General features: G+C 44.6%; 41 protein-coding genes, 1 pseudogene and 1 riboswitch. Of the genes and pseudogenes, 25 read left to right on the top strand and 17 right to left on the bottom strand.

Features of this window, described 5'->3' with window-relative positions; all coding sequences use genetic code 11:
• A pseudogene (locus BLS23_RS21570) lies at positions 1 to 172 on the bottom strand (IS5/IS1182 family transposase); the annotation flags it as partial.
• A gap of 258 nt (positions 173 to 430) precedes the next feature.
• On the opposite strand from BLS23_RS21570, the gene BLS23_RS19840 reads away from it, so the two are divergent.
• The 4 genes from BLS23_RS19840 (at position 431) to BLS23_RS19825 (ending at position 5,141) form a co-directional block, all read left to right on the top strand.
• A complete protein-coding gene (locus tag BLS23_RS19840; RefSeq protein WP_089654748.1) occupies positions 431 to 2,209 on the top strand; it encodes a PLP-dependent aspartate aminotransferase family protein in 1,779 nt (592 codons plus the stop codon).
• A gap of 23 nt (positions 2,210 to 2,232) precedes the next feature.
• A complete protein-coding gene (locus tag BLS23_RS19835; RefSeq protein WP_089654747.1) occupies positions 2,233 to 2,418 on the top strand; it encodes a hypothetical protein in 186 nt (61 codons plus the stop codon).
• A 454-nt stretch (positions 2,419 to 2,872) separates the two neighbouring features.
• Positions 2,873 to 4,111, top strand: coding sequence for a dicarboxylate/amino acid:cation symporter (locus tag BLS23_RS19830; RefSeq protein ID WP_089654746.1), 1,239 nt, complete (start codon positions 2,873 to 2,875; stop codon positions 4,109 to 4,111).
• A gap of 808 nt (positions 4,112 to 4,919) precedes the next feature.
• Positions 4,920 to 5,141: a hypothetical protein gene (locus BLS23_RS19825; protein ID WP_089654745.1), complete on the top strand. Its 222-nt coding sequence runs from the start codon at positions 4,920 to 4,922 to the stop codon at positions 5,139 to 5,141.
• Here BLS23_RS19825 and BLS23_RS21875 read toward each other — a convergent pair.
• A complete protein-coding gene (locus tag BLS23_RS21875) occupies positions 5,138 to 5,296 on the bottom strand; it encodes a hypothetical protein (protein WP_167356128.1) in 159 nt (52 codons plus the stop codon). The two genes, BLS23_RS19825 and BLS23_RS21875, sit on opposite strands and share 4 nt — an antisense overlap.
• A gap of 162 nt (positions 5,297 to 5,458) precedes the next feature.
• On the opposite strand from BLS23_RS21875, the gene BLS23_RS19820 reads away from it, so the two are divergent.
• From BLS23_RS19820 to BLS23_RS19805, 4 genes are all read left to right on the top strand, one after another.
• A complete protein-coding gene (locus tag BLS23_RS19820; protein WP_089654744.1) occupies positions 5,459 to 6,016 on the top strand; it encodes a methyltransferase family protein in 558 nt (185 codons plus the stop codon).
• A gap of 12 nt (positions 6,017 to 6,028) precedes the next feature.
• On the top strand, positions 6,029 to 7,537 hold the full coding sequence (locus tag BLS23_RS19815) for a phytoene desaturase family protein (RefSeq protein ID WP_089654743.1): 1,509 nt from the start codon (positions 6,029 to 6,031) through the stop codon (positions 7,535 to 7,537).
• A 152-nt stretch (positions 7,538 to 7,689) separates the two neighbouring features.
• Entirely contained in the window at positions 7,690 to 8,676 is a 987-nt protein-coding gene (locus BLS23_RS19810) for a sodium:calcium antiporter (RefSeq protein ID WP_089654742.1), read from the top strand.
• A 113-nt stretch (positions 8,677 to 8,789) separates the two neighbouring features.
• Positions 8,790 to 9,422 carry a uracil-DNA glycosylase gene (locus tag BLS23_RS19805; RefSeq protein WP_089654741.1) on the top strand — a complete coding sequence of 211 codons (633 nt, stop codon included), beginning with the start codon at positions 8,790 to 8,792 and terminating at the stop codon, positions 9,420 to 9,422.
• Between the two features lie 73 nt (positions 9,423 to 9,495).
• On the opposite strand, the gene BLS23_RS19800 is transcribed toward BLS23_RS19805, so the two are convergent.
• Both BLS23_RS19800 and BLS23_RS19795 read right to left on the bottom strand, forming a co-directional pair.
• Positions 9,496 to 10,143, bottom strand: a complete 648-nt coding sequence (locus BLS23_RS19800) for a hypothetical protein (protein ID WP_089654740.1) — start codon at positions 10,141 to 10,143, stop codon at positions 9,496 to 9,498.
• Positions 10,136 to 10,702 carry a sigma-70 family RNA polymerase sigma factor gene (locus tag BLS23_RS19795; RefSeq protein ID WP_244157286.1) on the bottom strand — a complete coding sequence of 189 codons (567 nt, stop codon included), beginning with the start codon at positions 10,700 to 10,702 and terminating at the stop codon, positions 10,136 to 10,138. The genes BLS23_RS19800 and BLS23_RS19795 overlap by 8 nt, the downstream gene beginning before the upstream one ends.
• Positions 10,703 to 10,874: 172 nt before the next feature.
• Between BLS23_RS19795 and BLS23_RS19790 the strand changes: the two genes are divergently transcribed.
• Complete coding sequence (locus tag BLS23_RS19790; RefSeq protein WP_089654738.1) at positions 10,875 to 11,828, top strand: YndJ family transporter; 954 nt, start codon at positions 10,875 to 10,877, stop codon at positions 11,826 to 11,828.
• A 197-nt stretch (positions 11,829 to 12,025) separates the two neighbouring features.
• Here the strand turns inward: BLS23_RS19790 and BLS23_RS19785 are convergent, their stop codons facing one another.
• From BLS23_RS19785 to BLS23_RS19765, 5 genes are all read right to left on the bottom strand, one after another.
• Positions 12,026 to 12,121: a putative holin-like toxin gene (locus BLS23_RS19785; RefSeq protein WP_075037849.1), complete on the bottom strand. Its 96-nt coding sequence runs from the start codon at positions 12,119 to 12,121 to the stop codon at positions 12,026 to 12,028.
• Between the two features lie 213 nt (positions 12,122 to 12,334).
• A complete protein-coding gene (locus BLS23_RS19780; protein WP_089654736.1) occupies positions 12,335 to 13,744 on the bottom strand; it encodes an ammonium transporter in 1,410 nt (469 codons plus the stop codon).
• Positions 13,745 to 13,772: 28 nt separating this feature from the next.
• Positions 13,773 to 14,114 (bottom strand): P-II family nitrogen regulator, encoded by a 342-nt coding sequence (locus BLS23_RS19775; RefSeq protein ID WP_089654735.1) that lies wholly within the window; start codon positions 14,112 to 14,114, stop codon positions 13,773 to 13,775.
• Between the two features lie 214 nt (positions 14,115 to 14,328).
• Positions 14,329 to 15,369 carry a ribonucleotide-diphosphate reductase subunit beta gene (locus tag BLS23_RS19770; protein ID WP_089654750.1) on the bottom strand — a complete coding sequence of 347 codons (1,041 nt, stop codon included), beginning with the start codon at positions 15,367 to 15,369 and terminating at the stop codon, positions 14,329 to 14,331.
• 16 nt (positions 15,370 to 15,385) lie between these two features.
• Positions 15,386 to 17,599, bottom strand: a complete 2,214-nt coding sequence (locus BLS23_RS19765; protein ID WP_089654734.1) for a ribonucleoside-diphosphate reductase subunit alpha — start codon at positions 17,597 to 17,599, stop codon at positions 15,386 to 15,388.
• Between the two features lie 168 nt (positions 17,600 to 17,767).
• Positions 17,768 to 17,941, bottom strand: a riboswitch (cobalamin riboswitch).
• 230 nt (positions 17,942 to 18,171) lie between these two features.
• Here BLS23_RS19765 and BLS23_RS19760 point away from each other — a divergent pair.
• Positions 18,172 to 18,792, top strand: a complete 621-nt coding sequence (locus BLS23_RS19760) for a class I SAM-dependent methyltransferase (RefSeq protein WP_089654749.1) — start codon at positions 18,172 to 18,174, stop codon at positions 18,790 to 18,792.
• Between the two features lie 109 nt (positions 18,793 to 18,901).
• Here the strand turns inward: BLS23_RS19760 and BLS23_RS19755 are convergent, their stop codons facing one another.
• Complete coding sequence (locus tag BLS23_RS19755; RefSeq protein ID WP_089654733.1) at positions 18,902 to 19,750, bottom strand: alpha/beta hydrolase; 849 nt, start codon at positions 19,748 to 19,750, stop codon at positions 18,902 to 18,904.
• Between the two features lie 208 nt (positions 19,751 to 19,958).
• Between BLS23_RS19755 and BLS23_RS19750 the strand changes: the two genes are divergently transcribed.
• On the top strand, positions 19,959 to 20,384 hold the full coding sequence (locus BLS23_RS19750) for a pyridoxamine 5'-phosphate oxidase family protein (RefSeq protein WP_089654732.1): 426 nt from the start codon (positions 19,959 to 19,961) through the stop codon (positions 20,382 to 20,384).
• Positions 20,385 to 20,424: 40 nt separating this feature from the next.
• Here the strand turns inward: BLS23_RS19750 and BLS23_RS19745 are convergent, their stop codons facing one another.
• Together BLS23_RS19745 and BLS23_RS19740 are read right to left on the bottom strand one after the other, a co-directional pair.
• Positions 20,425 to 21,309, bottom strand: coding sequence for a cation diffusion facilitator family transporter (locus BLS23_RS19745; protein ID WP_089654731.1), 885 nt, complete (start codon positions 21,307 to 21,309; stop codon positions 20,425 to 20,427).
• Between the two features lie 184 nt (positions 21,310 to 21,493).
• A complete protein-coding gene (locus BLS23_RS19740; protein WP_089654730.1) occupies positions 21,494 to 22,867 on the bottom strand; it encodes a DUF2254 domain-containing protein in 1,374 nt (457 codons plus the stop codon).
• A 251-nt stretch (positions 22,868 to 23,118) separates the two neighbouring features.
• Between BLS23_RS19740 and BLS23_RS19735 the strand changes: the two genes are divergently transcribed.
• Both BLS23_RS19735 and BLS23_RS19730 read left to right on the top strand, forming a co-directional pair.
• A complete protein-coding gene (locus BLS23_RS19735) occupies positions 23,119 to 23,562 on the top strand; it encodes a GNAT family N-acetyltransferase (protein ID WP_089654729.1) in 444 nt (147 codons plus the stop codon).
• Positions 23,563 to 23,629: 67 nt separating this feature from the next.
• Positions 23,630 to 25,084 (top strand): aldehyde dehydrogenase family protein, encoded by a 1,455-nt coding sequence (locus tag BLS23_RS19730; protein ID WP_089654728.1) that lies wholly within the window; start codon positions 23,630 to 23,632, stop codon positions 25,082 to 25,084.
• Between the two features lie 23 nt (positions 25,085 to 25,107).
• Here the strand turns inward: BLS23_RS19730 and BLS23_RS19725 are convergent, their stop codons facing one another.
• Both BLS23_RS19725 and BLS23_RS19720 read right to left on the bottom strand, forming a co-directional pair.
• Complete coding sequence (locus tag BLS23_RS19725) at positions 25,108 to 25,311, bottom strand: hypothetical protein (protein WP_089654727.1); 204 nt, start codon at positions 25,309 to 25,311, stop codon at positions 25,108 to 25,110.
• Positions 25,312 to 25,543: 232 nt separating this feature from the next.
• Complete coding sequence (locus BLS23_RS19720; protein ID WP_089654726.1) at positions 25,544 to 26,716, bottom strand: pyridoxal phosphate-dependent aminotransferase; 1,173 nt, start codon at positions 26,714 to 26,716, stop codon at positions 25,544 to 25,546.
• A 136-nt stretch (positions 26,717 to 26,852) separates the two neighbouring features.
• Here BLS23_RS19720 and BLS23_RS19715 point away from each other — a divergent pair, with 136 nt between their 5' ends.
• Complete coding sequence (locus BLS23_RS19715) at positions 26,853 to 28,181, top strand: FAD-dependent oxidoreductase (RefSeq protein ID WP_089654725.1); 1,329 nt, start codon at positions 26,853 to 26,855, stop codon at positions 28,179 to 28,181.
• Between the two features lie 66 nt (positions 28,182 to 28,247).
• Positions 28,248 to 29,339, top strand: coding sequence for a nitric oxide synthase oxygenase (locus BLS23_RS19710; protein ID WP_089654724.1), 1,092 nt, complete (start codon positions 28,248 to 28,250; stop codon positions 29,337 to 29,339).
• A 159-nt stretch (positions 29,340 to 29,498) separates the two neighbouring features.
• Here the strand turns inward: BLS23_RS19710 and BLS23_RS19705 are convergent, their stop codons facing one another.
• Positions 29,499 to 30,281: a carbon-nitrogen family hydrolase gene (locus BLS23_RS19705; RefSeq protein WP_089654723.1), complete on the bottom strand. Its 783-nt coding sequence runs from the start codon at positions 30,279 to 30,281 to the stop codon at positions 29,499 to 29,501.
• Between the two features lie 357 nt (positions 30,282 to 30,638).
• Here BLS23_RS19705 and BLS23_RS19700 point away from each other — a divergent pair, with 357 nt between their 5' ends.
• The 7 genes from BLS23_RS19700 to BLS23_RS19670 all read left to right on the top strand — a co-directional run bounded on the left by BLS23_RS19700 (position 30,639) and on the right by BLS23_RS19670 (position 37,162).
• The gene (locus BLS23_RS19700; protein WP_089654722.1) at positions 30,639 to 32,384 is read left to right on the top strand and encodes a sensor histidine kinase; all 1,746 of its coding nucleotides are present in this window, start codon (positions 30,639 to 30,641) and stop codon (positions 32,382 to 32,384) included.
• Entirely contained in the window at positions 32,381 to 33,109 is a 729-nt protein-coding gene (locus BLS23_RS19695) for a LytR/AlgR family response regulator transcription factor (protein ID WP_089654721.1), read from the top strand. Before BLS23_RS19700 ends, BLS23_RS19695 begins: the two co-directional genes overlap by 4 nt.
• Positions 33,110 to 33,251: 142 nt before the next feature.
• Entirely contained in the window at positions 33,252 to 34,694 is a 1,443-nt protein-coding gene (locus tag BLS23_RS19690) for a carbon starvation CstA family protein (protein ID WP_089654720.1), read from the top strand.
• Positions 34,695 to 34,998: 304 nt separating this feature from the next.
• Positions 34,999 to 35,274, top strand: a complete 276-nt coding sequence (locus BLS23_RS19685; protein WP_089654719.1) for a GNAT family N-acetyltransferase — start codon at positions 34,999 to 35,001, stop codon at positions 35,272 to 35,274.
• A 14-nt stretch (positions 35,275 to 35,288) separates the two neighbouring features.
• Positions 35,289 to 35,747, top strand: a complete 459-nt coding sequence (locus tag BLS23_RS19680) for a GNAT family N-acetyltransferase (RefSeq protein ID WP_089654718.1) — start codon at positions 35,289 to 35,291, stop codon at positions 35,745 to 35,747.
• Between the two features lie 26 nt (positions 35,748 to 35,773).
• The gene (locus BLS23_RS19675) at positions 35,774 to 36,655 is read left to right on the top strand and encodes a diacylglycerol/lipid kinase family protein (RefSeq protein ID WP_089654717.1); all 882 of its coding nucleotides are present in this window, start codon (positions 35,774 to 35,776) and stop codon (positions 36,653 to 36,655) included.
• 63 nt (positions 36,656 to 36,718) lie between these two features.
• On the top strand, positions 36,719 to 37,162 hold the full coding sequence (locus BLS23_RS19670; RefSeq protein WP_089654716.1) for a YueI family protein: 444 nt from the start codon (positions 36,719 to 36,721) through the stop codon (positions 37,160 to 37,162).
• A gap of 63 nt (positions 37,163 to 37,225) precedes the next feature.
• On the opposite strand, the gene BLS23_RS19665 is transcribed toward BLS23_RS19670, so the two are convergent.
• A complete protein-coding gene (locus BLS23_RS19665; protein WP_089654715.1) occupies positions 37,226 to 37,417 on the bottom strand; it encodes a hypothetical protein in 192 nt (63 codons plus the stop codon).
• 813 nt (positions 37,418 to 38,230) lie between these two features.
• Here BLS23_RS19665 and BLS23_RS22175 point away from each other — a divergent pair.
• Positions 38,231 to 38,869 (top strand): lytic transglycosylase domain-containing protein, encoded by a 639-nt coding sequence (locus BLS23_RS22175; protein ID WP_089654713.1) that lies wholly within the window; start codon positions 38,231 to 38,233, stop codon positions 38,867 to 38,869.
• Positions 38,870 to 38,952: 83 nt separating this feature from the next.
• Here the strand turns inward: BLS23_RS22175 and BLS23_RS19650 are convergent, their stop codons facing one another.
• The gene (locus BLS23_RS19650) at positions 38,953 to 39,504 is read right to left on the bottom strand and encodes an NADPH-dependent FMN reductase (RefSeq protein ID WP_089654712.1); all 552 of its coding nucleotides are present in this window, start codon (positions 39,502 to 39,504) and stop codon (positions 38,953 to 38,955) included.
• 317 nt (positions 39,505 to 39,821) lie between these two features.
• Between BLS23_RS19650 and BLS23_RS19645 the strand changes: the two genes are divergently transcribed.
• Together BLS23_RS19645 and BLS23_RS19640 are read left to right on the top strand one after the other, a co-directional pair.
• Positions 39,822 to 40,103: a YkvA family protein gene (locus BLS23_RS19645; protein WP_089654711.1), complete on the top strand. Its 282-nt coding sequence runs from the start codon at positions 39,822 to 39,824 to the stop codon at positions 40,101 to 40,103.
• A 73-nt stretch (positions 40,104 to 40,176) separates the two neighbouring features.
• A complete protein-coding gene (locus BLS23_RS19640; protein ID WP_089654710.1) occupies positions 40,177 to 40,593 on the top strand; it encodes an organic hydroperoxide resistance protein in 417 nt (138 codons plus the stop codon).
• The last annotated feature ends 557 nt before the right edge of the window (positions 40,594 to 41,150 follow it).

Raw genomic sequence — 41,150 nt, 5'->3', positions numbered from 1 at the left:
TCATACGAGGATGATAAGCGGGGCATCCCGTATCACGCATGAAACATGAGAAATCCTCATCCGGAATACTTTCCACCAATTCATGGACCGAATAGGCGATGTCATTTTCCTGAAGTTTCATTTCAACGTCCATGGGCAAAACCACTTGATTCATGTTATAATTTTTAAACATAAGAGCACCTCCGAGGTTATTGTGTAGGAACTTTAATTTTATCAGAGTGTGCTCTTATTTTTAATTGAAATGAAAAAAGACAACATAAATTGAGGAGCCCTGCGAACCAAATTGGTTCGCAGGGCTCCTTTTTGTTTCAGAGGCTGAGTTTTGTCCCAGCCTCTTTTTGCTGTTCGGAAGAAAGTTCCATGGACATTTTGTATGCACAAAGCCAACTATATCTATAAGAATAGAAACCTTTACGAGGAGGAACGAATCATGACTAATTCATTTGAAAGCTATGATGTAGATACGATTTCTTTACACGGAGGGCAGTCCCCGGATCCGACCACAGGATCTCGTGCGGTGCCGATTTACCAAACGACTTCCTATGTTTTCCACGACACAGAACATGCCCAGAGCCTTTTTGCGCTTGACGAGCCGGGAAATATCTATTCCCGAATCGGAAATCCGACCGTCGATGTTTTTGAAAAAAGGATGGCCCTCTTGGAGGGAGGAGTCGCTTCTGTTGCGACAGCTTCCGGAATGTCAGCCATTGCTCTATCCATTCTGAACATCGCAGGATCTGGAGACGAAGTCGTTGCCGCGTCGAACCTTTATGGCGGGACCTATAATTTATTCGCTAACACTTTACCGCGATATGGCATTAAAGTCCATTTTGTCGACCCGGAGGAGCCGGAAAACTTCCGAAAAGCGATTACAGATCGAACGAAAGCTGTCTTCGCTGAAACGATCGGAAATCCAAGCTTGCACGTGCTGGATATTGAAAAGGTAGCGGCCATCGCGCATGATCATGACCTTCCACTTCTAATCGATAACACATTCGCGACCCCTTATACATGCCGGCCGATTGAGCACGGAGCCGACATCGTTATCCACTCCGCGACGAAGTGGATCGGGGGCCACGGGACGGCCATTGGAGGAGTGGTCGTAGACGGAGGACAGTTTAACTGGGGAAACGGCAAGTATCCGGTTTTCACAGAGCCTGATAGTAGTTACAACGGAATCGTTTATACCGCCGACTTCGGAACGCTTGCTTATATTACGAAACTGCGTGTCCAGCTGCTTCGGGATTTTGGATCGTGTTTGAGCCCGCAGAATGCTTTCTTGTTGTTACAAGGGTTAGAGACGCTGCATTTGCGTGTCGCCCGTCACGGAGACAACGCCCAGGAAATTGCAGAATACTTACAAGGTCATCCTGATGTGAAATGGGTATCGTATCCAGGGCTCCCTACACATCCAGCCCATGAACTAGCCAACCGTTACCTTGATGGAGGGTATGGTTCGATCGTAAACTTTGGCATCAAAGGTGGACGGGAAGCCGGAAGACAAGTGATCAATAATATATCGCTCTGGTCCCATGTAGCAAACGTTGGAGATGCCAAATCATTGATCATCCACCCTGCATCAACGACACACCAGCAATTGTCTGTCGAAGATCTTGCTGCAAGTGGAGTGACAGAAGAATTAATCCGCTTATCCATTGGACTTGAGTCGAGCAAGGATTTGATTAATGATCTTGATCGTGCCATTGCGAAAGCGACAGGAAGAGCGCCGGAACAAACAGCGATCACCGAAAATGATGAAGGTGTCATCAAGTGGGCCTTAAGCTCCTCTAAAACCGAAGAAGATGGGGAAACGCGTCCAAAACGTTTGGCGGTCGTCGGATTGAGCGGGAAGCCTTCACGTCCGAGCCATCGTCTAGCGAGAAAAATGCAGAGGCTGGGTTATCAAATCGTCCCTGTAAATCCAAGAGAAACGGAAGTGCTTGGAGAGAAGGCGTATCCAGACCTAAGATCGATCCCATTCAAAGTTGATGTCGTGCAAGTGTTCCGCAGTCCGGAAGCAGCCATTGAAATTGCTAAGGAAGCAGCGGAAATCCGGCCGGACGTTTTCTGGCTGCAAGAAGGTGTCATCGCACCGAAGGCGGCCCAAATCGCAAGTGAAGCAGGGCTTGAAGTGGTCCATAACCGTTGTACGTATAAAGAGGCCCAGCGCTTACAGGGAACCATCGATACGTACGCATGTGAAATCTAAAACCCAACAATAGAGGATGTAACATGGGGCTGAAGAAAATGTTCATCACTATAGGTCATTACGGAGGAAGTTTTTCAGCAAAAGCGTGTTATGGACTGTTGGAAAAGGCTAAAGTTTCTGTAAGAATTTATCGAAGAGCTTCCAAAAATACAGGTCAGTGGGGAAAGTTTGCGGAGGGAATTGAAGAAGCGGAAAAAGTGGATTCTTGATAAAGAACGGCTGCCGCAAAGGCGGCCGTTTTTTTATGCAACGGGATAAAACAATATGCATGGATAAAGGGGAGTTCATGAATATGTAATAAATTCTAAACATTCTCATAATCTAGAAATAACTATGAATCTCGCGGTTTCAGTGGCCACTGAAAGTTGTACAACACCGTTTGGTACATAGTTGTTTTAGAAACTACCAGCAAATTCTATTCAATTTTCACTCATTCTATGTTATAATTTATAAAGCACATTTCCACACGCGCTGGTTGCAACCGTCTATGACGAGCCTGAATCACATTCATATCAAGGCTCAAAGGTACCGAACCCCATATTGTAAGTAAGTCTTTTTTTAATGCTTTTTTGACATGACTGGGTACATGTCGCCTTTGAAATTTTTCACTTTTTAAACAAAATAATAAGTAAGCGTTTTCATAATGTTGTAGGAGGTTACTTCATGAAACTAACAACCAAGATTTTTATAGGTTTGATTCTTGGTGCGATTGTAGGCTTGGGTCTGCATTTAGCTGCACCGGATCTGTTCAGTACGTTAGATGCTTATGTTTTCGGTCCTTTAGGTACGGTATTCTTAAATCTTATTAAAATGCTAGTTGTACCGATCGTATTCTTTTCTATCACCCTAGGTACCGCTTCTCTTGGCGACCCTAAGAAATTAGGTAGGATCGGTGGGAAGACCATTGCATTCTTCCTTGTTACAACGACGATTGCAATTAGTATCGCGATTTCTCTAGCCTACCTTTTCCAACCGGGAAATGTTGATATCAACCCTGCAGGTGCAGAGTATGAAGCTCAAGAAGCACCTGGTGTCGTTGAAACATTTACGAACATCATCCCAACAAACCCGATTCAGGCAATGACAGAAGGGAACATGCTTCAAATTATTGCCTTCGCTATCTTTATCGGTTTCGCACTAGCGATGCTTGGTAAGAAGACGGAAGGTATTTACAAGCTTGTCGAACAAGGAAATGAAATCATGATGTTCCTTGTAAATCTAATCATGCGCTTTGCTCCTTATGGTGCCTTCGGTCTCCTTGCTTCTGCAATAGGAACGATGGGAATCGACGGCATGAAAGGAATGGCTATGTACATGATTGTCGTCATCTTAGGATTGATTATCCATGGGATCGTCACGTACGGTTCTGCGGTCGCTTTCCTTGGAAAGATGAATCCAATCAAGTTCGTCAAAGGGTTCTTCCCTGCGATGACGGTCGGTTTCAGTACGTCAAGCAGTAGTTCAACGCTACCGATTTCCATGAAAACAGCTCAGGAAAATTTGAATGTGCCGAAGCCTGTCAGTAGTTTCGTCCAGCCATTGGGTGCAACCATCAACATGGATGGTACAGCCATCATGCAAGGGGTAGCGACGATCTTCATCGCTCAAGTTTACGGTTCTGATCTTTCTTTTGCGCAACTTGTAATGGTCGTTCTGACGGCGGTTCTTGCGAGTATCGGTACCGCGGGAGTTCCTGGTGTAGGGCTGATCATGCTTGCGATGGTTCTTAACCAAGTATCTCTGCCAGTCGAAGGGATCGCGCTAATCATCGGTATCGACCGACTGCTTGATATGTTACGTACATCCTTGAACATCACGGGTGACGCAGCATGTGCCGTCGTAGTCGCTGAATCTGAACGAAAACACGGCATTGATGAGGATGCCAAACGTATGGAAGCATAAAGCATAATAAACAAAAGTGCAACCTTTTTGGTTGCACTTTTTTTATTTTATTTAAAATGAAGTCTCCCAATCATCCATTTCCTTATATAAGTTATTAAACTAAATGGCAGGATTGTGTAAGACTCAGTTTCGAGATGTTTTTGGGGTTCGTTTGCCAAAATGGGAGTCAGGGGTGGATGGGAAGCAACTCGCTTTCCTGTGGGGGAGTGGCGAGCTTCCTCGGGCTACGCCCTGCGGGATCTCGCCGATCTCCTTTCTCCCACGGGAGTCTCGCAGCTTCCCAACCACCCCATACAATAAAGGTGAGAAACGACCCCTTTGCCTGGTATGCGTGTCTTTCACAAATCCTGATTCTATAGTAATAAAGCGTTCTATAACAGGATTTATACATTCAAAATGCGGTTGGAGAATCCATGTTGCTTCACTTTCCTTAGGAGTAAAAGCTTCCCTTTCCTGGAAGTGGTTTCGAGATACTTATATGGCAAGGGGGCGGAGGGGGATGGCGAGACTCCTGCGGAAAGCGAGTCATTCCCAGCAGCCCCCATCCACTCAACAAAAGTCTCGAAACTGAGTATCCAACAATAGGGAGCGTTTGTGAAGGAGGAGGGAAATGAAATTCAGATGTGTCTGGCTGTGTGATTCAAGCAGCTGGACTTTTTTATAGAATGCCACTAGATTTGTTGATTGGACACAAAGGGTTTCGTTTGAGAAAGCAGAATATAAGTAAGGAAGAATGAGAGAGGGTGACGTGTATCCAAAGCCTCTGATGGGTATAGTAACAGATAGATAACTTGGAAGAGGTGATACGATGTTTTATTCAGTGACGTTACAAAAAATAATCTTTCTTACAGGAATCGGTATTATTATCGGTGCCATCATCGGTTTTTCTTCTGTTCTCGGATTCGGTCTTGATGGTTCTGTTTTTGTCCTTTCTATGTTCTTGAGTATCATCAGTGTTTATGCGACGGCCATGTACGCGGAACTCTATCATATCCGTGAAGCCATCAATAAACAAAACAAGAACCTTTAAGGGGAATCATAGAAAAAACTGAATAATAGAATGGTTATGTATAAGACGCCTACAATCGCCATGGTCCAGTATGTACCCTTCGTAATTTTTTTAAAGACCACGAAGAAAGTGGCGATGACAGCGGAAATGATAAAAACACTATAAAATATGCCCAACTCCTTTAACCCCTTTCTTGATTATTGTTGCTATTGTAATGGATACGGGACAATTATGCGAGGGAGAGGATGGAATGTTTGGAATTGAGTGGGTAGCTGCGGTTTACCTGCAAGCTAGAAAGGGAACAATGGAAGATAGTATCCAGAGAGGATGGGTGCTCCATGACCCTGTTTGATGGATTGTTTTTAGTAGTGACGGTCTTTTGGCTGGCAGAGTTTTTTATCTTCAGAAATGATCGGTCGGGTGAAAGTGGTTCTTATGAACGCCGCTCTTTTCTGCTGATCCTCGCGGCCGTGGTCGTGACGCTCGTATTTTCTCTCTTAATGCAGGAATGGGACATTGGGATTATTTATTATCGAGGAGTCTGGTGGATAGGATTGGTGGTGTACGCGATTGGAGTAGGTCTGAGATATTGGGGGATTCTCCATCTGAAAGATCAGTTTACGCGCAATGTCTCAGTTCAAGAAGGCGACCGCCTCGTAAGTAGTGGTCCTTATCGTCTGCTCAGACACCCTCTTTATACAGGGCTTTTATTCATTATTATTGGGTTTTGTTCAGGACTCGGCAACCTGTATGCGGCACTCCTATGTGGAATTTTCATGACGATCGCATTACTACATAGAATTAAGCTCGAAGAAGCGATGCTCGTGGAGCAGCATGGGGAAAGGTATAGGAAATGGTGCCGTTCGAGGTACCGGCTGATTCCTTTTGTCTATTAATTTTGGAGGTGGATGGTTTTGAAAAAGAAAACAGCGGTTGTAGTGGGAGCAGGTTTAGGTGGTATGTCAGCAGCGATTCGACTGTCAGCAGATGGTTATGATGTGAAAATCATTGAAAAAAACAGCAACATAGGTGGAAAGCTGAACCGCAGAGAGGGGAAAGGATTCACGTTTGATACTGGACCATCCATATTGACGATGCCTTGGGTTCTTGAGCAGCTTTTTGAAAGTGTGCATCGCCGTCTTGAGGACTATATCACTGTAGAACGTGTCGAACCGCAGTGGCGCACATTTTTCGAAGATGGCACACAACTCGACGTAACGAGCGATCTACCTAATATGCTTGAGGAGATGGCCAAGGTTACCGAACGGCCGAACCGAAAGCTGACCGATTTCTTGTCCTACAGTCAGGATATGTATGAACTCTGTATGAAGAGTTTTTATAAATATAGTATCGAAGACTTGAAAGATTTGAAGAAACATCATAAATTAAGTGAATTATTCCAGATGGATCCGATGAATACGGTAGCGAAAGCGACGCACAAGCACTTTGATAACAAATATTTGGAGCAGTTGTTCAATTATTTTGTGATGTATGTAGGATCCAATCCTTACGCTACACCGGCTATTTTGAATCAGCTTGTCTATGTTCAGCTTGGGCTTGGCATCCATTATGTTAAAGGCGGCATGTACAAAATTGCTGAAGGTATGGGACGTCTTATGGAGGAGCTGCGTATCGATGTGGAATTGAATACTCCAGTCCAGCGATTTGTCGTTGATGGTGATCGTGTTATTGGTGTAGAAACGGCTGAGGGAACGATTCACGAAGCGGATGTTGTCATCTCTAACCTTGAGGTCATCCCGGCATATCGGAAGCTGGCTCCACAAACATCCAAAGTGAAGAAAGAAACAAAAGCTCTCGAGAAAAAGTTCGACCCGACCGTATCAGGACTTGTGCTATTGCTTGGAACGGATCGTAAATTCGAGAACTTAAAGCATCATAACTTCCTTTTCTCCGAAGATCCGGAAAAAGAATTCAAACAGATTTTTGAGGAAGGGAAGCCTGCGGATGATCCGACAATCTATATCGGAATTTCGGCAAGGTCTGATGAAACGCAAGCGCCTGAAGGGAAAGACAATCTTTTTGTACTGACGCACGTTCCGCCGCTCGAAAACAAAAAGCGTAAACCGATCGACTGGGATGCCTACCGCGAAACGGTGTTGGATAAGCTAGAGCGCATGGGCATGGAAGGGTTGCGTGATTCGATCGAGTTTGAGTATCGTTTTACTCCTGAAGATCTCGAGGCCTTATATGGCCCGAATGGTGGCTCTATTTACGGGATAGCGGCTGACCGCAAGTCCAATGGTGGATTTAAGATACCATCCAAGAGTCAAATTTACGACGGTCTTTATTTTGTCGGTGGCTCTACTCACCCGGGTGGAGGTGTACCGATGGTAACATTGTCGGGACAGCTGACTGCCGACTTGATTAAAGAGAGAGAAACAGAACCCGTTCACTAGTAAAAGAAAGCTCAGCGCCGCGGAGGCACTGAGCTTTCTGTATGAGAAAGGGGGGAGACTTCTCGCGTTCCATTCATTTACTGTTTACCGGGGCAGAGGGAAGGGAATGGTTGAAAAATGCCATATTGAAGTTGATTTGAAGGAGTTTTTTTATGAGCGACTGGATGATTTTTGCTCTGTTTTTTATATCAGGAATCTTAACATTTTTCATAGCCTCAAGGCTTGCAATATTTGGGGATGCGGTAAAAGAAAAAACGAAAGCATCTTCCGCTTTCATGGGAGCGATCATTGGTATAGCCATCTCGCTGCCTGAATTAACCTCAAGTGTTACGGCGATTGTCATTGACAGCCCTGACTTGGCTGTTGGAAACTTGATCGGAAGCAACCTGTTCAACATCATGGGTCTTGCGATTTTTGACATTGTCTATCGCCGCTATCAAATATTGACGCATGCAACGGTGGAAAGTAAGTTATATGGCTGGCTTGTGATCTTTATGACACTTATCGTCATGGCTGGTTTGAGTTTGACCTTACCGACCCATGTTTTCCACATTAGTTACACGTCGATTGTCATTGTGGTTCTTTACTTTGTTGGTTCAAAATTCATCAATGACCGGACAGAATACCAGGGTAGAAAAGTGAAACGACAAAATGAACGATACAAGGATTATTCATACAAACAGGTGCTTTGGCGCTTTGTTCTATATGCTTTTCTAATTATGGTTATTGGTAGCGTATTGACCATTACGGCTGAGCGGATATCCGTCATAACGGGGATCGGTGCGTCCTTTATCGGTGCATTTTTAGTGGCGATCAGCACGTCATTACCTGATGCTGTCAGTGTAGGGACAGCGCTCAAGCTCAGGAACTTCAATCTCGGAATCAGCTCGTTGCTCGGAAGTAATGCCTTCAACCTGATGATTCTTGCGATAACAGATTTTATTTATTTTAAAGGGAATCTTTTACAACAATCGTCTCCTGCAAACATGATCACAGGGATAACGTCCATCGTGTTCATTCTATTAATCATCTACAGTATTACACGCAAGAATGTTCGTGCATGGAATTACTTGATTCCTTCCTTCTTAATTATTGTGAGCTATTTTGTCACTACGTATCTAGCGTTTCAAATGAAATGATAAGAATTGGCTCCCTGGATTAGAGGAAGTTGTTTGTCCATTGGATTAGAATTTTTTCGACTCTAGACCAACGAAATAGAAGAGGAAGATGTGAAGCGAAAGGTGGGGAGTGGATGGAGTGGCCCGAACGGTTAGTAAATGAAGCAAAAAAGAGGATGGAACCTTATGATGTAGAAGGTTTCGTTCTTGGCAAAGGGGATGATCGTGGCAGGGTCATGATTGTCGGCGAAGCGCCTGGTGAAAATGAAGCGATTAAAGGGGAGCCCTTTATTGGAAGGGCGGGCGATGAACTGGACAAACAGCTCGACTATCTCGGTATGGCCAGAGAAGATGTTTATATCACGAGTGTAGTAAGAAGCCGGCCCTACAAATGGGTGAAGACGACCAAGAAGGGGATGGGGGGCAAACGGAAAGCTAACCGCAAACCAAACCAAAAAGAAATCTATGCTCATGCCAAACTTCTCGATTATCAAATTGAACAAATGAAGCCTGACATCATTATCGCCCTTGGAGGAGTGGCTTATGAACGGTTGACCGGTGACAAAGGGAAAATCAGTGATGTCGTTGGTGAAGCCATCCGTACCCCTGTCCAGAAGGAAGAAGAAGGGGGATATAGAAAGTCTGAGGAAGAATATACCATTGTTCCCCTCTATCATCCGGCGGCCGTGTTTTATAATCCGAAAATCAAGGAGGATATCTATCGGTCACTTGATCGATTGAAAGATTATTTGGAGCGTGATAGATAGTAATATTCTTCAGCAATTGTGAGTTTTAATTTAAAGGAGAGCTGCCAGCAACGGTGGCCCTCCGTATAAGGGATCAACTGTCTTCTTTGTGGTTCATCTGAACTTTTTCAAATACAAAGTAGCCTTGTGTGCTGGCCGTTACAGATCCTATGCCTGTGCTTCTCCAGCTGCGGATGGCGATTCGGTTTTTGTCTTCTTCTCCTTTGATTTTGTAAATTTTCGTTTCAGGGAGAAAAGCGGTTACGCTCTCTAAAGCGTCAGACTCCTCCCCGGGATTTTTGTGGTTGATGGTTCCGATTACTTCTCCGAGCTCCTTAGGTGTTACTCTCTTTGCCGTTTGGAAAAACTGCTCATCCTCATGAATGACGTACGTTTCCCTGACCATCATCGACGTCATATGTTTTTTGGAATTATCTGCTTTTACAAAAGTAGATGGTGGCTCTACAGCTGCTGTTTTCAGCTCGGGAACGGTGTCTTTGGTCATCAACAAACCAGCTGTTTCCGGTGGTTGTTGGTTTTGTGAAAGTTGCCAGCCTGTAAAAAGGAGAAGGGCTGCCGTTGGGATGAGGAAAGTCTTCGTGCCCGTGTGTGGTTGCTTTTGTATCTTTTTTTGGGAAGATTTCAAGACCATTTTTTTCATATGTCTTTCGTCAAAGGGGACCTGATCATATTTCACTTTCTGGTCCATTTTTTTCAATTTACGATCAATCAAATCACTCACTCTGGGAACTCCCTTCCGATGTTAACCTTTCTTGCAGTAGTTGGCGTGCGCGTCTTAAGCGAGTCTTTACTGTGTTCGGACTTGTATTCAGCACGTTCGCCAATTCATTGATGTCGAACTCTTCAAAGTAATATAGAATGATGATTTCTCTGTATTTATCTTCAAGCTTCAGGACATGTGCCAGCAGGGTTTCATCCTCGTCCTGCTGCAACACGAATTCTTCCGGCGTCTCCTTTGTTGAGGGGATGGAACGGAATAGTTCCGTGCCTTTTTTGACGACCCTCTTCATGTAAGAACTTTTTAAATGATCCTTACACAAGTTAATGGTAATTTTGTACAACCACGTTTTTATGGTGGATTCTTTTTTGAAACTGGTATATTTCTGGTATGCTTTAATAAATGTTTCTTGAGTGATATCTTCGGCAATCGCATAATCTTTTACATACGAATAAGCGAGCCATTTTAAATCATGGCCGTATTCTTGAATCCATTCTTCCAGCCGTTCCTCACCATGTTCTTCGGGTTCATATGTAGATTGTGAGCGTTGGTTGTGTATCAATTTTTCCCACCTCATCTGTTTAGACGACACTCCCCGAGAATAAGTTTTTGCTTTGCTTGATTTCTTATGATCTTATCTATGTATTCGATAGACATCACCGTTTTCCTTTATATAATAAAGAGGGAGGATCGTGAGTGTATGCGATCCTCTGCGATTATCGGAGGGGTATGGAATGCAAAGACCTGGACGTTGGCTTGCTGTTGTAGGGTTTTTCTTATGGCTGATATGGAAATTCTCCTTTTCTATTGAGTGGCTGGAATTTTCGATAGGTTTTAGTTTATTTGTCCTTGTTCCACTTTTACTTGAAGAAGCAGTCAAAGATTCTCGGAAAAATCGAGCGGATCATTGGTTGTGGCAGTGTCTCGTATGTTTGCTCCCATTTTCCATATCAGGTGTTCTATCTTTATCCATGCCGTCGGGATGGGAAGCGGCGGCTTGGGGATTGATTTGGTTCATTTATACATTATCCTTGGCAGTGGGAGGCGTTTGGCGTTTCCGGTTGCGTCAAGGGGCAAGAGTGGAAGAGCTGAGCATTGATGCTGGTTTTCTATATTTAGCTTTCGCTGGCCTTTTCCTTTTCTTCTCCCGTCTCCCTGTAAAAAATTTCGGTTCATTTTCGACACGGGAATGGATTGTTTTGGCTTTGTTTTTTCATGGAGTCGTTTTTTTATTGGCGGTGATCACCGGTTTCTTTGGTCGGTACCGAAAAGAGATGGCAGTTAAGCCGAAAAAGCAAGTCGATCGTCCTTACCGTTTTTTAGTTATTACGGTTCTCGTCAGTCCAGTCATCGGTTTTTTCAGTCTTTTTTATGAAACGGAAGCCATTATTCTTTCGGTTGTTATTTTTTCATTTTTGCTCGTTTGGATGTGCCTGTGGTGGTTCTGGTTATCGGTTGAGTTTAAGCCTTGGGTACAGACGGCGTTAATTTTGACGAGCTTTATGGGTTTCAGTATCGTTGGCAGTGCGTTGTGGAAGGGATTGAGTATCGGCCGTTTGAGTAGCGTGGGGATGCTTGCGACCATTCCGCCGTATGGATTCTTTTCTGCCTTACTCTTTTCTTGGCTGATTGTTTTTGCGTGGAGGGGTGTAAATAAACCACGGCGAATCCTGCCCGAGAGTGATTAGTGGGGTGAAAAAGTTTCACGTGGAACTTGGATCATTCTGTCGATATTTTCCATGTTCTACTATGAAGAATAGCTGAAGCTTCCTCTTCAGTTATCATGGATTTATGCTATAATAAAAGTGAAACGGCGACAGCTGCAACTGTCGCCAAGATACCGTTCGTATATCATGGATTTTAGGCCTTCGCTACGTGTGGAGGTCTATTTTTTATTGTTCATTTTTATGATGAGCGCAAGGAGCGTAATGATGAACGTTCCGAACGCTAACATGATCATCAGAGATTCATATGTGCTCATCGATGGCCTCACACCCTTTCTATCACAGTCTTTATCTTCAAATAGAGAACGGTATCTATCTACAAGGATACCATATTTTGCGAAAAATAAGAACGTGTGTTCGTAAAATAGACAGAAGGAACTAAAAACTCCGGCTCACCTTAAGATGAGCCGGAGTCTTTTATATGATTGACCTTGGAATAGTAGGGGGAACCAAGGTGAATCCACAGTGTTTTATTGTGCTGTCTTTGTCTCTGAAGGTGTTTTTGTTTTTTGTTCAGACTCAGAATTCAAACCGTCGAGTCGGTGGAGCAATCCGACACCGAAATCGTTACCTGTGCTTGGATTGATGTTCTCGTTGAAGATTCCACGGCTTGTTTCGTAGGCCTGGGATCCGTGTTCGGAGAAGTCGAGTCCGGATATTTCCTCTTGTCTGGAAACGCGGATGCCAACAGTGCTTTTAACGATGAAGACAACGGCTGCGGTTGTTAGCATTGTCCAGGCAATGACAGATAGGACACCGATGGCCTGAATGCCTAGAAGGCTTGCGCCACCACCGTAGAAGAGACCACCTTCCACAGCGAAAAGACCGACAGCGATCGTACCCCAAATGCCGCAAATTCCGTGAACAGCGATGGCACCGACGGGATCATCAATGCGAACGACTCGATCAAGAAACTGGACGGCTTCTACTAAAATAATACCAGCGATTAAACCGATGGCAAGAGCCCCGGCTAAAGAAACGTTGGCTGTTCCTGCTGTAATCCCTACTAAGCCTGCGAGAGCACCATTCAACGTAAGAGAAGCGTCAATGCGTTTGAACTTAGCGTAAGAATAAAAGGCAGAGCTGATAATTCCTGCTGATGCAGACAACAGAGTGGTTGCGATAACAGAAGGAACAAGAGACGGATCGGCAGCTAGTGTACTTCCGCCGTTAAATCCGAACCACCCGAACCATAGGATGAAGACACCAAGAGCGCCTAAAGGAATGTTATGACCTGGAATGACGTTTACCTTCTTACCACTGTATTTACCAAGACGTGGTCCCAGAAACATGACAGTGACGATGGCGCCGAGCGCGCCTGTTAAGTGGACGACTGTCGAACCGGCAAAATCAACAAATCCTAGCTCGGAAAGCCAACCTCCACCCCAGACCCAGTGTCCAACGACAGGGTAAATGAAGCCGGTCATAACCACAGTAAGGAGAAGGTAGGATCCTAGTTTCATACGTTCAGCGACGGCGCCGGAAATGATCGTGGCACACGTAGCTGCGAATACCGCTTGGAAAACGAAGAACCCGATTTGATCTTCTTGACCGCTTAAGAGGAAACCGTCAATTCCGATGATCCCACCGCCGGAGGTACCAAACATGATACCGTAACCAACGACAAAATAAAGGACTGCAGCGATGGACATCGTCATGAAGTTCTTCATCAGGATGTTCAGTGCATTCTTTGAACGGGTGAATCCGGCTTCGACCATGGCGAAGCCTGCGTGCATGAAGAATACTAAGAAAGCGGCAATCATGACCCATACCATGTCGACGGATTGCAGAACGGACTCTGCAGAGATTGCTGTTTCAGCGCTTGCGACAACTGGGAATCCTAGAAGAGCAAATAGAAGCAGAGGGGCGATTTTTTTCATAAATGAATTCTTCCTTTCGAATAAAGTATTAGATTAGTGCTTGTTTTCCAGTTTCTCCTGTTCGGATGCGGAACACTTCATCAATCGTAGAAACGAATATTTTTCCGTCGCCGACTTCATCTGTAGCACAGGTATTGATGATGACATCAATCACTGAACCTAGTTCACTGTTCTCAACGACCATTTCTACCTTTACTTTTGGATAGAGCTTAATTTCAAAACGACTGCCTCTGAAGATTCCTTCCTGACCTTTTTGCTGACCGCATCCGGCAACTTCTGATACCGTTAGTCCTTTCACGCCTAGTTCATCCAGGCTCTGCCTCAAATCCTGGAATGCTTCGGGACGGATGATTGCCTCCACCTTTTTCATGACTATAGTCCTCCTTTTTACATTGTGTAAGGTTTCTTAACACAATGAGTAAGTAATTAAATCTAACTATAAAATAAATATTCTGAAAAATCAATACACTTTTTGATAGTATGTTAGAAAAGTTGACATAAAAGCGTTTTCTTGTTTAAAAAAGAAGACCAGGTCATCCATATTCTGGATGACCTGGTCAGGTAATAATTGGTATAAAACTGTATTAGAGGTCGTCGAAGCCGTTGGTTTCGGACACTTTGGTGTACTGACGTGATTTTTGTTCGAAAAAGTCGGACTTTCCTTCATCGACTTCCTGGTAAGCACGGATCCATTTCAATGGATTTTCTGTATAAGAAGGGAACGGCTTTTCTGCTCCAAGAAGCCTGCAGCGTTTGTTGGCAATGTAACGGATATAGTCTTCCAGGTCCTGAATCGGAATGCCTGGGAATTGGTTCCCGATTAGGTTACGTGCCCATTTGATTTCTAAATCAGCCGCTTGTTTGAACGTATCGGTCACGAACGTCCGGTAGTAATCGTGATCCAACGCGGGGTTTTCATGTAATGTTTCGTTAAATATATGCCCGAACAAACTGACGTGGATTTGTTCATCACGGTTGATGTAGTTGATCATCGTACTTGTGGAGACCATCTTTTGATTTCTCGCAAGATTATAGAAAAAGGCGAAACCGGCATAAAAGAAGAGACCCTCGAGCACGACATCATAAACAATCGACTTCAGAAAACTGTCCACGGAAGGATCATCGGCGAATGCCTGATATCCATCAGTAATAAAGTTGTTGCGTTCTTTGAGCACTTCATCATGCTTCCAGTAATCAAAAATCTTTTCCTGTTCTCCTTGATCGACAAGCGTGGACAGAACGTAAGAGTAAGATTGATTATGCACGACTTCCTGAAAGGCGAGCACTTGCATTAAGGCAGATAGACTCGAGTCTGTTAAATAGTCCGCGATTTTTCCTGAATAATCGGTTTGTATAGAATCCAAAAAAGCGAGCAGACCGATGATTTTCTTGAATGCGGTCTGTTCTTGCTCTGAAAGATCCGGCCACTGCTTCAAGTCGTTGCTCATATTGATTTCATTAGGAATCCAGAAATTTGCAAGCATGGTCTTGTACATCGGGTACGCCCACGAATAGCGGGTATTATCCCAATTTAAGATGTTCGAACTTCTTCCGTTGATGACACCTGTCGAGGCATTTGGTGCTTCATAATCGACGAGCTTTCTTTTTTGTATCGATGCCGTCATGTAGGCTTCCTCCTTTTTATGATGAGCAGACTTCACAATCATCAAATTCTTCCTGACTGGATGTTGATCGCGTATAGTAGGTCGTTTTCAATCCGTGTTTCCATGCGGACAAGTGTAAATTCAACAACTCTTTCGCCTGGATGTTGTTCCGTACATAGAGATTAAACGAGATGGATTGATCGATATATTTTTGTCTGATGCTGTTCTGCCTGATGGATGCGTGTTGGTCTACATCGTAGGCGGATGGATAATACCCATAGGTTTCATGGGTTAAATCAGGTGCGGTAACAGGAATCTTGTAATCTTTTTTCTCTTCGGAATAAAACTTTTTGAAAATCGGATCAATACTGGCCGTACTTCCTGCAATGAGGGAGGTACTTGAATTCGGTGCTACAGCCATCAAATATCCATTTCTCATTCCATTCTTGGAAACCTTGTCTTGCAAGGCTTTCCAGTTCCATGTGCCCTCTTGGTCAAACGTTCGTTTAATGAAAAAATCTCCTGTTTGCCAGTCTGATCCTTCGAATAGAGGATAGCTTCCTTTTTCGGCAGCCAAATCAGCACTAGCCTCAATAGCGTGATAGGCGACGGCTTCATACACTTCCTCTGTATAGTCGAGCGCTTCCTGGGATTCCCAGTCGATCTTCTTCTTGGCAAGAAGGTGGGCCCATCCGAAGGTGCCGAGCCCAACGCCACGGTAAGACTGGTTCGTGAGCTGTGCTTGTAACACGGGAATGGTATTTCTGTCGATGACGTTATCGAGCATACGAACTTGAATCGAAATCAAGCGCTTCAGAACACCGTTCGTGACGGCACGACCGAGATTGATGCTCGACAGGTTACAGACAACAAAATCTCCTGGTGTCTTCACAGATATGATTTTACCGTCTTCCACGTATTGTTCATCCTGGATGGTCGGTTTTTGATTCTGGGTGATCTCTGTACAAAGATTGCTGCAATAAACCATACCCGCGTGACTGTTCGGATTCATGCGGTTGACTTCATCCCTGTAAAACATATACGGCGTTCCTGTTTCAAGCTGACCGATCATGATGCGCTTCATAATTTCGATCGCTGGGACTTTCTCTTTAGAAAGGTCGGGATGGGCGACACAGGCGGCATATTTCTCCCGGAAGGATCCAGACCCTCTTTTTTCATCAAAATGGTCTTCCAGCGAGTAGCCCATGATGCTGCGGACTTCATGAGGGTCGAACAAGTACCAGTCTTCACGGTTTTCCACTGCCTCCATAAAGAGGTCAGGGATGGATACCCCAGTGAAAAGGTCATGAGTCCGCTGGCGTTCGTCCCCGTTGTTCAATCGGCTGTCGAGGAAAGGGAAGATATCTTTGTGCCATACATCTAAATATACAGCGACAGCTCCCTGGCGCTGCCCCAGTTGGTCCACGCTGACAGCGGTGTTGTTGAGTTGTTTCATCCATGGGAGGATCCCTGATGAGACGCCTTTGAATCCACGGATGTCACTGCCGCGGCTCCTGATTTTACCTAAGTAAACTCCGATGCCCCCACCGTGCTTACTCAGGTTGGCGATGTCGGTATTGCTGTCATAGATGGACTGTAAGGAATCATCGATGGTGTCGATGAAACAGGAACTCAGCTGTCCATACCGTTTTCCTGCATTTGCGAGGGTAGGAGTAGCTACAGTCATATACAAATGACTCAGCGCCCAATACGCTTCTTTGACGAGAGGAAGGCGCTTCGATGCTTTTTCTTCCGCCATCAACACCATGGCGATGATCAGGAAACGTTCTTGTGGGAGTTCGTAAACCTCTTTCGCTTTGCTTTTCGCAAGATATCGGTCGCTTAATGTCTTCAAACCAATATAAGTGAAGAGATGATCGCGATCAGGTACGATAGAATCCTCTAATTCTTCTATTTCCTTTTTTGTGTAGTATGTAAGGAGATTCCTGCTGTAAATGTTCTTTTCAATCAACGTTTGGATCAGCCCGTAAAAGTCTTCATAAGGTCCAGGTGTGGATCGATTGTGAGCAGATTTTTCGTACATGTCTTCCAGGTGGATGCGGCTTGCTACATACGTCCAATCTGGATTCGATTCATCGATTTCCGCCAGACACTCTAAAATGAATGCATCTTTGTCATTCTTGAGGGTGGGGGACTTATCAATGAGTCGTTGCACATTTAAATGGGGAAAATCTGCTTGCCATTGTTGAATTCTCTCTTGCCAGGACGTGTTTCTTGTTAAGGTTTCCATTATTTTTCACTCCTTGAAAATGAAGGTGTACGATCATGAATAGTCAGGGTTCGGAAAAATAAAAAAAATCCGCTCAACGAAAATTGAGCGGATGAAACCATGAAACGAAGAGAAGACACGAGAGCCTTCGTTCCATCGCTTCATCTTCTCAATCCCCGAAGAAGTTGAAACTGCGACGAACGAAGACAGGTCTCCTGGCTGACACTCGATCTTACTCTGGTCCTTCCCGTGCAAAGCACAGTGGAATGTCCATTTCGCGAGTGATGACAGTTGCGGGGGCAGCTCCGGATTTTAACCGGATTCCCTATTAAGCCTTGTGGCATCTTCTGTTCGTAGATACTATATATAGTGTTTATTTAAGTTTATATTAGCTTATATTGTGTTTCTATCATAACGCTGAAGAAGGAATCATGCAACTCTTTTTTATCGAACTTCGACAAGAATAGAGCTATCATCTCTGTTGTGTTCCGCTATAATGGAGGATAGGAAATATATTTGAAAGGGATGATGGTGTGGCTCAAACATTTAATTGGCATAAGGAAGCGGAAAAGCAATGGAATGATCGTGCGGAAATGTGGAACTCAAAAAGTCGTGAGATGTGGGACGACGGGAGCCGGTGTACGATTGTCCCTTTTTTGACAAAGCATGTAACTAAAGGGAAAATCGCTGATCTTGGGTGTGGAGATGGTTATGGATCGTATCTGCTTTACAAAGCAGGCTTTAATGTTACAGGACTCGATTTGTCAGAAGACATGGTCACGCGAGCGAATGAACGAGTGAATGATGAGCGGATCTCATTTGTTCAAGGAGATTTGACAGACCTGCCGTTTAAAGATGAATCGTTTGACGCGGCGATGGCGATCAATTCATTAGAATGGACGGAAGTCCCGTACAAGGGCCTGGAAGAAATGAAGCGGATTTTGAAGCCGGGCGGCCGATTATGTGTCGGCCTACTCGGACCTACAGCGATGCCGCGTATCAATAGTTATCGCAGGGTATATGGGGAAGAGGTCATTTGTAACACGATGATGCCATGGGAACTTCAAAAAATGGCAGAAGAAACCGGCTGGACCTATGTAGAAGGTCAAGGAGTGTATAAACGTGGGGTGGAAGACCATCACATCGCGCAGCTGGATGAAGAATTAAAACAAGCCTTAACCTTCATGTGGATCTTCATCTTTGAAAAACAATAAACAACAAAAGCACCCGATAAGCGGGTGCTTTTTGTTTGGGAATAAATGTATGACCTGGTACACCAGATAAATACATAGATGTAAATAAGTGTATGACCAGGTCGTTCCTTTATTCTCCTTCCTCGGTCCAGAGGAATTCCTTGAGTAATTGGTCGACTTCTTCGAGTTCGTGGAGGCCGGAATGTGTGGCTAGCGGGTTGTAGAGGCGTTTTTCCTCATACTGTCCAAAGGGGACGATTTTTTCCAATCCACTCACACTCGAGGCATGGACAAGGCCGTCCCAATGCTCGGCTTCAGGGTCTTCGGCATTGATGACACCAGCTATAGCAAACACTTCCACATCATTGGGGAACTGGTCCTTATTCTGCACCATCTGCTTTAAAGCTTGAGACTTCGGCCGCAGGTCAGTTGTTGCCGCTCCGTAATTGGATGCGAAGTAGCCTTCTTTTTCAATGCCTTTAAAGGGGCTAGCAATGACGGACAGTTTCTCTACTCGAGGAACAGAATATTGGTGGTCGCTCAACAAGTAATTGACCGATGCGATACCTCCCATCGAGTGGCCGACGAGGTTCACTTGTTGGATGTTGTAATCGGCTTTTAAACGCCGCATGATTTCAGAAAGCCAATGGGTCTGGTTATAGATACTTGCACGATTGTTTTCAAAAAGCACTTGGATGAATGGATTGTGTGTTTCAGCAAAACCCCCTCGGATGGTGACATGCCCACGGCTGGAGACATACACTGTCATATGTTTCTGTCCCCATTGTAAGTTCTGCATCCGGTCCATCATCGTTTCGAAGCTTCGCGGGCCACCTTTAAAGCCATGCACGAACAATGTGGGTACAAGGTCTTCACGGTCCACGGGTTCAGAGCTTCCGGGTCTTGAGTTAATCATAAAAAAGAGCAGGCCGATCAGAAGGGAGCCCATCAAAATCGGCGCCCATTTTTTCCATAGCATAACGTTTTCCTCCTGAAAAACAGATCTATGAATAGTGTAACGGCTAACGCGTGTCGCTTCCTGGTATATTTATGAAAAAAGAATGACAATGTGTCGAAGATATCATTAGCATACCCGGATCTGTCAATGGACATCGAAGGGTTTATCTCCCATTTTTCGGGGAAAACTGAAATTGTAAAAAGATTGGATTACGGAAAGGAGCTTTCCATTGAATCAAGAAGAATTGAAAAAGAAGATCCACGAAGTCATGGAGCAACATAAAGTTGGTACGCTTGCCACAGTGAAAAATAATAAACCCCATTCGCGTTATATGACGTTTTGGAATGATGATGAGTTCACTTTCTATACCCCAACGAACAGAGAGACTCATAAAGCGGATGAAATTGAAGCGAACCCACATGTCCATATCCTTCTCGGATACGAAGGGGAAGGCTATGGGGATTCGTATTTAGAAGTCGAGGGACAGGCGAAGATTCGTGAAGATCAGGAGATCAAAGATAAGTTATGGAACGATCACATGGACCGCTGGTTTGATGGCAAAGATGACCCTGAGTATGTGGTACTTGAAATCATGCCGGAAAATATACGCTATATGAATCAGGGGCAGGAAACACCTGAACGTCTTGATATGTAAAAAGCAAAAAGTGGTCAGCTGCTAGGGCTGACCACTCTTTTTATTGGAGGGAACAAGGTTCGTCTTCATATTCGATTTCCAGAGTGATGTGCTCGAGTGAAATCGGATGTAAGATTTCTTTGACCTCCTCTTTCACTTTACATATCTCTTCCTTTGTCGCTTCTGCACGCACAACGATGTGAGTGGAAAAGGCATGATTTTCCCCATCCATTGACCACAGGTGGGTGTGATGAGTGGATTGAACATCAGTCAAATTGTTAATTTTTCGTGAAAGCCCCTCAAGGTCAACCCCAGATGGGACACCTTCAAGGAAAAGACGCATCGTCTGGATGAGATTTTTCACCACATTATATAAGATGAATAATGTGATTCCAATGGAAGCGATTGGATCCAAAATCGGCACATCAAAAAACAGCATAACAATACTGACTCCAAGGACGGCTACCCAACCAAGGACATCCTCAAGCAGATGCCATGTCATGACCTTCTGGTTCATGGAGTCCCCGCCTTTAAGCCGGAAAACGGCTGCGCCGTTAACGAGAATTCCTAAGATGGAAAGAGCGATCATTCCTCCTGCATTCGGCTGCTCGGGGTTTAAGACTCTGGGTACGGCCTCTGTCAAAATGAAAATGGATCCGACAATCAGGACCACGCTGTTGATCAAGGCCGCTAAAAGAGAGAAACGCCGATACCCGAAAGAAAAATGATCCGATTGTTCTTTTCGGGAAAACTTCTGTAAAAACCAGGCGAGACCGAGAGAAAGAGAGTCCCCGAGGTCGTGTAAAGCATCGGAAAGAATCGCCATACTATTTGTTAGTAAACCACCGATCAATTCAATGATGGTAAAAAAGAAATTCAGGAAAAAAGCGGTTTTGATTTTACCGGTAGTTGAATCGATATGATGGTGGTGATGATGATGTCCCATAGTGCTCACCCTTTTTCAATACATGATTATATGCTCATATATATAACGTATGAAAGATGAAGAGTATTGTCAATCCTTTTAGGTTTTACCTGCATAAGGAAGACTATGACCCTCCATTAGATCATTCATCGCTCATGATAAAGTTCAGGGACACGAGCCCTGAACTTTATTTAATGGATTGATTTTAATCGATAGGATAGAACCTACGATGGATCGAGTAATAATCGAGCTTGTTACCTGTCACCGTTGATAATCTCTCCAGTGCCTCCAACAGGAAGGTTTTGTCCAACTCGTAGATGACTTTTGTTTCGATATGGTCGATGGTGTTGCAGGCGAATTCCCATAGCATCTGGTGCTTAGAGCTGTCGATCGATTCGGCAACCATCGCAATGGAGTCGACGAGCTCCGTGATAATCAGATGATTGTCACGAGCATAGTGCCGAATATAGCCAAAGCCGCGGTAGATGTAGGACTCAAAGGATTCAGAAAGCAGAACCACTCGGACCTGCTTTTCGTTATCCATCAGGTAAGGAGTGAATGTAATGTAATCCTCTACGGTAAGCATCAACTCAGCCATCTGGTGGATGGTGTTGGTAGCGGTTTTCGGATCGTCATTTCCAAGAGATTTAATCGCGATTTCGGCTAGTTTGTGCATACCCATTTGAATATCTTGCAGTTCTGTTTCTTTGTAATCAATAATGACCATCTTGCAATATTTTTCTTCATCAATGTTTTCAGCACCAGGTCCCCAGTAGCTGATCAAATTGTTGCTTTTCAAAATATAATCGCCCACTTGGGCATGAAATTGAATGATGATGTCATCTTTTCTTGCTTCTTCAATCATCTTCTTATAATCGACAAGCTGAATGTATCCAGATTTAATGGCCCCGATAGGTTTCGCCTTCGATCGTTCAGCTTCCCTCAAGTCCCCTGGTTCTTCAGTCCGGTACTGTTCAAGGTCTTTCCTCAAGGTCTGGTTGATGATTTTCTCGGAAGAATGTTTCATTGTATCTGTGATATTGTGCACTTGCATCCAAGTTGTTGCATGGTTGATAAAATAAATGAATGTAACGGAAGATGTGAAAGCAAGGAAAATTGTGACGATCGGCACCGCTACGAAGAATTCGTGCCTTGTATTTCCGATAAATAGGAACACGAGCAGAACATAAACAAAATTACCATTGAATATCCCAAGTGCGTGCTGTGTCCTGCGGTCTGCGACGAAGTTGAGAAGCATCCTTGGTGAGAACTGACCACTGAATGTTGTCAAGACGACGAGCAAGGAGTTCAATGTGAATGCGCTCAGAGTCAGAATACCACCAATGAGTGTACTGACAAGCATCCGGGTAATATCTGCGTTGATTCTGAACACTTCAAACGTATACTGTTCGATTTGAAAAACGATATCCAACAACAGGGTGACCACAACAAAAAATATGGACAATAATATATAGTAAAAAGGCATGTACCATAAGGTCATCTGCATTTCATGCTTACGCTGCCGTTTAGACATTTTCGCATACTTTTGTATCGATACAGGTAACAACTTTAAAAACATAGGGGGCCTCCTTTCTGACTAAGAATTATAATCGTAGTTTCCCCTTTGTCAGAATCAATAAAACGAGAATAGGATATTTTTCTACAAAAACTTTCTGATTTAAAAAGAATTAGCCATTCCGCTGTTACGATCCAATCATCAGAAAGATGGACATGAAGGGTGTCATTTCGTTCACTTTCATAGACTGAATTTTTGTCAGCTCAAGAACGGTGAGGTATATTGAGAATAATTATGGAAAAGGAGGATCCATCATGAACTGGGTACATAAAACGTTCGCTGAACTTTCAAAGCAGGAATTATATGAGATTTTGCAAAAAAGGGTCGAGGTTTTTGTCGTTGAACAGGAATGTCCTTATCCTGAAGTCGATGGAAGAGACGAAGGTTGTTTACATATATGGATGGAAAAAGAACAGGAGATGGTAGCTTACTGCCGCATTGTCCCACCAGAAGAAGATGAGCAGTACCATAGTATAGGCCGTGTGCTCGTTAAAGAAGGGCATCGAGGGTGTGGCTATGCCCGTCAAGTGATGGACCGTGCAATCCATGTGTTGAAGGAAGATTATAAGGTCCACCACATTTGGCTCCACGGCCAGGAGCACTTGCGCCATTTCTACGGTTCTTTTGGATTCAAAGAGGTTTCAGATGTCTACCTTGAAGATGGGATCCCGCACGTGGATATGCTGATGGAAGTCTAAATCGTTTCGATTCCTCTATAACCGGGAATGATAACTTTGTGAAAAGTTTCCGAATGGAGGTTTTGAAATGAGTCCGCAAACATTTACTAAACAATACATCAATGGTCAGTGGAAGAGCGGTTCCAGTGAGAAATATGTAGATAATGTCAACCCTTATACACAGCAAACGATTGCTTCGATCCCTTCTGCAAATGAAGATGATCTTAACGAAGCCTACGAGGCAGCTGTAAATGCTCAGGAGTCATGGATGACGACTCTTCCTGCTAAAAAGCAGACGTATTTTGATCAACTATTGAAAGTGGTCCGTGAGAGGAAAGATGAAATTATCGATTGGCTCGTGAAAGAAGCGGGCAGCACGCTTGTCAAAGCAGAGGTAGAATATCAGGCAGCTGTCGGCATCATTCGGGAATCGGCCAGTTTTCCGACGCGGATGAGCGGCCAGATTTTACCGTCCAACACACCAGGCAAGGAAAACCGGGTGTACCGTTCTCCGAAAGGTGTCATCGGCGTCATAGGCCCTTGGAATTTCCCTTTTCATCTAGCGATGAGGTCAATTGCTCCAGCTTTAGCGACCGGGAATACCGTCGTCGTTAAGCCGGCGTCTGATGCACCTGTTACATCAGGGTTGTTAATTGCCGATCTGTTCGAAGAAGCAGGTTTCCCAGAGGGTGTGATCAATGTGGTCGTCGGTCGAGGATCAGAAATCGGAGATGCTTTTGTGAAACACCCGGCAGCGAAGCTGATTTCATTTACAGGCTCGACGGAAGTCGGCAGCCATATTGGTGAACTCGCAGGGAAATATATTAAGGAGACAGCCCTGGAGCTAGGCGGGAACAATGCCATGATCGTCCTTGAGGATGCGGATATTGATCAAGCAGTGGAAGCGGCGGCTTTCGGAAAGTTCCTGCACCAAGGGCAGATTTGCATGTCGTTGAACAGAATCATCGTCGAAGAGAGTGTTCATGATTCGTTCATCGAAAAATTCAAAGAGAAGGTTGAGAGCCTGAAAGCTGGCGATCCTTCGGAGAAAGATACTGTCATTGGCCCACTCATTAACAAGGATGCCATAGAGCGGATTCAGGAAGATGTAAAAGAAAGTGTTGGCCGAGGCGCTGAAATTCTCACAGGTGGGGAGACAGATGGCAGTGTCATGCAGCCGACCGTTTTGACGGGTGTAACGAGCGATATGCCGATTGCAAAGAATGAAGTCTTTGGCCCTGTTGCTTCCGTGATCCAAGTTTCATCTGAACAAGAAGCGATCAAAGCGGCGAACAGCTCTCCATACGGATTGAGCGGTTCTGTATTCACTCGTGATGTCCATCGAGGAGTGGAAGTAGCCAAACGTGTGGAGACGGGGATGATTCATGTGAATGATCAGTCCGTAAATGATGAAGCACACGTCGCTTTTGGTGGTGAAAAAGAATCCGGTCTCGGACGTTTCGGAGGCGAATGGGCTTTGGATAAATTCACAACCGTAAAATGGATCGGCGTGATGAACGGTTATCGCGAGTTTCCTTTTTAAATCGAATAGGAAAAAGCAGAAGCTCAGGAAATGGAGCTTCTGCTTTTTTTAAGTTCATTTATCAAATATTCCTGTACTTCCCATTTCGGTCCGGATTGTATATATCCATTCAATTTTTCAGCATACTTCACAGCTTCTTCTTCTTGAGGGAAAACCTTGTCTCTACGATCAATGGGGTCTTTTAAAACTTCTAATAAACGATCATCTTTTCTAATAAGCGTATACATGTGAATCCCTCCTGTACAGTCCGCGTAGGATATTTGTATAAGATAATTAAAATACATTTTGAACAAGTATTCAATCTTTATTTTTAAAAAAATTATCCAACGATCAGACTTGTTTCGACAGAAGCAGGAGATTAGTATACGCTTGCGCTTTATGATTGAATTATGGAAGCACTTGTTATAGTGAAAGAATAAAAAGACAGTACTTTCGAGTTGGAAAGTACTGTCCTTGATCTTACTTCTGCTTAAATGCTTTGAATCGTTTCACGGCATCCCGCAATGTTTCTTCCGAATTGTTCAACCCGATGCGCACATAACCTTCTCCGTGCGTACCGAAGCCGATTCCAGGGGCAACGAACAACCCTGTCGATTCCAATAAATCATCCGCAAAGCCTTGGGAGGTATAGCCATCAGGTACTTGCAGCCATGTAAAGAAGGAACCTTGGCAGGGGGCGACATGATACCCAGCTTCTTCTAAACCGTGGACGAGAAGGTCGCGTCTTTTTTCATAGGTTTCGGCAAGATCTGTGACACATTGTTGGGAACTCAATAAGGCAGTGGCTGATGCTTTCTGCAATCCGCCGAAAATACTGCAGAAGTAGTGATCCTGGATGACCTCAAGCGCATGGATGACGCTTGGGTTACCGACAGCAAAAGCGACACGCCAGCCGGCCATATTGTAAGTTTTAGACATTGTATAAACCTCAACACCGACATTTTTCGCACCTTCGAATTGCATAAAGCTGAGCGGTTTGTTCCCATCAAATCCTATGGCCCCATAGGCGAAGTCGTGAACGACACAGACATCGTTCTTTTCTGCTTCCTGGATGGTTTCTACAAAAAAGTCCTCACCAGCCATAGCTCCTGTCGGGTTATTGGGATAGTTTAGGAACATGAGCTTTGCTTTTTCCCAGCTCTCTTTATCAATTTCACTGTAGTCAGGCAAAAAGCCATTCTCTTCGCGAAGGGGCATCGACTTCATTTCTGCGCCGACCATTTCAATGCCGGACCAGTAATCCGGGTAACCGGGATCGGGAACGAGCGCGACATCCCCTGGATCAAGGAAACACTGGCTAAGCTCAACGAGCCCTGTTTTGCTTCCAGGCATAATGGCGACTTCTGTTTCAGGATCAATGTCTACGTCGTATTCGCGCTTGTAAAATTCAGCTACGGCTTCCTTTAAGAACTCATAACCGTGGAAGGGGGGATATTTGTGGAAATCCGGGTTTTCAGCCGCCTCCTGTAAGGACTGCACAATGTGGGAGGGGGTGGGTTGGTCAGGGTTTCCCTGCCCTAAGTTCAAGGTGTCATAACCACGATTTTTGTAAAGATTTAATTTATCGATCATAGTTGCGAAAAATTGGTCCGGAAGCCGCTGTATGGCTTTGGATGTTTGGAATTGCTTCATGTCCTTCACCTCGAATGATTTTTTTGAAAAGTCGTACAAAAAGATAATATCGTTAGTTTAACATGAGAGAAGTTTGAGTGGGAACCATATAGGCAAAGAATAAGAGAATAGAAGGTACGTAAAAGGAGTGATTGGGATGGATTTCGTTATTATCGGAGGAGATGCTGCAGGGATGAGTGCAGCGATGCAAATTGTAAGGAATAGTGAGGGGCATTCGATTACCGTGTTGGAACATGGAGGGATCACCTCTTATGGACAGTGTGGCCTGCCGTATGTATTAAGCGGGGATGTCGAGTCTACAGAAAACCTCATCGCGCGTGACCCTGAAACGTTTCGCGAAAAGTATGGCATTGATGTCCGTACCTATCACACGGTAACGGAAGTGGATTGCGATCATAAAGTCGTATACGGAAAAGATCATGAGGATCAGGGGTTTGAGTTGTCCTATGATCGTCTGCTCGTAGCTTCCGGTGCAGCACCGGTCATGCCTCCATGGGAAGGACGGGAGCTTGAAGGGATTTACACACTAAAGACCATTCCCGATATGAAGGAGATCATGACAGCGACTACAAAGGAAAAGGAACATGTGACCATTATCGGCGGTGGGTACATAGGGCTTGAAATGGCGGAAAGCTTTGTGTCGATTGGAAAGAAAGTACGTTTGATTGACCGCGGACCTCAACTGGCGAAAATTTTCGATGAGGATATGGGGGAGATGGTCCATGAAGAAGCCGAACGGAACGGTGTGGAACTACACCTCGGTGAATCGGTCGAAGGATTCAAAGGGGAGCAGCATGTTCAATCGGTTATCACGGATAAAGGTGAATATGAATCCGACCTTGTCCTTGTCGCCGTAGGAGTGACGCCGAACACCTCCTTTATGAAAAATACGGGCGTGTACAAAGGGATAAACGACGCGATTGCCGTGAATGCTTTTATGGAGACAAGCATCCTGGACATCTATGCTGCCGGGGATTGCGCCACCCAGTATCACCGGATCAAGAAAAAGGATGATTATATTCCATTAGGCACACATGCCAACAAACAAGGGCAGATCGCAGGACTGAACATGATTGATCATAGAAGATCGTTCCGAGGGATTGTGGGTACGTCGATATTGAAATTCTTTGATTTAACGCTTGCCCGCACAGGTCTTTCTGAACGGGAGGCTAAGAACGAAAAGATTCCATTTAAAAAAATCACGATTGAATCCACACATGCCGCCGGCTATTATTCCAAGCAAAATTTGCTGACATTGAAAATCATTTATCATGAGCAAACCGGTCAGTTGCTCGGGGCTCAAATCATTGGAGGTCAGGGAGCTGATAAACGGATCGATGTCCTGGCCACTGCTCTATTCCATGAAATGTCGATCGATGAATTAGAAGACTTGGATCTTGCTTATGCACCTCCTTATAACAGCGTGTGGGATCCTGTGCAGCAAGCAGCCCGTAAAGCAGACTGAATCGTGTAGGAAGTTCTTCGTGTATGGTAGGATAGGAATGAAGCACCATACAGGAGGATTCATGCTGTGAATACAGATTTATATAAAAAGGCGGAAGCATTCGTTCGCCAATACCATCAGGAGCAACAGCTTTCTGGTACAGATGAGAGGCTCAAGGAAATCGAGCAGGAAATTGGTGAGAAGGGAAGCTATACGCACACCTATCCCGAGCTTGAATATGGCGCCAAAGTCGCCTGGCGGAACAGCAACCGCTGCATCGGACGTCTCTTTTGGAACAGCTTGAAGGTGTTTGATGCCAGGCATGTCGATACAGAAGAAGACATGCGCGATGTACTCTTTGAACACTTGGATTATGCCACGAACGGGGGGCGTATCCGCTCGACGATTACTATTTTCAAACCCAAAACCTCGGAGCGAGAAGTGCGGGTTTGGAATCATCAACTGGTCCGTTACGCCGGTTATGAAGAGAATGGAAGTGTAATTGGAGACCCCGCTTCTGTAGCGTTTACGAAGAAATGTGAGAAGCTCGGCTGGAAAGGGGGCGGCACGTCGTTTGATGTATTGCCTCTTGTCGTCCAAATGGATGGACGGGAACCCATGTGGTTCGAAATCCCTGCAGACAAGGTCTTAGAAGTACCACTTCGTCATCCCGAATATGCTTGGTTTGAAGACTTAGGCATGCAGTGGTATGCCGTCCCTGTGATTTCTGATATGCGACTTGAAATCGGTGGACTTGATTATACAGCCGCCCCGTTCAACGGTTTTTATATGGAAACAGAAATCGGGGCCCGTAACCTCGCTGATGACTTTCGGTATGATTTTTTGCCCGCCGTAGCGGAAGCCATGGGGCTTGATACGAAACGGAATTCATCCTTGTGGAAGGACCGCGCTTTGATTGAGCTTAATCAGGCTGTCCTGTTTTCTTATCAATCCGAAGGGGTAAGCCTTGTCGACCATCATACAGCTGCTCAACAGTTCCATCAGTTTGAGAAAAAAGAACAGTCGTGCGGACGTGAGGTCAAGGGTGACTGGACATGGCTCATCCCGCCCGTTTCGCCAGCAGCGACACACATCTTTCATTCGGCATACGAAAACCGGATGGACACACCGAACTATTTCTACCAAACTCCGGCCTATGAAAAAAATCCTTCCGAGTGATTCGGAAGGATTTTTTGTCTTAATTGTGGGTGGTATCGACTGAATATGAAATATATCAATCAAATAACGGATATATCAATTAAAAATGCGATAAATCAATTAAATACAAGATATATCAACTAAAGATGATAAATATCCATTCGATGATCTAGTAAGAACTCATTCATACAAGTCCGGACGTCGGTCTTGAAAAATAGGGATCTGCTCGCGAATCGCCTCGACAGCTGTGAAGTCGACTTCGGCATACACGATTTCTTCATCAAAACCACCTTCAGCCAATACGTTGCCCCACGGGTCTACAACGATTGAATGGCCTCCAAACTCATTGTTTTGATCAGCACCTACACGGTTGCAGGCGATGACGAAGCATTGATTTTCAATCGCCCGGCTGATCAATAGATTCCGCCAATGCTCAACCCGGGGTTTTGGCCACTCTGCAACGACAAACAACCCGCGCGAACCATCCAGCATGTGTGTTCTCATCCATTCAGGGAAACGGATATCATAACAAATGACACCGGCCACAGGCACCTCACCAAGATTGAAATTCCCTTTTTGGTTCCCTGATTCTAAAAACTTTTCTTCATTCATCAAACGGAACAAATGGGCTTTCCGGTAGTTGAACAGCCGATCACCTTCAGCGTTATAGGCAACGAAGGTGTTGTAAAACTTACCGTTTTCTTCTTCAGCGATGGATCCTGCAATGGTGACCTTGAGTGCCTTTGCTAAAGAAATCAAGAGCTGATGCGTCGGACCCTCGAGTGTTTCTGCTATTTCTTCAAAACGGGAAAGATCATAGCCTGTCGTCCACAATTCAGGCAACAAGATGACCTCGCTTCCTTGTGCGGCAGCTTCTTTTATTTTCTCCTTTGCAAGTTTACGGTTCTCTTCAGGGTTACCGAAGACGATGTCCATTTGAATAATTGCTATTTTTGTTGTCATCCTATCACCTCATTTTCTTCTTAGTGTATCAAAAAATTCTGACGTTTCCCTAATATTTTCGATTAGGATTTTACCTGGATGATGAGATTTCATCTCTTGCCTTCATTCTGTGTATCGAAACAAACCGCCCATGCTACAATAAACATAAACCGCTATTCAACGATATGGCAGGATTGTGAAAGACTCGATTTCTAGATGTTTTTTGAGTGGATGGGGCTGCGGGGAGTGACTCGCCCACGGAAAGCGAGACGTTTTCCCAGGCACCATCCCTTCAGACAAACGTCTCGAAACTGAGCCGTCCACAAAAGGGAGCATATATGAAAGAAAGAGTAGAGGTATGAAAAAGGAAGTGGGATTATGTTTGAGTTGTTTCTTCCGATGCTTGAAAGGCTTGGGATTATCGTAACGGTTGCTTTCATTATTACTCGCTTCCGTTTTTTCCGAGAGCTGATCGATCAAAAAACGCTGGACCAACGTCAGCGGTACATGGCGATCGCTTTTTTCGGGTTGTTCGGAATCATTGGTACATATACAGGTATCACTTATAATACAAGTTCCCTTGATTATGGACGCTGGGCTTATAACCTTGTCGAATCGGAAGCACTGGCGAACTCAAGAGTGATTGGAATCGTGGCAGCCGGCCTTTTCGGTGGTTACCGCATTGGCATAGGGGCCGGGATCATTGCTGGTTTGCATCGTTTTTCCCTTGGAGGATTCACGGGGGTCGCTTGCGGGATATCTGCTGTGGTAGCAGGAATCATTGCGGGTTACTTCCATAAAAAAGGGGAGTCTTTAAAACTGAAGACAGCTTTATTTGTTGGGGCCCTTGCAGAGACGGTGCAGATGGGGATCATCCTTCTTATCTCTGATCCATTTCCGCGTGCGTGGGCCCTTGTCCAGGAGATCGGAGCCCCCATGATTGTAGCGAACGGTGTCGGTTCCGCATTGTTCTTATTAATCATCCGCAATGTTCTTCATGAAGAAGAGAAAGTCGGAGCTTTGCAGGCACAAAAAGCACTGAAATTGGCAGAATCGACGGTCTCTCACCTGCGAAAAGGGTTGACGATGGATTCTGCAGAAAAGGCGTGCCAGATCATTTATGGGGAAGTTCAAGTGAGTGCGATTTCCATGACGGATAAACAAAGAATCCTTGCTCATGTTGGACAGGCCGATGACCATCATAAGGCGGGAGAGCCGATTCAAACGGACGCCACTCGTGATGTCATTGAGACAGGAGAGCGTGTTGTAGTCAGTCATGAAGAGATTCAATGCCAACAGGCGGACTGTCCACTTGGAGCAGCCGTCATCGTTCCATTGAAGAAGCGTCAAGAAGTGGTCGGAACCTTGAAGTTTTACGTTTCGTCACAAAAAGAAATCTCGAATGTTCTATTGGAATTGATCCAGGGATTGAGTGCCCTCCTTAGTCAGCAGCTTGAGCTTGCTGATGCTGAAAAAGCACAAGAACTTGCTCGTGAAGCGGAAGTGAAGGCCCTGCAGGCACAAGTCAATCCACATTTTTTATTTAATTCGTTAAACGTCATCGTTTCGTTGACTCGTACGGAACCTGATCGAGCAAGAGCGCTGCTTATTGCTCTTTCCAAGTTCTTCAGGCAAAACCTAGGGGCGACCACCAAAACCTGGACGTCTTTAAAAGAAGAGTTGAAACATGTAAAGTCCTATCTTCTCATCGAAGAAACGCGTTTTGTCGATCGCCTCCATGTTCACTATGATGTTGATGAATCAGCGTTATCAGCACGAATCGCGCCTTTAACCCTACAGCCCCTGGTCGAAAACAGCATCAAACATGGGATTAAAGACCAGGAAGGGGGAGCGGAAATCACGATTTGTGTCCGTAGAGATAAAGAAAACGTCAACATCAGCGTAGCGGATAACGGAAAAGGAATTGAACCGATGAGGTTACGCAACTTGGGAGAACAATCAGTCACGTCAGAAAGAGGGACGGGGTTCGGGTTATATAACGTCAACAAACGTTTAGAATACATGCACGGAAAGAGTGCGAAGCTAAAAATTATGAGCGAGCAAGGAAAGGGGACAACCATTGCATTTACGGTCCCTCTTCATGAAAAGGAGACAGGGTCATGAACGGAAAAATTACGGTGCTCATCGTTGATGATGAGCGCTTCAGTCGGGAAGAATTGAATTTTTTGCTAAAACCTTACGAGAGCATTGAGGTTGTAGGGGAAGCGGGATCAGGAGATGAAGCAGTCATGCAGACGTTGAAGCTTCAGCCGGATGTCCTTTTTTTAGATGTGGAAATGCCGAAGATGGATGGGATGGCGGTAGCGAAGGCAGTTCAAGAGCTCAAGAAGGTTCCAGAGATCGTTTTTGCAACCGCATATCCAGATTTTGCGGTCGAAGCCTTTCGTCAGAAGGCGATCGATTACTTGCTCAAACCTTTTGATGAGGAACAGTTGAGTGAAACCGTGGAAAGAATAGAGAAGAAATTGAAGCCGGTAGAAGAAAATGTCGTTAAACCTCCTTCTAAGTTGGCAGTTGAAGTGGAGGATACGATTGAATATCTGGACCCCTCTGAAATTATGTACGTACACAGGGAAGATCGGATTACAAAAATCGTCGGCAAACATAAGGTCTATGAAACGAAAGATGCGCTCAAAGAAGTGGAGAAGCGGCTCCAAGGCTTCTCTTTCTTCCGAATTCATAAAAGTTATCTTGTGAACTTGGATTACGTCCACAGGTTAACTCCGTGGTTCAATGGAGCCTATCAGTTGGAACTGCAGGAGACGGAGGAGAAGCTTTCCGTCAGCCGGAACTATGTGAAGGAATTACGTAAGAAGCTGGAGTTGTAATTTATCGTTGTATTTCAATCCTCTTATACGACATCTTGGACATTAATTCTGACATGTTAAACAGAAAATCCTCTTTTGGAAGCGTTCTCTTGATATATTTTATGTAAGCGATTACAGACGAACGCGAAAAGGAGGAAATACAATGATTACTTTTCTAGTGAGTATTGCACTTTTAATTGTCGGTTATCTTACGTACGGTAAATATGTTGAAAAAACGTTTGGCGTCAACACAGGTCGTGAAACGCCTGCTTATTCTCATGGTGACGGTGTCGATTACCTGCCGATGGGAGAAAAAAAGAATGCGTTAATCCAGCTCTTGAATATCGCGGGTGTAGGTCCTATTTTCGGTCCTATTCTTGGAGCTTTATATGGACCGGTCGCTTTCCTATGGATTGTGTTTGGAGCCATTTTTGCGGGAGCTGTCCACGATTATTTAACGGGAATGATCTCCATCCGTAACCGTGGCGCCCACCTGCCTGAGCTTGCAGGGAAGTTTTTAGGGAAAGTCATGAAGCACGTCGTCAATGCGTTTGCGATTCTTTTGCTTGTCCTTGTAGGAACTGTCTTCGTTACAGCACCTGCCGATCTTTTACACAACATGACGAGCAGCTGGCTTGCTCTTCCTGTCATTCTGCTTGTGATTTTCGCTTACTATTTGTTAGCGACGATGCTTCCGATCGATAAAATCATCGGACGGTTTTATCCAATTTTCGGTGCCCTTCTACTCATCAGCGCGATTGGAGTCGGAGTATCTCTTATCGTAACTGGAGCACCCATCCCAGAATTGTCATTTACGAATATGCATCCGGATAACGCACCAATATTCCCACTATTGTTCTTAACGATTTCTTGTGGTGCTCTGTCAGGATTTCACGCGACACAAACCCCTATCATCTCAAGAACGACACAAAGGGAAAAACAAGGACGTCGGATTTTCTACGGAATGATGATTGCTGAAGGAATCATTGCCATGATCTGGGCTGCTGCGGCTATGAGCTTGTTCAACGGTTCTGCAGGACTGAATGAAATCCTTGCAAGTGGAGGACCAGCAGCTGTTGTCAGTGAAGTTTCCATCGCTATGTTAGGCGCTGTCGGTGGTACACTTGCTGTCCTTGGTGTCATCATACTGCCAATCACATCTGGAGATACAGCATTCCGAAGCGCCCGTATGATTATTGCGGATTATATTAAAGTTCCACAAAAGAAAATCATGAGTCGTGTTTGGATTGCACTTCCATTGTTCGTCATCTCATTTGCATTGACACGGATCGATTTCACACTTCTATGGAGATACTTCTCCTGGGCGAACCAATCGACAGCAGTCATCGCGCTTTGGGTAGGAGCGATGTACTTGTTCCTATCCCGTAAAAATTACTTCATTGCCGCCGTGCCTGCAACGTTCATGACCATGGCCACATTCACCTATATCTTGAACGCGCCGATCGGATTCGGCCTGGATCTGAATGTTTCCTACGTTGTTGCAGCCATCGGCACCGTTGCTGTTGTCACTGCCTTCATCATAGCCGCCCGCCGCGGATTACAGAAGGATATTCCATTAGAAGAAGAGTTGAAACAAACGGCCTAATGTTAAAGAGCACTTACTTTTATAAAAGTAGGTGTTCTTCTTTTTTCTATAGGCATTTATTAAGGAGAGTTGAATGTTGAGCATCTCTATTATGTCGAATACTCAATGAACGATGTCGATTTCCTAAATAGCATGGTCGAATACTCAATTAGCGGTGTCGAATTCTAAAATAGCGTTGTCGAATTCTTCATTATCTCTGCCGAATACTCAACTAATACAATCACTATCTTCTCCCCTCGTATGGGAAGGTCATGTTTTTCTTGGAGATGAAAGGGTATCCTTTATAGGGAAAGGAGAGATTGTTGTGGAACAAGAAATCCAAGAGAAACAAGGAACATTTTATATAGGAGAAGAACAGGAACCGAAAGCTCAGCTTCTATTTGAAGAGAATGATAATACAATGGTCATTACAAGTACTTTCGTTGCCCCGTCTGAGCGCGAAAAAGGTTTGGGTGCAGAATTAATTGATTATGCCGTGAACTACGCACGCAAACATAAATTAAAAATAGACCCGGTCTGCTCCTTCGCCCGGGAAGTTATTGAAAAAACACCGGAATATCAAGTGGTGTTAAAAGCTTAGAGGGGGAGTTTCTGATGGTGAAAATCAGGGAACCTGAGGAAAAGGATTTGATGCACTTTACAAGGTACAGCATCGACTTTCTACATGTGACGAGCTCAGAAAGGCTGACCAATGAAGAAGTGAGGAATCGTAAGTATTGGGCGGCAGATCAATTTTTAGCAAAGAACCCGAAACAGAAGCTGCTGGTTGCTGATATGAATGGAAGAATGATCGGATATGTCCTTGGCATTATCGAGGCCCATGGGGAAGAGGATGTGTATGGATATGTCAGGGAAGTATTTGTGGATGAATTTTACAGGCGGGAAGGCATTGGTACAGAACTGTGTGACGAACTAGTCCAGTGGATGTATGAACAGGAAGCAAAAGTCATCCAGGTAAGCCTTAGACCTCATCAGAATGGGGTGAGTGAATTCATCCGCAAAATCGGTTTTTCTTCTGTCAGCACCCTTTATGAATATCAAGCAGAAGGATAAAGGATGTATTGGAGAGGAGATAGAGAATGAAAAAGGCTATGCTGATCGTCAATCCTTCTTCAGGAAAAGAGGAAGCCGTCGATCATGTTGAACAAATCGAGCACATTTTATCGGAAAAAGGATACGAAGTGGAAGTTGCTCAAACAGAAAAAGAGTTGGATGCGACAAAGTACTGCCAGAACGCCTGCAGAGGTGAGTTCGATCTCGTCGTTTCTATGGGGGGAGATGGCACCCTCCATGAGACAATCAATGGGATGGTAGACGAAAATCATCGCCCGCATTTGGGAATCATTCCACTTGGGACAGTCAACGATTTTGCAAGAGCCCTCGATATTCCACTGAAGGTTGAAGAGGCGATTGATGTTCTCCGTTCCGATCAGACAAAATCTGTGGATATTGGGAAGTTTAATGACCAGTATTTTGTTAACATCGTGGCAGTGGGGGCCCTTGCTGAAGCGACATATGAAGTGACACCTGAACAAAAAACGAAATTTGGTCCGCTTGCGTATATGATGGAAGGGATGAAAACCTTGACCCAGCATAGCAGTTATCCCATGCGGATTGAATATGACGATAAGGCATGGGAAGGGGAATCTTTTCTTTTCCTAGCAGCTTTAACGAATTCAGCAGGTGGATTTGAAAAATTATCTCCGGAAGCGAAAGTGAATGACGGGAAAATTCACGGGTATATCGTACCTAAAGTGAATATGATTCGTCTTGCATCCATCGTTTCAGCCATTCTTAGAGGTGGACTTAAGGATGAGCAGGACGTGGAATACTTCAAAGCGGATCATATCCGTATCACATCGGAAGAAAACCTGGTCACGAACGTCGATGGAGAAGAAGGAGATTCCCTTCCTGTGGAGTTGTCCGTTCTTCCATCTCATATATCCGTCGTTGTAAAATAAGTAAAGGCTGTCATGTGTACAGCCTTTTTTCTGTGCCATACTAGGAGTGAATGAGGTGCATCTATGAAGAAACCAGATATGGAAGATTACTTACAGGAAGGCATTTATGGAAGCCGGCAAACAAAACCAGGAGAAAGAAAACAATACCTTGGTACGTTAAGAGAACGAGTCTTGATCGCTCTGACGAAGGGTCAGGTGATGCAGGAGAAGGGGCAGGAAGAGTTGGTGGCTCTGATGAAAAGCTATCAAGATGCCAACCTGCTTTTGAACGGAGATGTGAGCTACCGGTTTTTATCTCCCTACATGGATTTAGCCGAGAAGCATAACATTCATCATTCGACCGTTTCGAACCAGGAAACACATTCAGAATTCGGGGCTGTCCTCACATTGGATTATGCGATTGAAAAAGAGCATATAAGGATTGAAGAACAAAAGGAAGTCGGAGAGTCATCTGAGCAGAACAGGTGGACAGACTTTTTCAAGTCTCTTTTTAAACCATCAAAATAAAAGGAAGGCTGCGGATATCCGCAGCCTTTTTTCACACGTCCCTCTAGCATAGAGAGGCCAATTTTATTTGTACTGATTCAAGAATCTTGCCAGCCCGACGATAATAATAGCAAAAGAAAAAAGTATCATTGCAATGTAGCCGGCGTAGAACAAGAATTGATCGAAAAAGTTCCCAGCAGTGTCACCGATGCTGTAAAGCGCATACCCGGAAAGAAGAGCAGCTAAAAACAAGAACACACGGTTGTTGAAATCCATCTTTATTCCACCTCCTTTGTACTTCCAATATATGATGTACAAACGTGGAATATTTAGCTTTTAAAAAAATAATTTGCCGGCTTGTCCACACAAAGCACGGATCCTGTCTAAAATGAAGTCCTTATTCAACTATTTGGCAGGATTGTTGAAGACTTGATTTCGAGGTGCTTTGGGGGTCGTTGCTTAATTGAGCGTCAGGGGTGGCTGGGAAGCTACTCGCTTTCCTGTGGGGATGGCAGCAAGCCTCCTCGAGCTCCGCTCTGCGGGGTCTCGCCAGCCAATCCATTCCCCGCAGCCCCATCCACTCAACAAAAGCCTCGAAACTGAGTCTTCCACAAACGGAAGCTTTAGTGAGATAAAAGAGGATAAAAAAAGCCCCCTTTTGAATGGGCAAAAGGGGGTGATGGTACGTGTCTTTTCATTGAAGGGAGACAGACCATGAAATCTACAGGTTATTTTTCCTGGCGGGGAAAAATAATAGGGTGATTCGACGTAAGAGACAAAAGAGAGTACTTTAGTAAGAAATGAATACAAATAAACAAATAAACCATGTGCAGAGTCGTGGACAACCAGCACGACAGCGCACGAGCACGATTCAGTATCTCTTTTGCTATTCCTTATTGTATCACCTTTTCCCTTGTTGCTGCTTTGGGAAAAAAACGTTCAAAAATGATAACTGAATAGAGGTTTTAAGAAAAGATTTTCTCAAGTTTTGACTACTATTGGTAAATTGTAAAATATATTCAGAAGAGTGATTGTTGAAAAAGCATGAATCTTGTACACTTGAACTATCAACTATATGGAGTGGAGCACATGGATGTCAGTAAAATCCAACTAATGATTCAAATGCAGGCCATGTCTATGTTAGGGAATCGGAATTCGAACACTTTTTCAGGCGGAATGCAGGATATGACGTTTCAAAGCCTGTTGAATGCAGCGATGGATCAATCGTTTCGTGCGAGCGGGCCTTCTGTGCCAAACCGCCTTACACAACCAGTGAGCAGCCTTACAGCTCAGCAAGTACCAGACCCTGTGGAGAAAAGCCATGAAGGGAATAACATTGCGAATGTAACTAGTGGAAATGCGGCTGTAGATCAGCTCATAAAAAAAGCCTCAGATCGGTATGGGGTCGATGAAAAATTGGTACGGTCTGTAGTGAAGGCTGAATCAAACTTCGATGCTGGTGTTGTCAGTCATGCAGGAGCTCAAGGGTTGATGCAGCTTATGCCCGCTACAGCGAAGGGCCTTGGTGTTACAGATCCATTTGACCCTGAGCAGAACTTAATGGGCGGGACAAAATATTTAAGGCAAATGCTCGATCGTTATGATGGCAATACCGAGTTAGCGCTTGCTGCTTATAATGCTGGTCCTGGCAATGTAGACAAGTATGAGGGTGTACCCCCTTTCCGGGAAACGCAAAATTACATAACTAAAATACTCGGAAGAGCATAAAGGAGCGCGAGGTCTTATAAAAGAGCCCGCGCCTTTTTATATCGAAAGGAATATCAGCCTGATTAACTTAAAAACGGTATTGCCTACTTATCTGGTTCAAGTTCCCGACTCATCTGCATGTATTGATTAAAGACGACCGTCATCTCTTTCAGGCGGTTCCGTACGTCTTCGTCTATGAGCTCTCCTTGTGTTGAAAAGTGATTCGTGTGTGTATATACGTAGTTCGGTGTTACCATGCACCGGAAATAATTCAGGATCGGTTTTAATTGATTTTCTACAACGAGGTGATGTTGCAAAGTTCCCCCATTAGCGACAATCGATACGGGTTTATAACGCATGGCAAGGGGCGATACTGCATCAAATACGTTTTTCAAAGTACCTGGGATCGATCCTTGAAAAACGGGAGTAGCCAGGACATAAGCATCGGCTTCTTCAATTTCATGGATTAATTTCTTCATATCATCATTGTACTCTTCCGCTGGGCGGCCATCTACGAATTGAAGCTCGTAGTCCTCGAGATCAACGATTTTTGTGGTGTGGTCCGTTGGCAGCTGTTGTATATATTTTTCGATTTCATCAAGGAGCGTCCGGGTCTTTTTCCCGACGATGGTTCCGTTCAATAGTAGGATCTTCATGACAACTTTCTCCCCTTCAATTTTCTTTGAGCTATGTTATCGTATGCAGAAATTAATAAAATGGGCTATGTAGCTAATGGTAGTATGTGTTGAGATGGCCCGATTATCTTATGAAATTCTGCATGGCGGGTACAGCTCGAAGTTCAACCGTCTTCCTTCATGGCGGGTAAGCGTGAATCACCGTAACGGTTGGAGTATATGTGGAATAGTCTCTTTTCTTTTTATGGTAAAGTATACGTCTTATTTAAGCAATTGTGAGGATTCTGCTTGCTTTATGTCGATATAAGAAGGGTATAATAGGGGGAGGAGGGAAGGCGATGATCCGTTTATGGCGAAGAGTTAAGTTTCTTTTCAATGTCAGAAAATCGGTGCCGTTTCTTGTGCGATTTTTCAAATCAAAAGATGTGAGTACCGGAAAAAAAGGGTTTTCCGTTATACTTTTAGTGGCTTATCTTCTTTTTCCATGGGACATCATCCCGGATTTCCTCGTGTTTTTCGGTCTTGTCGATGACCTTGCTGTTTTCACTTACATTATGCAATGGATGGTGAAGATGGCTCCTGCGGACTTGCAAAAGGAGTACCGCGTCTATGATGAATAGAAATGTTTAATCAACGGCAAGATGAGGAATGTAATTGTAGTAGATTCAATAATTAGTCAAGGAGTGATGGATAATGAGTAAAGTAATGTTTACCGCACATGCAACAGCCCAAGGTGGACGAAATGGCCATGTTAAGTCAGATGACGGTTTAATTGATTTGAACCTTTCCATGCCTGGTGAAGGTGATGAAAAAGGATCGAACCCAGAGCAACTGTTTGCTGCTGGTTATTCCGCTTGCTACGATGGAGCATTAAACTTGGTTGCAAGTAAACAGAAGAAAGATATCGAATCTGAAATCACTGCTGACGTCAGCCTTTTGAAAGATGAATCAGACAATGGTTTTAAAGTAGGCGTTGTCCTTAATGTGAAAGTGAAGGGCGTTTCTCAGGAAGAAGCGGAATCACTTGCTGAGGAAGCTCACAAAGTATGCCCATACTCTAAAGCGACAAGTGGAAACATCGACGTTGAAATCAATGCGAGCGCCGTATAATAAATAACCTCTTCATCCCTGGTGGAAAATCCACCAGGGATTTTTATGTGTGCCCGGCATGGGCATAAACTCTAGGGTTCAAGTCCCGAACGGCGAAGGTCGTTGTAGCCGTTAGCTAAAGGCAAGGGTGTCCAGGGCGACCTGGAACCTGAAGGAAGCCGGAGGCAAACTTCTGCCCCGAGGAACACAAATCTCATACAAGGCTGTCTATCTGGGATGAGTCTGCTAACAAGATAAAGTCCCAACGACCAAAGGGGTAGGCAGTAAATGAGGCGGGGATATGGAAGGGAAGTTTATGCTCTTACCCGGGGAGGTCTGTCGGGAAAGCGAAGGACTCTTCGTAACCTTCTCAGTGATGAGGAGCTGAACCGGCAGAAGTCAGCCGAAGTCGTAGTATTTGGTAGCTTAAGATGCCAAAGAAGGACTGAATCAATTATGGAGAATGACGTCCAGGCGTTCATCCCCTCGTTGAAGCAGAAAACGAAACACCTTCTCAGGGAGGAAACGGTGAAGTCCGTGGGGGACCTGAGACAGGGCGGAGAGGCGAGGATGGCACA

Origin of the sequence: Halobacillus aidingensis (genome assembly GCF_900104185.1) — a bacterium.
Lineage (GTDB): Bacteria > Bacillota > Bacilli > Bacillales > Halobacillaceae > Halobacillus > Halobacillus aidingensis.
This window is presented reverse-complemented; position numbering and strand designations above follow the sequence as displayed.

Coding starts and splice junctions, on each gene's coding strand:
- BLS23_RS19650 (WP_089654712.1), bottom strand. CDS start 39,504: ATGAAGATCCTACTATTGAACGGAACCATCGTCGGGAAAAAGACCCGG.
- BLS23_RS19775 (WP_089654735.1), bottom strand. CDS start 14,114: ATGAAAAAGGTGGAGGCAATCATCCGTCCCGAAGCATTCCAGGATTTG.
- BLS23_RS19780 (WP_089654736.1), bottom strand. CDS start 13,744: ATGAAAAAAATCGCCCCTCTGCTTCTATTTGCTCTTCTAGGATTCCCA.
- BLS23_RS19695 (WP_089654721.1), top strand. CDS start 32,381: ATGAACGGAAAAATTACGGTGCTCATCGTTGATGATGAGCGCTTCAGT.
- BLS23_RS19805 (WP_089654741.1), top strand. CDS start 8,790: ATGGAGTGGCCCGAACGGTTAGTAAATGAAGCAAAAAAGAGGATGGAA.
- BLS23_RS19745 (WP_089654731.1), bottom strand. CDS start 21,309: ATGGGACATCATCATCACCACCATCATATCGATTCAACTACCGGTAAA.
- BLS23_RS19830 (WP_089654746.1), top strand. CDS start 2,873: ATGAAACTAACAACCAAGATTTTTATAGGTTTGATTCTTGGTGCGATT.
- BLS23_RS19640 (WP_089654710.1), top strand. CDS start 40,177: ATGAGTAAAGTAATGTTTACCGCACATGCAACAGCCCAAGGTGGACGA.
- BLS23_RS19825 (WP_089654745.1), top strand. CDS start 4,920: ATGTTTTATTCAGTGACGTTACAAAAAATAATCTTTCTTACAGGAATC.
- BLS23_RS19665 (WP_089654715.1), bottom strand. CDS start 37,417: ATGGATTTCAACAACCGTGTGTTCTTGTTTTTAGCTGCTCTTCTTTCC.
- BLS23_RS19790 (WP_089654738.1), top strand. CDS start 10,875: ATGCAAAGACCTGGACGTTGGCTTGCTGTTGTAGGGTTTTTCTTATGG.
- BLS23_RS19810 (WP_089654742.1), top strand. CDS start 7,690: ATGAGCGACTGGATGATTTTTGCTCTGTTTTTTATATCAGGAATCTTA.
- BLS23_RS19720 (WP_089654726.1), bottom strand. CDS start 26,716: ATGAAGCAATTCCAAACATCCAAAGCCATACAGCGGCTTCCGGACCAA.
- BLS23_RS19700 (WP_089654722.1), top strand. CDS start 30,639: ATGTTTGAGTTGTTTCTTCCGATGCTTGAAAGGCTTGGGATTATCGTA.
- BLS23_RS19740 (WP_089654730.1), bottom strand. CDS start 22,867: ATGTTTTTAAAGTTGTTACCTGTATCGATACAAAAGTATGCGAAAATG.
- BLS23_RS19730 (WP_089654728.1), top strand. CDS start 23,630: ATGAGTCCGCAAACATTTACTAAACAATACATCAATGGTCAGTGGAAG.
- BLS23_RS19735 (WP_089654729.1), top strand. CDS start 23,119: ATGAACTGGGTACATAAAACGTTCGCTGAACTTTCAAAGCAGGAATTA.
- BLS23_RS19715 (WP_089654725.1), top strand. CDS start 26,853: ATGGATTTCGTTATTATCGGAGGAGATGCTGCAGGGATGAGTGCAGCG.
- BLS23_RS19765 (WP_089654734.1), bottom strand. CDS start 17,599: ATGGAAACCTTAACAAGAAACACGTCCTGGCAAGAGAGAATTCAACAA.
- BLS23_RS19785 (WP_075037849.1), bottom strand. CDS start 12,121: ATGAGCACATATGAATCTCTGATGATCATGTTAGCGTTCGGAACGTTC.
- BLS23_RS19835 (WP_089654747.1), top strand. CDS start 2,233: ATGGGGCTGAAGAAAATGTTCATCACTATAGGTCATTACGGAGGAAGT.
- BLS23_RS19680 (WP_089654718.1), top strand. CDS start 35,289: ATGGTGAAAATCAGGGAACCTGAGGAAAAGGATTTGATGCACTTTACA.
- BLS23_RS19815 (WP_089654743.1), top strand. CDS start 6,029: ATGGTTTTGAAAAAGAAAACAGCGGTTGTAGTGGGAGCAGGTTTAGGT.
- BLS23_RS19645 (WP_089654711.1), top strand. CDS start 39,822: ATGATCCGTTTATGGCGAAGAGTTAAGTTTCTTTTCAATGTCAGAAAA.
- BLS23_RS19675 (WP_089654717.1), top strand. CDS start 35,774: ATGAAAAAGGCTATGCTGATCGTCAATCCTTCTTCAGGAAAAGAGGAA.
- BLS23_RS19670 (WP_089654716.1), top strand. CDS start 36,719: ATGAAGAAACCAGATATGGAAGATTACTTACAGGAAGGCATTTATGGA.
- BLS23_RS19770 (WP_089654750.1), bottom strand. CDS start 15,369: ATGACGGCATCGATACAAAAAAGAAAGCTCGTCGATTATGAAGCACCA.
- BLS23_RS19820 (WP_089654744.1), top strand. CDS start 5,459: ATGACCCTGTTTGATGGATTGTTTTTAGTAGTGACGGTCTTTTGGCTG.
- BLS23_RS19760 (WP_089654749.1), top strand. CDS start 18,172: ATGTGGAACTCAAAAAGTCGTGAGATGTGGGACGACGGGAGCCGGTGT.
- BLS23_RS19840 (WP_089654748.1), top strand. CDS start 431: ATGACTAATTCATTTGAAAGCTATGATGTAGATACGATTTCTTTACAC.
- BLS23_RS19725 (WP_089654727.1), bottom strand. CDS start 25,311: ATGTATACGCTTATTAGAAAAGATGATCGTTTATTAGAAGTTTTAAAA.
- BLS23_RS19705 (WP_089654723.1), bottom strand. CDS start 30,281: ATGACAACAAAAATAGCAATTATTCAAATGGACATCGTCTTCGGTAAC.
- BLS23_RS19690 (WP_089654720.1), top strand. CDS start 33,252: ATGATTACTTTTCTAGTGAGTATTGCACTTTTAATTGTCGGTTATCTT.
- BLS23_RS22175 (WP_089654713.1), top strand. CDS start 38,231: ATGGATGTCAGTAAAATCCAACTAATGATTCAAATGCAGGCCATGTCT.
- BLS23_RS19755 (WP_089654733.1), bottom strand. CDS start 19,750: ATGCTATGGAAAAAATGGGCGCCGATTTTGATGGGCTCCCTTCTGATC.